The organism is Sphingomonas brevis (genome assembly GCF_023516505.1).
GTDB lineage: Bacteria > Pseudomonadota > Alphaproteobacteria > Sphingomonadales > Sphingomonadaceae > Sphingomicrobium > Sphingomicrobium breve.
Genome location: NZ_JAMGBB010000001.1, coordinates 1567109 through 1620364, shown reverse-complemented (window position 1 = coordinate 1620364; position 53256 = coordinate 1567109). Strand labels below are relative to the sequence as shown.

At 62.4% G+C, this 53256-nt stretch carries 65 protein-coding genes and 1 tRNA gene (2 of these 66 only partly in view); 28 read left to right on the top strand and 38 right to left on the bottom strand.

Annotated features, from left to right (window positions below):
• Positions 1-1555, bottom strand: partial view of an efflux RND transporter permease subunit gene (locus tag LZ518_RS08275; protein ID WP_249915528.1) — the 5' end (the start) only. 1847 nt of this gene lie to the left of the window's left edge; 1555 of the gene's 3402 nt are visible here — the first part of the coding sequence; the start codon lies at positions 1553-1555; its stop codon lies off the left edge, out of view.
• A gap of 22 nt (positions 1556-1577) precedes the next feature.
• Positions 1578-2744, bottom strand: a complete 1167-nt coding sequence (locus LZ518_RS08270) for an efflux RND transporter periplasmic adaptor subunit (protein WP_249915527.1) — start codon at positions 2742-2744, stop codon at positions 1578-1580.
• A 222-nt stretch (positions 2745-2966) separates the two neighbouring features.
• Between LZ518_RS08270 and LZ518_RS08265 the strand changes: the two genes are divergently transcribed.
• Together LZ518_RS08265 and LZ518_RS08260 are read left to right on the top strand one after the other, a co-directional pair.
• On the top strand, positions 2967-3230 hold the full coding sequence (locus LZ518_RS08265; protein WP_249915526.1) for a GlsB/YeaQ/YmgE family stress response membrane protein: 264 nt from the start codon (positions 2967-2969) through the stop codon (positions 3228-3230).
• Between the two features lie 82 nt (positions 3231-3312).
• On the top strand, positions 3313-4038 hold the full coding sequence (locus tag LZ518_RS08260; RefSeq protein WP_249915525.1) for an SIMPL domain-containing protein: 726 nt from the start codon (positions 3313-3315) through the stop codon (positions 4036-4038).
• Between the two features lie 61 nt (positions 4039-4099).
• Here LZ518_RS08260 and LZ518_RS08255 read toward each other — a convergent pair whose 3' ends face one another.
• The 3 genes from LZ518_RS08255 to LZ518_RS08245 all read right to left on the bottom strand — a co-directional run bounded on the left by LZ518_RS08255 (position 4100) and on the right by LZ518_RS08245 (position 5153).
• Entirely contained in the window at positions 4100-4354 is a 255-nt protein-coding gene (locus LZ518_RS08255; protein ID WP_249915524.1) for a GlsB/YeaQ/YmgE family stress response membrane protein, read from the bottom strand.
• 174 nt (positions 4355-4528) lie between these two features.
• Complete coding sequence (gene sciP, locus LZ518_RS08250; RefSeq protein WP_249915523.1) at positions 4529-4828, bottom strand: CtrA inhibitor SciP; 300 nt, start codon at positions 4826-4828, stop codon at positions 4529-4531.
• 97 nt (positions 4829-4925) lie between these two features.
• Positions 4926-5153: a hypothetical protein gene (locus tag LZ518_RS08245; protein WP_249915522.1), complete on the bottom strand. Its 228-nt coding sequence runs from the start codon at positions 5151-5153 to the stop codon at positions 4926-4928.
• Positions 5154-5230: 77 nt separating this feature from the next.
• Between LZ518_RS08245 and mnmA the strand changes: the two genes are divergently transcribed.
• Positions 5231-6340 (top strand): tRNA 2-thiouridine(34) synthase MnmA, encoded by a 1110-nt coding sequence (mnmA, locus tag LZ518_RS08240; protein WP_249915521.1) that lies wholly within the window; start codon positions 5231-5233, stop codon positions 6338-6340.
• On the opposite strand, the gene LZ518_RS08235 is transcribed toward mnmA, so the two are convergent.
• From LZ518_RS08235 to pdxH, 3 genes are read right to left on the bottom strand one after another with little or no spacing between them, the layout of a single operon-like run.
• Positions 6337-7128, bottom strand: a complete 792-nt coding sequence (locus LZ518_RS08235; protein ID WP_249915520.1) for a PhzF family phenazine biosynthesis protein — start codon at positions 7126-7128, stop codon at positions 6337-6339. The two genes, mnmA and LZ518_RS08235, sit on opposite strands and share 4 nt — an antisense overlap.
• Complete coding sequence (locus LZ518_RS08230) at positions 7125-8099, bottom strand: cation diffusion facilitator family transporter (protein ID WP_283938178.1); 975 nt, start codon at positions 8097-8099, stop codon at positions 7125-7127. Before LZ518_RS08230 ends, LZ518_RS08235 begins: the two co-directional genes overlap by 4 nt.
• Complete coding sequence (gene pdxH, locus LZ518_RS08225; RefSeq protein ID WP_249915519.1) at positions 8096-8677, bottom strand: pyridoxamine 5'-phosphate oxidase; 582 nt, start codon at positions 8675-8677, stop codon at positions 8096-8098. Before pdxH ends, LZ518_RS08230 begins: the two co-directional genes overlap by 4 nt.
• 95 nt (positions 8678-8772) lie before the next feature.
• Between pdxH and LZ518_RS08220 the strand changes: the two genes are divergently transcribed.
• The 4 genes from LZ518_RS08220 to LZ518_RS08205 are packed head-to-tail and all read left to right on the top strand — an operon-like array spanning position 8773 to position 11911.
• Positions 8773-9729 carry a DnaJ C-terminal domain-containing protein gene (locus LZ518_RS08220; protein ID WP_431358232.1) on the top strand — a complete coding sequence of 319 codons (957 nt, stop codon included), beginning with the start codon at positions 8773-8775 and terminating at the stop codon, positions 9727-9729.
• A 9-nt stretch (positions 9730-9738) separates the two neighbouring features.
• A complete protein-coding gene (locus LZ518_RS08215) occupies positions 9739-10773 on the top strand; it encodes a YihY/virulence factor BrkB family protein (protein WP_249915517.1) in 1035 nt (344 codons plus the stop codon).
• Positions 10774-10776: 3 nt separating this feature from the next.
• A complete protein-coding gene (gene fabI / locus LZ518_RS08210) occupies positions 10777-11580 on the top strand; it encodes an enoyl-ACP reductase FabI (protein WP_249915516.1) in 804 nt (267 codons plus the stop codon).
• A gap of 55 nt (positions 11581-11635) precedes the next feature.
• Positions 11636-11911: an acylphosphatase gene (locus LZ518_RS08205; protein WP_249915515.1), complete on the top strand. Its 276-nt coding sequence runs from the start codon at positions 11636-11638 to the stop codon at positions 11909-11911.
• A 71-nt stretch (positions 11912-11982) separates the two neighbouring features.
• On the opposite strand, the gene LZ518_RS08200 is transcribed toward LZ518_RS08205, so the two are convergent.
• The 7 genes from LZ518_RS08200 to LZ518_RS08170 form a co-directional block, all read right to left on the bottom strand.
• Positions 11983-12693, bottom strand: a complete 711-nt coding sequence (locus LZ518_RS08200) for a VIT1/CCC1 transporter family protein (protein ID WP_249915514.1) — start codon at positions 12691-12693, stop codon at positions 11983-11985.
• Between the two features lie 65 nt (positions 12694-12758).
• A complete protein-coding gene (locus LZ518_RS08195) occupies positions 12759-13454 on the bottom strand; it encodes a glutathione S-transferase family protein (protein ID WP_283938177.1) in 696 nt (231 codons plus the stop codon).
• 150 nt (positions 13455-13604) lie between these two features.
• Positions 13605-14651 (bottom strand): alpha/beta hydrolase family protein, encoded by a 1047-nt coding sequence (locus LZ518_RS08190; protein WP_249915512.1) that lies wholly within the window; start codon positions 14649-14651, stop codon positions 13605-13607.
• Between the two features lie 160 nt (positions 14652-14811).
• Positions 14812-15207 (bottom strand): DUF6632 domain-containing protein, encoded by a 396-nt coding sequence (locus tag LZ518_RS08185; RefSeq protein ID WP_249915511.1) that lies wholly within the window; start codon positions 15205-15207, stop codon positions 14812-14814.
• 32 nt (positions 15208-15239) lie between these two features.
• A complete protein-coding gene (locus LZ518_RS08180) occupies positions 15240-15836 on the bottom strand; it encodes a carbonic anhydrase (RefSeq protein ID WP_249915510.1) in 597 nt (198 codons plus the stop codon).
• Positions 15837-15882: 46 nt separating this feature from the next.
• On the bottom strand, positions 15883-16311 hold the full coding sequence (locus tag LZ518_RS08175; RefSeq protein ID WP_249915509.1) for a GFA family protein: 429 nt from the start codon (positions 16309-16311) through the stop codon (positions 15883-15885).
• Positions 16312-16365: 54 nt separating this feature from the next.
• Entirely contained in the window at positions 16366-17127 is a 762-nt protein-coding gene (locus LZ518_RS08170) for an SDR family NAD(P)-dependent oxidoreductase (RefSeq protein ID WP_249915508.1), read from the bottom strand.
• Between the two features lie 137 nt (positions 17128-17264).
• Between LZ518_RS08170 and LZ518_RS08165 the strand changes: the two genes are divergently transcribed.
• The 6 genes from LZ518_RS08165 to LZ518_RS08140 all read left to right on the top strand — a co-directional run bounded on the left by LZ518_RS08165 (position 17265) and on the right by LZ518_RS08140 (position 21522).
• The gene (locus LZ518_RS08165) at positions 17265-17942 is read left to right on the top strand and encodes a winged helix-turn-helix transcriptional regulator (RefSeq protein ID WP_249915507.1); all 678 of its coding nucleotides are present in this window, start codon (positions 17265-17267) and stop codon (positions 17940-17942) included.
• An 82-nt stretch (positions 17943-18024) separates the two neighbouring features.
• Positions 18025-18663: a glutathione S-transferase family protein gene (locus tag LZ518_RS08160; protein WP_249915506.1), complete on the top strand. Its 639-nt coding sequence runs from the start codon at positions 18025-18027 to the stop codon at positions 18661-18663.
• Positions 18660-19493 (top strand): hydroxyacylglutathione hydrolase, encoded by an 834-nt coding sequence (gloB, locus tag LZ518_RS08155; protein WP_249915505.1) that lies wholly within the window; start codon positions 18660-18662, stop codon positions 19491-19493. The genes LZ518_RS08160 and gloB overlap by 4 nt, the downstream gene beginning before the upstream one ends.
• A gap of 139 nt (positions 19494-19632) precedes the next feature.
• Positions 19633-19782 (top strand): hypothetical protein, encoded by a 150-nt coding sequence (locus tag LZ518_RS08150; RefSeq protein ID WP_249915504.1) that lies wholly within the window; start codon positions 19633-19635, stop codon positions 19780-19782.
• 87 nt (positions 19783-19869) lie between these two features.
• Positions 19870-20049 carry a hypothetical protein gene (locus LZ518_RS08145; RefSeq protein WP_249915503.1) on the top strand — a complete coding sequence of 60 codons (180 nt, stop codon included), beginning with the start codon at positions 19870-19872 and terminating at the stop codon, positions 20047-20049.
• Between the two features lie 93 nt (positions 20050-20142).
• The gene (locus LZ518_RS08140) at positions 20143-21522 is read left to right on the top strand and encodes a peptide MFS transporter (RefSeq protein ID WP_249915502.1); all 1380 of its coding nucleotides are present in this window, start codon (positions 20143-20145) and stop codon (positions 21520-21522) included.
• Positions 21523-21577: 55 nt separating this feature from the next.
• Here LZ518_RS08140 and LZ518_RS08135 read toward each other — a convergent pair whose 3' ends face one another.
• The 5 genes from LZ518_RS08135 to LZ518_RS08115 form a co-directional block, all read right to left on the bottom strand.
• Positions 21578-22867, bottom strand: a complete 1290-nt coding sequence (locus tag LZ518_RS08135; protein ID WP_249915501.1) for an adenylosuccinate synthase — start codon at positions 22865-22867, stop codon at positions 21578-21580.
• A 97-nt stretch (positions 22868-22964) separates the two neighbouring features.
• Positions 22965-23171: a DUF7336 domain-containing protein gene (locus tag LZ518_RS08130; protein ID WP_249915500.1), complete on the bottom strand. Its 207-nt coding sequence runs from the start codon at positions 23169-23171 to the stop codon at positions 22965-22967.
• A gap of 54 nt (positions 23172-23225) precedes the next feature.
• Positions 23226-23726, bottom strand: coding sequence for a hypothetical protein (locus tag LZ518_RS08125; RefSeq protein ID WP_249915499.1), 501 nt, complete (start codon positions 23724-23726; stop codon positions 23226-23228).
• Positions 23727-23829: 103 nt separating this feature from the next.
• Entirely contained in the window at positions 23830-25410 is a 1581-nt protein-coding gene (gene serA / locus LZ518_RS08120; RefSeq protein WP_249915498.1) for a phosphoglycerate dehydrogenase, read from the bottom strand.
• A 90-nt stretch (positions 25411-25500) separates the two neighbouring features.
• Complete coding sequence (locus LZ518_RS08115) at positions 25501-26649, bottom strand: phosphoserine transaminase (RefSeq protein WP_249915497.1); 1149 nt, start codon at positions 26647-26649, stop codon at positions 25501-25503.
• 383 nt (positions 26650-27032) lie between these two features.
• On the opposite strand from LZ518_RS08115, the gene LZ518_RS08110 reads away from it, so the two are divergent.
• The 3 genes from LZ518_RS08110 (at position 27033) to xth (ending at position 29224) form a co-directional block, all read left to right on the top strand.
• Positions 27033-27986: a M23 family metallopeptidase gene (locus tag LZ518_RS08110; protein ID WP_249915496.1), complete on the top strand. Its 954-nt coding sequence runs from the start codon at positions 27033-27035 to the stop codon at positions 27984-27986.
• 43 nt (positions 27987-28029) lie between these two features.
• The gene (locus LZ518_RS08105) at positions 28030-28347 is read left to right on the top strand and encodes a HesB/IscA family protein (protein ID WP_249916527.1); all 318 of its coding nucleotides are present in this window, start codon (positions 28030-28032) and stop codon (positions 28345-28347) included.
• 103 nt (positions 28348-28450) lie between these two features.
• The gene (gene xth, locus LZ518_RS08100) at positions 28451-29224 is read left to right on the top strand and encodes an exodeoxyribonuclease III (protein ID WP_249915495.1); all 774 of its coding nucleotides are present in this window, start codon (positions 28451-28453) and stop codon (positions 29222-29224) included.
• On the opposite strand, the gene LZ518_RS08095 is transcribed toward xth, so the two are convergent.
• Both LZ518_RS08095 and LZ518_RS08090 read right to left on the bottom strand, forming a co-directional pair.
• A complete protein-coding gene (locus LZ518_RS08095; RefSeq protein ID WP_249915494.1) occupies positions 29221-29778 on the bottom strand; it encodes a cysteine hydrolase family protein in 558 nt (185 codons plus the stop codon). The two genes, xth and LZ518_RS08095, sit on opposite strands and share 4 nt — an antisense overlap.
• A 3-nt stretch (positions 29779-29781) precedes the next feature.
• Positions 29782-30921 (bottom strand): N-acetyltransferase, encoded by a 1140-nt coding sequence (locus LZ518_RS08090; protein WP_249915493.1) that lies wholly within the window; start codon positions 30919-30921, stop codon positions 29782-29784.
• A 131-nt stretch (positions 30922-31052) separates the two neighbouring features.
• On the opposite strand from LZ518_RS08090, the gene LZ518_RS08085 reads away from it, so the two are divergent.
• The gene (locus tag LZ518_RS08085) at positions 31053-32144 is read left to right on the top strand and encodes a fatty acid desaturase family protein (protein ID WP_431358215.1); all 1092 of its coding nucleotides are present in this window, start codon (positions 31053-31055) and stop codon (positions 32142-32144) included.
• Positions 32145-32148: 4 nt separating this feature from the next.
• Here LZ518_RS08085 and lptG read toward each other — a convergent pair whose 3' ends face one another.
• Both lptG and LZ518_RS08075 read right to left on the bottom strand, forming a co-directional pair.
• Positions 32149-33246, bottom strand: a complete 1098-nt coding sequence (gene lptG / locus LZ518_RS08080) for an LPS export ABC transporter permease LptG (RefSeq protein WP_249915492.1) — start codon at positions 33244-33246, stop codon at positions 32149-32151.
• Positions 33243-34472 (bottom strand): LptF/LptG family permease, encoded by a 1230-nt coding sequence (locus tag LZ518_RS08075; protein WP_249915491.1) that lies wholly within the window; start codon positions 34470-34472, stop codon positions 33243-33245. The genes lptG and LZ518_RS08075 overlap by 4 nt, the downstream gene beginning before the upstream one ends.
• Positions 34473-34614: 142 nt before the next feature.
• Between LZ518_RS08075 and LZ518_RS08070 the strand changes: the two genes are divergently transcribed.
• The 3 genes from LZ518_RS08070 to LZ518_RS08060 are packed head-to-tail and all read left to right on the top strand — an operon-like array spanning position 34615 to position 36962.
• Positions 34615-35115: a DUF2141 domain-containing protein gene (locus tag LZ518_RS08070; protein WP_249915490.1), complete on the top strand. Its 501-nt coding sequence runs from the start codon at positions 34615-34617 to the stop codon at positions 35113-35115.
• Positions 35115-36089 carry a diacylglycerol/lipid kinase family protein gene (locus LZ518_RS08065; protein ID WP_249915489.1) on the top strand — a complete coding sequence of 325 codons (975 nt, stop codon included), beginning with the start codon at positions 35115-35117 and terminating at the stop codon, positions 36087-36089. Before LZ518_RS08070 ends, LZ518_RS08065 begins: the two co-directional genes overlap by 1 nt.
• A 9-nt stretch (positions 36090-36098) precedes the next feature.
• The gene (locus LZ518_RS08060; protein ID WP_249915488.1) at positions 36099-36962 is read left to right on the top strand and encodes a hypothetical protein; all 864 of its coding nucleotides are present in this window, start codon (positions 36099-36101) and stop codon (positions 36960-36962) included.
• Here LZ518_RS08060 and LZ518_RS08055 read toward each other — a convergent pair.
• Genes LZ518_RS08055 through LZ518_RS08045 form a run of 3 tightly spaced genes read right to left on the bottom strand, consistent with a single transcriptional unit; the run spans position 36919 to position 40427 of the window.
• Complete coding sequence (locus tag LZ518_RS08055) at positions 36919-38919, bottom strand: ATP-binding protein (RefSeq protein ID WP_249915487.1); 2001 nt, start codon at positions 38917-38919, stop codon at positions 36919-36921. The two genes, LZ518_RS08060 and LZ518_RS08055, sit on opposite strands and share 44 nt — an antisense overlap.
• A 58-nt stretch (positions 38920-38977) precedes the next feature.
• Positions 38978-40180, bottom strand: a complete 1203-nt coding sequence (gene spt, locus LZ518_RS08050) for a serine palmitoyltransferase (protein ID WP_249915486.1) — start codon at positions 40178-40180, stop codon at positions 38978-38980.
• A gap of 1 nt (position 40181) precedes the next feature.
• The gene (locus LZ518_RS08045) at positions 40182-40427 is read right to left on the bottom strand and encodes an acyl carrier protein (RefSeq protein ID WP_249915485.1); all 246 of its coding nucleotides are present in this window, start codon (positions 40425-40427) and stop codon (positions 40182-40184) included.
• Between the two features lie 100 nt (positions 40428-40527).
• Here LZ518_RS08045 and LZ518_RS08040 point away from each other — a divergent pair, with 100 nt between their 5' ends.
• Together LZ518_RS08040 and LZ518_RS08035 are read left to right on the top strand one after the other, a co-directional pair.
• Positions 40528-41094 carry a GrpB family protein gene (locus LZ518_RS08040; protein ID WP_249915484.1) on the top strand — a complete coding sequence of 189 codons (567 nt, stop codon included), beginning with the start codon at positions 40528-40530 and terminating at the stop codon, positions 41092-41094.
• 72 nt (positions 41095-41166) lie between these two features.
• Positions 41167-41721, top strand: a complete 555-nt coding sequence (locus LZ518_RS08035; protein ID WP_249915483.1) for a Pycsar system effector family protein — start codon at positions 41167-41169, stop codon at positions 41719-41721.
• Here the strand turns inward: LZ518_RS08035 and LZ518_RS08030 are convergent.
• From LZ518_RS08030 to LZ518_RS08015, 4 genes are all read right to left on the bottom strand, one after another.
• Positions 41718-42635, bottom strand: coding sequence for an NAD-dependent epimerase/dehydratase family protein (locus tag LZ518_RS08030; protein ID WP_249915482.1), 918 nt, complete (start codon positions 42633-42635; stop codon positions 41718-41720). The two genes, LZ518_RS08035 and LZ518_RS08030, sit on opposite strands and share 4 nt — an antisense overlap.
• Positions 42620-43660: a GTPase ObgE gene (gene obgE, locus LZ518_RS08025; RefSeq protein ID WP_249915481.1), complete on the bottom strand. Its 1041-nt coding sequence runs from the start codon at positions 43658-43660 to the stop codon at positions 42620-42622. The genes LZ518_RS08030 and obgE overlap by 16 nt, the downstream gene beginning before the upstream one ends.
• A gap of 78 nt (positions 43661-43738) precedes the next feature.
• Complete coding sequence (locus LZ518_RS08020) at positions 43739-44071, bottom strand: VOC family protein (protein WP_249915480.1); 333 nt, start codon at positions 44069-44071, stop codon at positions 43739-43741.
• A gap of 12 nt (positions 44072-44083) precedes the next feature.
• The gene (locus LZ518_RS08015; protein ID WP_249915479.1) at positions 44084-44668 is read right to left on the bottom strand and encodes a TetR family transcriptional regulator; all 585 of its coding nucleotides are present in this window, start codon (positions 44666-44668) and stop codon (positions 44084-44086) included.
• Positions 44669-44717: 49 nt separating this feature from the next.
• Between LZ518_RS08015 and LZ518_RS08010 the strand changes: the two genes are divergently transcribed.
• Positions 44718-45587 carry a metal-dependent hydrolase gene (locus LZ518_RS08010; protein WP_249915478.1) on the top strand — a complete coding sequence of 290 codons (870 nt, stop codon included), beginning with the start codon at positions 44718-44720 and terminating at the stop codon, positions 45585-45587.
• On the opposite strand, the gene LZ518_RS08005 is transcribed toward LZ518_RS08010, so the two are convergent.
• The 4 genes from LZ518_RS08005 to hspQ form a co-directional block, all read right to left on the bottom strand.
• Positions 45584-46132, bottom strand: coding sequence for a GNAT family N-acetyltransferase (locus tag LZ518_RS08005; protein WP_249915477.1), 549 nt, complete (start codon positions 46130-46132; stop codon positions 45584-45586). The two genes, LZ518_RS08010 and LZ518_RS08005, sit on opposite strands and share 4 nt — an antisense overlap.
• Positions 46133-46307: 175 nt before the next feature.
• Positions 46308-46580: a 50S ribosomal protein L27 gene (rpmA, locus tag LZ518_RS08000; protein WP_249915476.1), complete on the bottom strand. Its 273-nt coding sequence runs from the start codon at positions 46578-46580 to the stop codon at positions 46308-46310.
• A 12-nt stretch (positions 46581-46592) separates the two neighbouring features.
• Positions 46593-47084 (bottom strand): 50S ribosomal protein L21, encoded by a 492-nt coding sequence (gene rplU, locus LZ518_RS07995; RefSeq protein ID WP_249915475.1) that lies wholly within the window; start codon positions 47082-47084, stop codon positions 46593-46595.
• 126 nt (positions 47085-47210) lie between these two features.
• Complete coding sequence (hspQ, locus tag LZ518_RS07990) at positions 47211-47564, bottom strand: heat shock protein HspQ (protein WP_249915474.1); 354 nt, start codon at positions 47562-47564, stop codon at positions 47211-47213.
• Between the two features lie 137 nt (positions 47565-47701).
• Between hspQ and LZ518_RS07985 the strand changes: the two genes are divergently transcribed.
• The 3 genes from LZ518_RS07985 to LZ518_RS07975 all read left to right on the top strand — a co-directional run bounded on the left by LZ518_RS07985 (position 47702) and on the right by LZ518_RS07975 (position 49374).
• A tRNA-Ser gene (locus tag LZ518_RS07985) sits at positions 47702-47791 on the top strand.
• Between the two features lie 296 nt (positions 47792-48087).
• Positions 48088-49089, top strand: a complete 1002-nt coding sequence (locus tag LZ518_RS07980; protein WP_249915473.1) for a sensor histidine kinase — start codon at positions 48088-48090, stop codon at positions 49087-49089.
• Positions 49090-49215: 126 nt separating this feature from the next.
• Entirely contained in the window at positions 49216-49374 is a 159-nt protein-coding gene (locus LZ518_RS07975; protein WP_249915472.1) for a hypothetical protein, read from the top strand.
• 33 nt (positions 49375-49407) lie between these two features.
• Here LZ518_RS07975 and LZ518_RS07970 read toward each other — a convergent pair whose 3' ends face one another.
• Positions 49408-49842 carry a hypothetical protein gene (locus tag LZ518_RS07970; RefSeq protein WP_249915471.1) on the bottom strand — a complete coding sequence of 145 codons (435 nt, stop codon included), beginning with the start codon at positions 49840-49842 and terminating at the stop codon, positions 49408-49410.
• 87 nt (positions 49843-49929) lie between these two features.
• Positions 49930-50247, bottom strand: a complete 318-nt coding sequence (locus LZ518_RS07965) for a hypothetical protein (RefSeq protein WP_249915470.1) — start codon at positions 50245-50247, stop codon at positions 49930-49932.
• Between the two features lie 579 nt (positions 50248-50826).
• On the opposite strand from LZ518_RS07965, the gene LZ518_RS07960 reads away from it, so the two are divergent.
• Positions 50827-51324, top strand: coding sequence for an Hsp20 family protein (locus LZ518_RS07960; RefSeq protein WP_249915469.1), 498 nt, complete (start codon positions 50827-50829; stop codon positions 51322-51324).
• 264 nt (positions 51325-51588) lie between these two features.
• On the opposite strand, the gene LZ518_RS07955 is transcribed toward LZ518_RS07960, so the two are convergent.
• Positions 51589-52596 carry an AraC family transcriptional regulator gene (locus tag LZ518_RS07955; protein WP_249915468.1) on the bottom strand — a complete coding sequence of 336 codons (1008 nt, stop codon included), beginning with the start codon at positions 52594-52596 and terminating at the stop codon, positions 51589-51591.
• A gap of 103 nt (positions 52597-52699) precedes the next feature.
• Here LZ518_RS07955 and LZ518_RS07950 point away from each other — a divergent pair, with 103 nt between their 5' ends.
• Positions 52700-53256, top strand: the 5' portion of a protein-coding gene (locus tag LZ518_RS07950; protein ID WP_249915467.1) for a quinone oxidoreductase family protein. The gene runs 424 nt beyond the window's last position; only the first 557 of its 981 coding nucleotides appear in the window; it begins with the start codon at positions 52700-52702; its stop codon lies beyond the right edge, outside the window.

The following is a 53256-nucleotide window of genomic DNA, read 5'->3' as shown; positions in this document are numbered from 1 at the left end:
TGGTATCGAGGCTCCAGTTCAGGACGCGCAGATACCAGTGCATCCATTTGAAGTCGGCGTGGGGCTGCTCGCCATGCGATCGCAGGAAATAGGCTGCGATCAGCGGCGTGATCATTCGCGCGACGAACAGGCTCATCAACACCGAAAGAACGACGGTGAAGCCGAACGCCTTGAAATATTGACCGGCGATTCCGGGCATTAGCGCGACCGGCAGGAACACCGCGACGATCGCCATGGTGGTGGCCAGCACCGCGAGGCCGATTTCATCCGCGGCATCGAGCGCGGCCTGGTAGCCGGACTTGCCCATGCGCATGTGTCTGACGATATTTTCGATCTCGACGATTGCGTCGTCGACGAGAACGCCCGCGACGAGGCCCATCGCCATGGTGGACATGAAATTGAGGGTGATTCCCATCATGCTCATGAAGCCGAAGGCCGGGATCGCCGACATCGGAATAGCCAGCGCGGAGATGGCCGTCGCCCGGATGTCGCGCAGGAACAGGAACACGACCAGCACGGCCAGCACCGCACCCTCGATCAGGCCTTCCATCGCGGACCGATATTGCGACTTGGTGTAGTCGACCCGGTTGAAAATCTCGAGGAAGCGGACCTTCGGATTCTCCGTTTCCAGCTTTTTCAACGCTTCCTTGCCGGCGTCATAGGTGGTCGTCTCGGACGAGCCCTTGGCGCGCTGTACATAGAAGGTGACGACCTGGTGGCCGTTCATCTTGGTGATGGTGCGCTGCTCCGACGAAGAATCCTTCACTTCGCCAAGGTCGGCAAGCCGCACCCAGCGGCCGCCGGGCAGGCTGATTTGCGTCTGGGACAGCTCGTAGGCGTCGCGGGCGTTGCCGAGCACGCGGACCGATTGCTCGGAACCGGCAACTTCCGCCCGGCCGCCGGGCGCGTTGATGTTGCTCTGGCGAAGCTGCTGATTGACCTGGGCAGCCGTGATGCCCTGCGCCTGCAGGGCGGCGGGATCGAGAATGATGCGGATCGTCCGGTCAACGCCACCGCCGCGCGAAACGGCTGCGACGCCATCGACGCTCAACAGTCGCTTGGCGACCGTATTGTCGATGTACCAGCTGAGCTGCTCGAGCGTCATGTCGGTCGTCTCGGCGCTCATCACCATGATGGGCTCGTCCTCGGCGTCGACGCGAGTGATCTGAGGCTCAAGGATTCCATCGGGCAGGTTGCTGCGGATCTGGGAAATCGCGTTGCGGACGTCGTTGACGGCGCGATCGGTCGGCGTTCCCAGCACGAACTGCACGAAGGTGGTGCTGTTGCCCTCGCTCAAGGTGCTGTTGATTTCCTCGACACCGGTGACGCCGCGGATCGCGGACTCAACGCGCTGCGCAACCTGCGTCTCCAGCTCGTTGGGGGCGGCGCCCGGCTGGCTGACCGAAACGATCGCCGCCGGGAAGTCGATGTCAGGCGCATTGTTCACCTGCATCCGCGCGAATGAAATCAGCCCGAACAGCATCAGGCCGACGAAGAGCACGATCGGCGCAACCGGATTTTGGATGCACCAGGAAGAGATGTTCCGGAAATTCATGGCGTTACAACTTCCTTCGGGCTCAACGCGCCGCTTGCAGTTGGGGCTTTACCTTCTGCCCCGGATTGAGGAACGGCCCGGCGGACAAGACTACCCGCTCACTCCCCGTAATGCCCTCGGAGATGGTCACGCCCTGGTCTTCGACGCTGCCGATCTTGATCGAACGCCGTTCGACTTCGTTTTTGCCGTTGATGACATAGACATAATTGCCGTTGTCATCGCTCAGCACCGCGCTCTGCGGCAGCTGCGGCGCGCTGGCAGTGCCCGACTCGATCTTGGCTTCAGCGAATCCGCCCGGACGGATCGACGGGTCATAGGCGATGGCGATCCTGACCTCGCCCTGGCGGCTGTTGGCGTCGATCGTCGGCGAGACCTGCCACACCTGGCCAGGGAAGCTGCGATCGGTACCGATCGGCGTAATCTTTGCCGCCATCCCATCATGGATGTAGGCCAAGTCCTGCTGCGAAAGCTGCGCCTTCATTTCCATCTGGCCGTTCTCGGCGAGACGGAACAGGGCGCCGGATCCAGGGCTGACGACCTGGCCGACCTCGACGCTGCGCGACAGGATCAGGCCACTCTTGGGGGCGCGGATGTCCAGCCGCCCAAGCTGGGCCCTCATTGAATTGAGGTTGGCTTCGGCAACCCGGATCCGGGCGTTGGCGGCATCGCGGGCGGCCTTCTTGCGGTCGAGATCCGCCTTGGACACGAAGCCGCGGCCGACCAGGGCTTCGCTGCGCTCATATTCATTTTGGGCAAGCGCCGCGTCGGCCCGCGCGACCTGCACCTGGGCGGCAAGCTGTGCGACATTCTGCGACTGGACAGAACGATCGACCGTGGCCAGGACCTGGCCTTGCCTGACCCAGGCGCCAGCCTCGACCAGCACCGCGCGCACCATGCCGCCTTCGCCGGCCACGCCGACGGGTTGGTCATGCCGCGCGGCCAGCGCTCCGGACGCCGTCACGACCCGCGAAACCTCGCTGCGGCCGGGCACGACAACGGTCACGGTCGGCACCTGGACCGCGGCCGCATCGCCACCGGCCGGCGCCTTCTCCTTGCCGGAAAACAGGACGAATGCGGCGACCAGGATCGCGATCGCCGCAACCGCGGCAATGATGACATTGCGCCTGCGACGCGAACGATCGACCACGACCAGCGTGTCAGAGTTCGCGAAACTAGACTCCCGGTTCATAAGCCGCATTCTTCCTGCCAATCGTAATGAGCAGCAGCAACCGATGCTGCTTTTGCTGTATTACGCAAATAAGTCACCGGTTGCAACTGCACCGCCCGAATTGCTCGTGAAAAGGCTTTTTCTACGAACGGCGGCACCCCTTACACGGATGCGCGTTGTTGCAATGCTGAAACGAGCGTGCTGCAAGGCGAAGGCGTTTCTTGGCACAGGGAGGCAGAAGGGATGATCGAGAATTACGGGATCCTTGGATGGATCGTCATCGGCCTGCTGGCCGGCGGAATCGCCAAGCTCCTCATGCCCGGCAAGGACCCTGGCGGCTGCCTGATCACCATTCTTCTGGGAATTGCCGGCGCTCTGCTGGCGGGCTTCCTCGGCAAGGCAGTCGGCTGGTATGACGACGGCGAGGCCGCGGGCTTTATCGCCGCCATCGTCGGTGCTTTCCTGATCCTGCTCATTTACCGGCTGGTGCTACGCCGCCGGGGATAAGGTCCTGGTTTCGTTCATATTGAGGCCATCGCCGCTGGTTCAGCTTGCGGCGGTGGCCTTTTTGATTGGTGGGAATTTTTCGATGCGTAATATTCTTCTGACTGCCTTGGCGGTGAGTGCTGCCGCGATCCCGGCCAGCGCCCCCGCGCAGACGGCCGTTGCCGCCGTCCCGGTACTTGCGGGAACAAGGCTCGACATCAGCGCTACCGGCGAAGTCACCCGGGTGCCGGACATGGCGATCATCTCCGCCGGCGTGCAGACCCTGCGGCCGACCGCTACAGCGGCGATCGAGCAGAATGCGGCCCAGATGGAGCAGGTCCGTGCCGCCCTGAAGCGGGCGGGGATCGAGGATCGCGACATCCAGACCTCCTCGATCAACCTCAATCCGGAATATCAGTATGACCAGAACCAGCCGCCGCGCCTGACCGGCTATCGAGCGTCCAACACGCTTAACGTCAAGTTTCGTGACCTGAAGCGGACCGGCGCGATCCTTGATGCCCTGGTTGCGCAGGGAGCCAATTCGATCAGCGGGCCGAACCTCACCATCGACAAGCCGGAATCGGCCCTCGACGAGGCGCGCGCCAAGGCGATCGTCAACGGCCGCGCCAGGGCCGACCTGTACGCGCGGGCGCTTGGCATGCGCGTGGTGCGGCTGCTGTCGGTCAGCGAAAGCGGCGGCTACGCCCCGCCGCCGCCAATGCCGATGGTGATGATGGCACAGGAACGTGGTGCCGGTGCCGATACAAAGATCGACCCGGGCACCCAGCAGGTGCAGGTTAGCGTGTCGATGAGCTTCGAGCTTCAGTAGAAATTGAAAAGGGCCGCCAGGATCTCTCCCGGCGGCCCATTTTTTCGCGGTGACAGGTGAGTTACCTTACGCTGCCGCGGCGAATAAGGTTGACCACCGCCAGCAGCACGACTGCACCGAGCAGCGACCACAGGAACGTCTCGACCGTCAGTCCCTGGTTGATGTTGCCCTTGCCGAGGACCAGCCCGGCAATGACTGCGCCGACGATGCCGACGACGATATTCATCAGGATGCCCTGTTGAGCGTCCGTGCGCATGATCAGGCTGGCCAACCAGCCCACGACACCACCGACGATTAGCCAAACAATGATTCCCATGTTCGTTCCTCCTGATCGTGGCGCCCTGTGACTTTTCCGGGCGCCTTAACGGCATCAGAGACGCATGATGCGGGCATGTTGTTCCGGGATTTGGATCGGAAACGCAACGAACATGAAAAAGGCCCCGCCTTTTGAGCGGGGCCTCACTCTGGTCCTACTGGGGACGGACCTTAATTAGTAGCGCTGCTGGCGCTCATACTGATCGCGGTAATGCTTGATGCGGGTGACCCGGAGGCCCGGCATGCCGCTGCGGTCGACCGCACGCTGCCAGCCGGTGAATTCCTCGAGGCTCAGCGTATAACGCTGGCAGGCCTCGTCGACCGTCAGCAATCCGCCTGCGACCGCGGCCACCACTTCGGCCTTGCGGCGCACGACCCAGCGAGTCGTCGAAGCTGGCGGAAGCGACTCGAGCGTCAGCGGTTCGCCAAGCGGTCCGATTACCTGCGCGGGACGAATTTTCTGATTCTCGAGCATCTACAAAACCTCAGTCACGTTAAACTTCAACCGATAGCCAGCTTTTAACCGAAGGCCGTTGAGAAGGTCTGAAACACAAAGGTAATTTTCACCTTCATCAATCCTTATTGCCCGTTAACCATGATGGTCTCGGCATCGTCGCAAACGTGCCCTTGAGCGTCGCTCTGGCGTCCTTCCACCCCTCGCTGACCGAGAGAAAACAGGCGATTGCGTCCTGTCGCTCCTCGCGGCCCAAATTCGAGGCCGCGCCGAGTGCCGAGAGAAGCTCGTCGACGTCGAGCTTCGCCTCCCCTGCTGCCTTAAGATTGCCGTCGAATCGCGCCAAAATACTGTCCCTCGCCCCCGAATGGGAGAGGCAGGTCTAGCCCAACAGGGTGAATTTCGAGTAAAGACGCAGCCAGCATGTCCCCCTCATTTGACCTTCCCGACGCCGCTTCGGCGCGCATCGTTGTCGCCATGTCCGGCGGCGTCGACAGCAGCGTCGTGGCCGCTCTGGCCGCCGGGACCGGAGCCGAGGTGATCGGCGTAACCCTCCAGCTTTACGATCATGGCGAGGCAGTGAAGCGTTCTGGAAGCTGCTGCGCCGGACAGGACATTTACGACGCCAAGACCGTCTGCGACCGGCTGGGAATCGCCCATTATGTGCTCGATTTTGAAAGCCGATTCCGGACCGGCGTGATCGACCGGTTCGCCGACGAATATGCCCAGGGGCGAACCCCGGTGCCCTGTTCCCTGTGTAATCAGGGAGTGAAGTTCACCGATTTGATCGCCTTTGCCCGCGACCTCGGCGCCGACTGCCTCGCCACGGGCCATTATGTCCGCCGGGCCGAACGAGAAGGTCGCGTGGAGCTATGGAAAGGCCGCGATCCGGCCCGCGACCAGAGTTACTTCCTTTACGGCACGACCCAGGAACAGCTCGACTATCTTCGCTTCCCGCTGGGCGATTTGCCCAAGAGCGAGACTCGCCGGCTGGCGGTAGAGGCCGGGCTGGTCGTTGCCGACAAGCCCGACAGCCAGGACATCTGCTTCGTTCCCGACGGCGATTATGCCGGGCTGGTGAAGCGGCTGAGGCCGGAAACCGCGGCGCCCGGCGAGATCGTCGGCCTCGACGGCGAATTTCTCGGGCAGCATCAGGGCGTGGTCCATTTCACCATCGGCCAGCGTCGTGGGATCGAGATCGGTGGCCAGCCGGAGCCGCTCTACGTCGTCAGGATCGAGCCGGAGGAACGGCGGCTGGTGGTCGGCCCGCGCCGGGCGCTTGCGGTGGCTGCGGCCAGGGTCGAGGGCATCAACTGGCTGGCCGAGGACCAGACCCGGGTCGAGGCCAAGGTGCGTTCGCTTGCCAGGCCGGTTGCCGGCAATTGGGATGGCGAGCGGCTGCATTTCGAGTCGCCGGAATATGGCGTTGCGCCGGGCCAGTCGGCGGTGTTCTACGATGGAGATCGGCTGCTCGGCGGAGGCACCATCGTCGAAACCGAAGGCGCCGACCTCAAGAGCGCCGTCGCGGCCTAAATCTGAAAGTAACCCTCGATCACGGTAACCGCATGGCCGCCGAGGATTACCCGGTCGCCCTTTAGCTCGCAGTCGATCAAGCCGGTACGTTTGCTCGCCTGCAGCGCGGAGAAGCGATGGCGGCCGAGACGCCCCGCCCAAAATGGTATCAGTGCGGTATGGGCAGATCCGGTCACCGGGTCTTCGTCGATGCCATGATAGGCTGCGAATACCCGGCTGGCGACATCCTGCTCGTCTCCGGGCGCGGTCACCGACACTAGGTACGGCAGCTTCCTTAGTGCCAGAAAATCGGGCGCAACGGTTCGGACCGCCGCTTCATCCGTCACCAACACCACCGCATTGCCGTTACCGGCGCGGCTGACGAAGGTTTCGCCCTCGATCCCCAGCGCTTCGAGCAATTCGGGCAGTTTTTCCGGTTGGGGCGGCGCTGAAGGCATGTCGAGCTTGAGCAGCGAAGGATCGTCGGCATCACGTGTGACGGTCAGGATCCCGGAATGCGTGGCAAAGCGAATGCGATCGCCATGAAGCAGGATGTGCGCCGCCGCCAGAGTTGCGTGCCCGCACATCCCGATTTCGAGGGTCGGCGTGAACCAGCGCAGGTCATAATCGGCGTCGTCGCGCTCGCTTGGCACGGTGAAGGCCGTTTCGGCGAGATTATTCTCGGCGCCGATCGCCTGCATCACGTCGTCGGGCAGCCATTCGCTTAGCGGCATTACCGCTGCCGGATTGCCGGCGAACGGTCTTTCCGCGAACGCATCAACCTGGAAAATCGGCAGCGGAGTGGTCATCGCGCGCTCTCCGTCAAATGCTTGGGCAATATTCCTTCACGGTCGGTATGCCCTTCAGGGTCGAGATGGATGATGATCTCGGTGCCGGGGAAGCGCTGCTGCAGCTTCTCTTCGACCGCATCCATCCGCTCATGGGCCTCGGTCACCGTCCAGTCGCCCGGCACCCAGACGTGGAACTGGACGAACCGATGGGCGCCGGACGTCCGAGTGCGAAGGTCGTGAATTCCCGCCAGCTCGGGATAATGTTGCGCGGCGGCGATGAACGCCTCGCGCTCCTCCTCCGGCCATTCGCGATCCATCAACTGGTCGACCGAATGGCTCGCCGCTCCCCAGGCGCCGTACATCAGCCAGCCGGCGATGGCGAAACCGAACAGCGGGTCGGCCAGCCGCCAGCCGACCAGTTGGTCGAGCACCAGTGCGCCGATCACCGACAGATTTAGCAGCACATCGGTCTGGTAATGGACATGGTCGGTCAGGATCGCGACTGACCCGGTCCTTTTAATCACATAGCGCTGGTAGGCGAGCAATCCGAACGTCGCGACCATCGCGATGACCGACACGCCAATGCCCAGCTCCAAACCTTCGGTCGGCTTGCCACTCATCAAGCGGTCGGTCGCTCGCCAGATGATCGCCATTGCCGAAACGGTAATCAAAATGACCTGAATCAGCGCGGCCAACGCCTCGGCCTTGCCATGGCCGTAGCGATGTTCTTCGTCGGCTGGCATCGCCGCCCAGCGCACTCCGAAGAACGTGATCAGGCTGGCAACGAAATCGAGCATGGTATCGGCCAGGGAGCCGAGCATTGCCACCGATCCGGTGTCCCAGGCGGCGTATGTCTTAAGCCCGACCAGGAACAGCGCCATCGAAATGCTGGCCAGCGCCGCCCGCTGGGTCAGCGAACCGCGATCTGCCCCGTGCACGTGGGCGTGACTATGGCCGTGTCCATGCTGGTGATGATGCGCGCCGCTCATGGATAAAGCAGTCCTTCATCCCAGCTTCCGTCTTCTCGCGCGCGGAACATCCGCCGCTCGTGGAGGCGATGAGTGCGATCCTGCCAGAACTCAATAGTCGTCGGGACGATGCGATATCCTCCCCAGTGCGGCGGTCTTGGAACCGGATGGCCATCGAACCGCTGTTTCGTTTCATCGTAACGGCGTTCGAACAGGGCCCTGCTTTCAAGCGGACGGGACTGGTCGGACGCCCATGCACCCAGCTGCGAGTCCCTGCCTCTGGTGGCGAAATAGGCATCCGCTTCATCGGCACTCACCCGCACGACATGTCCTTCGATCCGAACCTGCCGGCGGAGCGACTTCCAATGGAACAGCAGTGCCGCTTCCGGATTTTCTGCAAGGTGCTGGCCCTTCACACTGGTTTCGTTGGTGTAGAAGACGAAGCCATCCGGGCCGAAACCCTTTAAAAGCACCATCCTGACCGATGGCGCGCCATTAGCTTTCGCTGTAGCGAGCGCCATTGCATCGGGATCGTTGGTTTCCGCCGCTTTTGCCTCGGCATACCAGGCGTCGAACAGGGCGAAGGGATCGTCGGCCATGATCGGCGCCTTTGCCCGCTGGAAGGGCCGCTGTCGAGGCTCGCGCTTGACGGATGCGGGCCGGCCTTGGAAACGGGGTGGCGAAACGAAGGGAAATCATGGATCTCTACCAGCAGCTAGGTATCAAGCGCGGGGCAAGCGAGGCCGAGATCAAGAAGGCCTATCGCAGCCTTGCCAAGCAGCTGCATCCCGATCGGAACAAGGACAATCCCAAAGCCGCCGAGCGTTTCGCCAAGGTTACGCAGGCCTATGACTTGCTGTCGGACAAGGACAAGCGCGCCCGCTACGACCGCGGCGAGATTGACGAGGATGGCAATCCAAGGATGCCGTTCGGCGGCGGCTTTGGCGGCAGCGGCGGAGGCCCTCGGCCGGGCGGCGCCGGCGGGCCCGAAGGTTTTCCAGGGGGTTTTTCGGCCGATGCGGCCGACCTGTCGGACTTGTTCGAAGGCCTGTTCGGTGCCGCCTCAGGCACCCGCCGCGGCGCTGGCAGCGGCGGGCCCTTCGGCGGTTTCGGACGGGCCCGTCCGCCCCAAAAGGGCGCCGACATTGCTTATCGATTGAAGGTCAGCTTCATCGATGCGGCGACGTTGAAGCAGCAGCGGATCACTCTGGCCGGCGGCAAGGCGATCGATCTCAAGCTGCCCAAAGGCGTCGAGGATGGCACCAAGATCCGCCTGTCCGGGCAGGGGCAGGAAGGCCCGGGCGGGCGCGGCGACGCGATTGTAACGATCGAGATCGCAAGCCACGCCTTCTATGTCCGCGACGGCAAGAACATCCGCCTGTCCTTGCCGGTCACCCTCAAGGAAGCCGTCGGCGGAGCCAAGGTGAAGGTGCCGACCCCGGAAGGGCCGGTCATGGTCACGATTCCCAAAGGCTCGACCTCGGGCAAGCTGCTTCGGCTCAAGGGACGCGGATTCACCGCCAAGGATGGCAACCGGGGAGATCAGATCATCGAACTTGCGATCGATATTCCCCCACATGACGAAGCGCTCCAGCAATTCGTCGAGGGATGGGCCGGCGGTGGCAACCCGCGGGCGGCGCTCGGCGTATAGAAATTTCCGATGAAGGAGCTCCATCCCTATTCGCCCGAGGAACGGCGCAAGCGGCTGGCGAGGCTCCGGGCCAGGTTCGGCAAGGCCGCGATCGAGCGGGCCAAGCGCGAGATCAAGCCGCTGATTGTAGCCAAACGGGTCGCCGTCGGCATTTACGACGACGGCTTCATCCACGCCGGCAACCTCGCCTATCTCGCGCTGCTGGCGCTATTCCCGTTCATGATACTTGCGGCCGCGGTCGCGCGCTTCTTCGGATTGACCGAAGATACGCAGCTGGCGGTAGCGACGATCCTAAGCCGGCTTCCGCCAACCGTTCGAACGGTACTTGCCGGGCCGATCGATGAGGTGCTCCAGGGTCGCCACGGCGCGTTGCTGTGGTTCGGGGCGATCGTCGGCCTATGGACCGCGGCAAGCTTCATCGAGACCATTCGCGACATCCTTAGGCGGGCCTACGGCGTCAAATATTCGGCCAGCTTCTGGCAATATAGGCTGGCGGCGATGGCCTTGATCCTGGGATCGGTGGTGCTGCTGTTCGCCGCGTTCGCCGCGACCGTTGTCCTGTCTTCGGTGCACCAGTTCGTGATTGCCAAACTTCCGGCTTCGGAAGGGCTGGCAAGCGAGCTCGGCTTCTATCGCATTGCTCCGGCAGTTACTCTGTTCGCCACTTTCTACATTATCTTCCTGGCGCTGACGCCGGCTCGCTATCGGACGATCGAGTGCCGCAAATGGCCTGGCGCCTTCATCGCTACCATCTGGTGGCTGGCAACGGTCGAGTTGTTGCCGTGGGTGATCGGCCTGTTTGGCGGCTATGAGCTGACTTACGGCAGCCTTGCCGGCGTAATGGTCGCGCTGCTGTTCTTTTTTGTCGCGGGGCTCGGCGTGGTGGCCGGGGCCGAGCTTAACGCGGCCCTAGTCGAGCCGGGCGGAAAGGCTGTAAGGGGCGAGCACTACGAAGGACCTTACGAGGCGGAGCTTCCTGTAGAGGAGCCGGCCCCCGAGGAGGCCCAGGCGGCCGCATTGCGGCAGAAAGTAAAGGGGAAATAGCCGATGGGCGGCATTATGGCGGGCAAGCGCGGGTTGATAATGGGGCTCGCCAATGACCGGTCGCTGGCATGGGGGATCGCCAGGCAGCTACGCGACCACGGCGCCGACCTGGCGTTCAGCTACCAGGGCGAGGCGATCGAAAAGCGGGTGCGTCCGCTTGCCGACGAGTTGGGCAGCGACCTGCTGATCGATTGCGATGTAAGTGACATGGCGGCGCTCGACCGCGCCTTCGACGACCTGAAGAAACGGTGGGACGGTCTCGATTTCGTCGTCCATGCCATTGGCTTTTCCGACAAGAATGAGCTGCGCGGAGGCTATGTCGACACGAGCCTCGAAAATTTCCTGATGACCATGAACATCTCGGTCTACAGCTTCGTCGCGGTCGCCCAGCGCGCCCGGGCAATGATGCCGAGCGGCGGCTCGCTGCTGACCTTGAGCTATTATGGCGCCGAAAAAGTCATCCCCCATTATAATGTGATGGGGATTGCAAAAGCGGCGCTTGAGACCTCGGTCAAATATCTCGCCGCCGACCTCGGTCCCGAGGGTATCCGGGTCAACGCCATCAGCGCCGGGCCGATCAAGACCTTGGCCGCGTCGGGAATCGGCGACTTTCGCTACATTATGAAGTGGAACGAATATAATTCGCCGCTTCGCCGCAACGTCACGATCGAGGATGTCGGCGGGGCCGGGCTTTACCTTTGCTCCGACCTCGCCGCGGGTGTCACCGGCGAAATCCATCATGTCGACGCCGGCTATAATGTGGTCGGCATGAAAGCCGAGGACGCGCCCGACATTTCGGTCGTCTGACCGAGCGCAGCGACGTCGACGGCGCGGATTCACTCCGCGCCGGCTAGGAGCGACGATGACCAGGATTGCGCGCCACGTAAGAGTAAGCGGGCGGGTGCAGGGCGTGTTTTTTCGCGCCTGGACGGCCGAACAAGCCAGGTTGCTAGGGGTCAACGGCTGGGTCAGGAACTCGCCGGACGGCAGCGTCGAGGCTCATCTGCAGGGTGATCGATGGGCCGTTCGGCGTTTGATTGAGCTTTTGCATCGCGGTCCGCCGTCGGCGAATGTCGATGAGGTGATCGACGACGATGCCGAGCTGGGCCCGGATCTCGAATTTGAAGTCCGCCACTAATTCCCCGGCGCGGATTTTCTAATGTCGGTTGTGGGTGGAAAACCGACGTCAGGTTTATACCTGGGCACAGCTTACACCGCGGTTCCCACCAGCTTGCCGATACCCGCGGTGATTGCCATTGCCAGCGCGCCCCAAAAGGCAACGCGCAGGGTGGCCTTGGCCACCGGAGCGCCGCCGGCTCTTGCACCGACCGCTCCCAGCATTGCCAGAAACAGCAATGATGCGACCGACACGCCGATGATCATTGGCGGTCCGAAGGGAGACAGCCATGCGGCGAGCAATGGAAGCGAAGCCCCCGCGGTAAATGTCGCGGCAGAAGTCAACGCGGCCTGCACAGGGCGCGCTGTCGTAATATGGGTTATGCTGAGCTCGTCGCGCGCGTGTGCGCCGATCGCGTCTTTGGCCGTAAGCTGCATAGCGACCTCGTCGGCGGTTGACTTATCAAGTCCGCGCTTTTGATAGATTGACGAAAGTTCTTGCAGCTCAGACTCCGGGGAGGTGGCAAGCTCCTTGCGCTCTCGAGAGAGGTCGGCGTCTTCGGTGTCCGCTTGTGAACTGACGGAAACATATTCGCCGGCGGCCATGGACATCGCGCCCGCGACAAGTCCCGCCACGCCTGCCAATAGCACCTCGCTGCGGCTGGCGGCAGCGGAGGCGACGCCGACGATCAGGCTGGCAGTCGAAACGATACCGTCATTGGCGCCCAGCACGGCGGCTCGAAGCCAGCCAATGCGTTCAACGAGATGTCGTTCGGAATGCGCCATCAGCGTGAACCTCGCCATGATTGGCTAGTTGGACAGCAACTTCATGCCAATGTCCACCACGGGTGGAAAACGGAGATTATCAGCTACGCCGCCGGGCTGGCCAGTGTGGCTTTTCCCTGGAGCAGATACCTGCGGATACTGGAATATGGCTCGACTGCCTTGCCGCCAACCGGCGTGCTCTTGAGATAGCGTAGCTGTCCCAACAGAGCGAAGTCGCAAAGGTAAGGCGCGTCGCCGAGCAAATACGGCCCGGGCTTCAGCAGCGCCTCAATTGCATCCAGGTGACGATCGAGATCGCGGCGGACATGCTCGACCGGCTTACGGAGTGTGCCTTGCGAACGGATCTGCCCGAGAATCCGGCGGAGATAAAAACGATAGACGAGGCGCCCGCCGAGCGAATTGCCGAACACGAGGCGAATGGGCTTGCGCCCCTCGGCTTCGTACCAGCGGTAGTAAAGGCCGATGAAGTAGAGCGATTCATCAGCCCAATCCTCGAGCGCGTGACAAAGCGCGCGCTGGCGCAAATCTTGTGGAAGCAGCGGCGGCTCCGGAAAGCGCGCGTCCAAGGCGTAAGCAATATCGGTGGAATCGACGATCATCTCGCCGTCGATCTCGAGCGCTGGGACCTTGCCGATTCCCCCGCGCTGCCTGATCCTGCGCTGCCAAGCGAGGGGATTCACTGCCTCATATTCAACGCCCTTATAGTCGAGGATCGCTCGAACTTTCATGCAAAAGGGTGAATAGGGCCAGTCGTAGAAAACCAACCTGGTTGGAACCATTGAACCCGCCCCTTCGGCTGAGCCTCTACGCTTGGCCTGCTACTATCCAGAAACAGTCAAATGTCCGCAATAGGTGGAAACCGGTCATTCGGCTGACGGCGGGCATGGCTGGAAAGCGGACACCGGGACGAGCCGCCCTTTGCCCATTCCTTAGTTCGTTAGCCCTTGCTTTTGCAGCCAGGTGGCAAGGCGCGCGAAATATTCGGCTGAATCTGGAGCCTGCTGAGGGAAAAAGGCCGGATCGATTTGCTGTTGTGGCGTGGCCGTCGTCATCATCGCATGATCGGCTCCGCCCACCACGACTGTTTCAAAGTTGCGGTGACTTTGCGTGAAAGCTCGCAACCTGTCCATTGAGCGGGCTGCCGGCACCCACGGATCGCTCGATCCATAGATGATCAGGGTCGGTGCGCGGATTGCGCCGATTGACGCCAACGGGTCGTGCCGAATTTCCTTGGCCCAGCCGGATTTGTCGGGGTCGCCGAATGTCCGATCCAAATAGATAAGGTCGAACCATGGCTTGCTGGCTGCCTCGTCGACCCGAGCCTGCGCTGTTGGCCGATCGAGGCGGCCTCTCTCGAACTCATCGACTGCCGTCCGGGCCGCAATGGCAAGATCAATATCGGCCTGTCCGAAGCCCTTGATGCGCATGATGTTCGCAACCGCAAAGTTCATTTGCGCGTCGGGCGTAACCATCGGCGCCGAAACGGATATGGCAAAGGCGGTCGGTCCGTATTTTGATGCCGCAAGCAGTGAAAGCCAGCCGCCCTGGCTGAGGCCCCAGAAGCCGATGCGGTTCGCGTCGATGCGAGGATCCTGGGCGAGCATCCGTGCTGCGGCGATCCCATCGTCGGCCAACAGTTCATAATCATTGCCTCTTGCAACACCACCTGACCGTCCTGTCCCCCGACGGTCATAGCTGAACACCGCAATGCCGAGTGCCGGGAGCATTCGCTTCAGATGGTCGTAGAGCACCTCGCTCCGTAGCGGAGAGGAAGCGCCGTGCAGTATGACTGCCACCGGGACCTTTCCGGGCATTTTCGGCAACACCAATGTGCCCGCGAGCTTGGTCCCGCCGTTTTCGAACAGCTTCTCCTCGGACCGGGTGCTGGTGGTCGCCGACGCGCTCCACACCGGTTCCGCGCTGGCAGCGGGGGCGCATAGGCCGATAAGGATAAACAGCAGGATTGATCTCTGCATGGCTACATCCCGACAAAATCCGGACCTGCAAGATGACGCAAACCAGGTCAACCGCGACGACCGCCTTGTGTGCAAGGCGGTCGTCCTGCCAGGCGACAAAGCGGCCGGGCGCGTTCGGCCCAATTGTACGGGCCTGAGCACGTCTGCTCCAGCCCGAGTTTCAAATCGCCGCGGGATGAGGTGCGGGTTGCCGCTTCATCAGGAAGGCGAGCACGCCGGCAATGATGACAAGGGCGGGAACGTCGCCGGTCAAATGACCCATCATCATGGGAGTTCGAAACGATTCCCAAGCCATCACCAAGGCATGGGCGACGCTGGACCAGATGACGAACCAGATAAGGGAGGCGTGGGCGTCCGGATCCTTCGCGGCCCGGATCATGAAGATTCCGAGCGTGATGTAGATGAAGCAGATCATCATGAAATAATCGTTCGCGGCAGGGCTGCCAGGGTGCCACGCCCAGCCCGACGGCCAAATCAGCAGCATCGGGTAGAGCAGGCAAAAGAGAGCGCCGAAAACGATCAAGCAAGCGGATAGAAGTGGCTTGGTCCTGGACACGTCAGATTTCCTTTCGATTGTAATATGGCGACCTATTGCGCACCGGGCCCGCGGCCGGGATCGCGCGCGACCAAGGTCAGCTCGTCGCTGTCGATTTCGTAAAAGAAGCCGAAGATGGCGGCGGATCGCGGGACGGCGGGATGGCTGCGCAGCAACGCAACATCGCCTTTCAGCGATTCCTCATAATCCGATATGCACAGCGCCTGTCGCGGGAAGGCGTCGGCAATGTCGACCTGCTGTTCGGACTGAAAGGCATTGATGATTCCCTCGGCGGTGAAGGTCGTCGCGCCGCACTGCGAATGATGCACGACAACGACGTTTTCGATGCCGAACAGATGCTGCGCCACGGCGACCGAGCGAAGCGCATCGAAGGCGCGACCGCCGGCGACGATGATCGGGAAGATCGTGGTGGTAGAAGCGACCTTGTGGCCGTCGGAATCCTCGACAACCTCCCCGGGATAGATATCGCCTAGCCGCTCGGCGACCAGTTGGGGAACCCGCGCAGCCCGCGGATCATAGCAGCAGATGACCAGCGTTTTGAGCGGAACGGCCTGCGAAAAGGCCTGCCGAACCGCGGCTTCGTCATAGTCAGCCTGCGCGCTGAACGCGAATTGCGCGAATTTTCCCATTTCAATTCTCCATTGGATGAGCGGACCCATGCCGCCGCGAGACAGATCAGGTATCGTTGACCATTTCGCCCGAGCCGCCGAATTCGACCGGGAAGTCACGGAACTTGGGCAGGCCGTCCCGCATCGGCAGGACGGTCTCGGCATAGTTGACGTGCACGCCGGGCTGGAACTCGATCGACGGAACGGTCGCCGCATAAACATCGGTCAGGCCAAGCGGCGGATGGTGGTTGAACAGGTGGCCACCGCACTTGCTGCAATAGTGGCGCTGGCTGACCTCGGTTTTCTGATAGCTGGAAACATGTTCCTGGCCGCTGGTGACCTTGACATTGTCGGGCTTCCACAGGGTGAAGGCATTGACCGGCGCGGCCGCCCACGACCGGCAGGACGAGCAATGGCAATAGCCCATCACCTCGGGCGTGCCGCTGACCTCCAGCGTGACCGACCCGCAAAAGCATTTTCCACTATGTGTCATCATTACCCTTCCTGCGGTTGAATGGTGCCCGGCGGCGCGATCGCCTGTTACGGGTGATTAATGCGTCGTTCCTGCCGTCACTCCGCCGTCGACGGGGAGCGTGACTCCGGTGATCCAGCCCGAAGCGGCTTCGTCGGCCAGGAACAGGAATGCCGAGGTTATGTCGCGCGGCTGGCCGTTCCGCCCGAGCGGGTGAAAGCCATTGAAGGCCGCGATCTGGCCGGACGAAGCGAGCGATTCCAGCAGCGGCGTTTCGACCACCGCCGGAGCGATCGCGTTGACCCGGATATTGTGCCCGGCAAGTTCGATCGCCAGCGCCCGGGTCAAGGCATGAATCCCGCCCTTGGCCATGGATGGAACCGCCGCGGGGGTAATGCCGACGCCCTGCATTGCCCAGATCGACCCGACATTGACCACCGATCCGCCGCCCCGCTTCATCATCTCGACAACCGCGAACTGCGTGGTGGTGAAATAGCCCGACATCAGGTTGAAATATTCGATCAGATCGGCGCGAGTGACCTCCTGGAACGGCTTGATCCCGAACACGCCGGCATTGTTGTAGAGGACGTCAACGCCGCCAAACCGCTGCCTTGCCGTCTTGATGACGCGCGCGCCGACGGCGGGGTCGCCAATGTCCCCGGCGACCAGGGCGACGTCCTTGCCGCTGGGGTCGATGTGCGATGCAACGGCAGCCAGCTTGGATTGGGTTCGCCCGTTGAGCAGGATTTTGGCACCGGCGGCATGGGCGGCCCTGGCTGCGTCAGCGCCGAGACCGGAACCGCCGCCGGTGATGACAACGACCTTGTTTTCGAGACTCACCTGGCGAACTCCGCAGCGATTGGGGTCCGCGGCATTTAGGTTGCATGGGGGCTTCAATCAGGTCCGTAATCCGTACCTGCCTGGCGCCGGACATGTGTTAAGATGTGGCCATGAGCGGATATGGCCAATTCTGTTCCATGGCCCGCGCGCACGAAGTGTTGGGCGGTCGATGGACTCTATTAATCGTTCGGGAAATTCTCTGTGGAAGTCGCCGTTTCAACGACATTCGCCGCGGCATTCCCCGCATCTCGCGCACCGTGCTGTCGGAACGGCTGAAGGCGCTGATCTACGCCGGGGCCGTGGCCAGAGCCGACGGACCGAACGGCCAGGAATATGTGCTGACTGAGGCGGGCCAGGAGATCGCGACGATGGTCGGGGTGCTGGGCGCCTGGGGGCAGCGCTGGCTGTCCCGGCAACCGGCCAAGGAGGACATCGACCTCGAACCACTGCTGGCCGACATGGAACGGCGAGTGCGGTTTTCGGAACTGCCCAGGGATCCGTTCGTAGTTCGGTTCGAGATTCGCGGCCATCGCCCGCGTTACATGCTGCTCAAGAAGACCGAGGCATCGCTGTGCCACCAGAACCCCGGCTTTCCGGAACCGGTCTGCGTCAAGGCGCCGCTCGATGCGCTGGTGGCATGGTGGCGCGGCGACCTGAGCTTCGCCGAAGCCCGGCGCATCGGACTGGAAGTGACCGGCACGAAAAGCGCGGTGAAAGCCTTCCCGGAGTGGTTCGAGCTTTATCTGTTCGCGCACATCCCGCCTGCAGCCAAGGCTGGCAATCGCAACCCGCACTATTCGGCCAGGGTGCAATAGGTCCACTTTCCGTACCCCACCGAAACGGCCATCCAGCCTAAATTCGGCATCGGGCGATACAGAGTCGCTTGGAGCCAACATCATGAAATTCTACCATTTTCCGCCCTCGCCCAACGTCCGCAAGGTCGATGCGGTGATTGCTCACCTCGGCATCAAGGATCTCGACAAGAAGTTGGTCAATCTGGTCAAGGGCGAGCACCGCAGCGCCGAATATCTGGCCGTCAATCCGATGGGCAAGCTGCCGGCGCTGGCGATTGGTGACGACCTGCTGCTTTGGGAGTCGAACGCCATCTGCCAATATTTGTGCGACCGACACGGCGACACCAGCTTCTATCCGCGCAACATCGAAGCCAGGGCGGACATCACCCGCTGGCTGTTCTGGGAGGCGTCCGCCTGGTCGCGGGCGACGGAAATCCTGACCCACGAGAATGTCCGCAAGCCGATGATGGGCATTGGCGAGCCGGATGCCGCCCGCGTGACCGAGGGCGAAGCGCTGTTCCGGCCGCTGGCGAAGCTCCTCGACGACCAGCTTGCCAATCGCGACTTCCTGGTCGGTAACAAGCCGACGCTGGCGGACTTCGTCGTCGGCGGCGCTGCGACCTACATGGAACGCGGCCGCTTTCCGATCGGCGGGTTTCGGCGCCTGAAGGCCTGGTGGGAACGGCTCAACCAGGTGCCGGCGTGGGTCGCCACCATCCCCAGCGCCCAGCTGCCCGCATGACCGATCGTCTGCAAATAGAGCCGGTCCTGACGTTCAAGGACAATTATGTCTGGATGATTCACGACGGCAGCCACGCGGTGGTGGTCGACCCGGGCGTTGCGCAACCGGTGGTCGAAGCGATCGAGGCCAAGGGCCTGGAGCTGGCGGCGATCATCATCACCCACCTTCATTACGATCATGCCTGGGGCGTGCCCGGCCTGCTCCAGAAATGGCCGGTTCCGGTGTACGGGCCGCGCCTGAACGACCATGACCGGGTCACGCATCCGCCCTTCCCCGAGCCGGGTACGGTGCCGCTGGACTGCGTCACCCATGTCGTCGGAGAGGGCGATGTGGTCATTCTTGGGCAGCTGGACCTGTCGCTCAAGGTGTTGGCGGTGCCGGGCCATACAAAGGGCCACATCGTCTATGTCGACGAGCAGCGTCACTGGCTGTTCAGCGGCGACACATTGTTCGGCGGCGGCTGCGGAAAAGTGTTCGGGGGCTCGATGCGGGCCATGCTCGATTCGCTCGACCGGCTGGCCACCCTGCCGCCGCAGACCCAGGTCTATTGCGCGCACGAATATACGCTAGCCAACCTTGGCTTTGCGCTGGAGACGGAACCGTCAAACCCGGTGCTCGCCGCCCGCATCGAAACCGAGTCTGGAAAACGCGAGCTGGGCCTGCCGACCCTGCCGTCGACGATCGGCGTGGAAAGGGCGACCAACCCTTTCCTGCGCGTGATGGAGCCGGAAGTGCTGGAATCACTGCGGCTGAAGCGCGGCATCGATCCTGCTTCGCGCCTCGCCAGCTTCGAAGCGCTTAGGTCGTGGAAGAATGAACATAAGGGATGACGCGCCCCCGCCGGTCCCGATTTCGTACCGTCCGCGGGCGGGCGAATCCCTTATCGTGGGAATGCGCTGGTTCTGTCGAGGGAGAAGGCTGAACCAGCCACTCTCGAATCGCTTAAAGTGACGCAAAAGGGATCAACCGATGAAACATGCGCCGCATGGTCTCGACGCGCCGGTGACCCGCAGCGAAGTCGCCAGGATCTTGGCGCGGGAGCTGCGGCCGCTGCAGGTCCAGATCGCCAATCTTCGTGCGCAAATCCGAACCTTGCAGGCGGGAACCGAGCCCTGGTGATCAGGGCGGGTGCCTCGGACCTTATGGCGGGAGCTATTTTGAATGTCGCATTGGCAGTTGGCAGTAAAACGGACCTTCGCCTGGCCCGTGATCAAGCGGTCTCTGCTGATGGCGCTGCTCGTCGGCACCGTCGTCAACGGCATCAACCAGGGGCCGGAAATCTTGCAAGGCCGGTGGCCAGTCATCTGGAAGCTGGTGCTGACCTACATCATCCCGTTCCTGGTAGTGAGCTACGGCAGCTACGCAGCGTTACGCAGCCCTCGATGACGACTGGCTAATGACCGCAACGGGTGGAAAGCGGCCGTTAGGGGCTGGCCACGAATTCCTTGCGCGATGATGCCAGCCTGCTAGCCGTAGGTAATGGCCGCAAGCACCGCAGCCGCTTCACTTCCACAATCGGACCGGCCCGATTCCAGCTTCCTAGGCCACCCCAAGGGGCTGGCTTATCTTGCCTTCACCGAGGCGTGGGAGCGTTTCTCATATTATGGAATGATTTCGCTGCTGGTCCTTTACATGGTCAACCAGCTGCTCCTGCCCGGTCACATCGAACATATCGTCGGCTTCCAGGGTTTCCGCGCTGCGATGGAACGGCTGTTCGGGCCGCTCTCAACCCAGGCTCTCGCCTCTCAGCTTTTCGGGCTTTACGCCGGTTTCGTCTATTTTACTCCCGTCATCGGCGGCTGGATCGGAGACCGCTGGATCGGCCAGCGAAATGCCGTTGTGGCGGGGGCATTGTCGATGAGCGGCGGGCATGTCGCCATGGCCTTCGACGAGAGCTTCCTTCTTGCGCTCTTGCTGCTGATCGTCGGCTCGGGTCTGCTTAAGGGCAACATCTCCGCGCAGGTCGGCGGTCTTTACGCCGCGAACGACGAGGCTCGCCGCACTCGCGCGTTCGCAATCTTCAGTACCGGGATCAACTTCGGCGCTGTCCTGGGCCCTTTGTTTTGCGGGTTTCTCGGTGCGCGATACGGTTGGCACATAGGGTTCGGCGCGGCTGCTCTCCTGATGTTGGGAGCGCTCGCCACCTATCTCCGGGGCTTCCGTCACTTGCCGGCGAAGGTCGCTCAACGCGGCCTGCAAAGCGGGCCGGCTTCGGCCGAGGACCGCAGGATTGTTGTCGCGCTGCTAGTCGTAATGGCCGTCACGGTTCTTGCCCAAATTGCCTATTATCAGCTGGCCAATGTTCATCCGGTCTGGCTTCAGGATCATGCGAACCTGGACGCGTTCGGATTTCAAATCCCCATCCCGTGGTTCTATTCGATCGACCCCCTGGTCAGCATTCTTTGCGTTCCCGTCCTTTTCGCCCTTTGGAATCGACAGGCTCGCGTTGGTCGCGAGCCGACATTGCTGACGAAGATAGCGATTGGATCGTCCATTTGCGGGGCCGCGAACCTTGTACTCGTCGCGGCAATCATTCTTTCTCCAGGTCGGGTGCTTTGGGTCTGGCCGGTACTCTACTGCACGATCCAGGGCGTCGGCTTCATGTATTTCTGGCCGAGCCTTCTCGCACTTGTCTCCAAGGCGGCGCCGCCGAAGATCAATGCGACGATGATGGGCGTCTCATTCCTCACGCTGTTCGTCGGAAACAATCTGATCGGCCGCCTCGGCGCCTTCTATGAGCAAATGACTCCATCCGCCTTTTGGACGATGCATGCCGCCATTGGCGTCACCGGCGGCATCCTCATTATGATGTTCAGGGGGAAGCTTGAGCGCAGTCTGGCGCTGCCGCCTGCGGGCTAGGCAAATCTGTCCTTAATGGCCGCAGTGGGTGGAAAGCGGCCATTACAGTCGTCCGTCAGCCAGCAAACGGATCGCTGACCAGGATCGTGTCGTCGCGCTGCGGTGAAGTGGAGACCAATGCTACCGGGCAACGGATCAGTTCTTCGATCCGGCGAACATATTTGATCGCTTGGGCCGGCAGGTCGGCCCAGCTGCGGGCACCCGCGGTCGTCCCGCTCCAGCCGTCCATTTCCTCGTAAATCGGACCGGCCCGGGCCTGGTCCGCCGTGTGCGGCGGGAGATAGTCATAGACCTGGTCGCCGATGCGGTAACCGGTACAGATTTTCACCTTCTCCATCCCGTCGAGGACGTCGATCTTGGTCAGCGCGATGCCGGTGATCCCGCTGACCGCTGCCGATTGGCGAACCAGCACCGCGTCAAACCAGCCGCAGCGCCGCTGGCGCCCGGTGACCGTGCCGAACTCATGGCCTCGTGTCCCAAGCCGCTGGCCGATCTCGTCGTCCAGCTCGGTCGGGAAGGGGCCGGAGCCGACCCGGGTCGTATAGGCCTTGACGATGCCAAGGACGAAGCCGGCCGCGCTCGGCCCCATGCCGCTGCCCGATCCGGTCGTTCCCGCCACGGTGTTGGACGAGGTGACGAACGGATAGGTGCCGTGGTCGACGTCGAGCAGCACGCCCTGCGCCCCTTCGAACAATATGCGGCGGCCGCGCCGCCGGGCCTCGTCGAGATCGCGCCAGACGGGCTTGGCGAACGGCAGGACAAAATCGGCAATCTCGGCGAGATCGTTCCTGAGCCGCTGGCGATCGACCGGCTCGCGTCCGAAACCGGCGCGGAGGTGATCGTGATGGGCGCAGAGGCGGTCGAGCAGCGGATCGAGGTCGTCGAGATGGGCGAGGTCGCAGACCCGGATCGCGCGGCGGCCGACCTTGTCCTCATAGGCCGGTCCGATACCCCGCCGGGTGGTGCCGATCTTGCCCGCGCCCGATGCATCCTCGCGCAGCGCATCGAGGTCGCGGTGGATCGGCAGGATCAACGGGCAGGTCTCGGCGATCATCAGCACGTCGGGTGTGATCTTGAGCCCCTGAGCGGCGATTTTCTCAATCTCCGCTTTCAAGGCCCAGGGGTCGAGCACCACGCCATTGCCGATGACGGAAGGTGTTCCGCGGACAATGCCGGACGGAAGCAGGGACAGCTTGTAGACATGGTCCCCGACCACCAGCGTGTGGCCGGCGTTATGCCCGCCCTGGAAGCGGACGACCATGTCGGCCCGGCTTGCCAGCCAGTCGACGATCTTGCCCTTGCCCTCGTCGCCCCACTGCGCGCCGATGACGGTGACGTTGCCCAAGCGAATATCCTTGTTTTGCGGAGTACGCGCGCTCCTAATCGGGAAGCCGCGGCGCGTCTAGGTTGACGAAGCCCGGTTCGGCGATCGCCGCCGGCGTTTACAGCCGGACGAAGCCTCGCGGCCAATGATCCCTGTCGACCTCATACTGTTCGATTGAGAAACCATCCGGCTCATCGATGAAGCCGGGCAGCCCCCGGGCACGTTCCCTTGCGGCTTCGGCGAGATCAAGTGACGAATAGAGCCCGACGACTTTTACCCGGCCCGTCTCGGCCATGCTGTGTAGCAAGACGAACAGCGGTTCCATGAGGATAGGGCTTAACGCACCGGCCGCGGTCCGCAATGGCTGGAACTGCAAGATTCAGCCAATCTCATCCGCCAATTGAATTGCAGCTTCCTCAAGCAGCCTGCGAACCGACCGAAGGGTGTAGGGGTCGTCGGCGGAGAGCGGCATCCCGGCGCGATCGAAACGGGGCCGCTCATCCATCCTGCGGCCCCATTCTATGTCGGCCTCACGGACAATCTCTTCCAATAGCGGATCGGAACCCAGCAGCCGCTGGCAATAGGCTGAAAGGGCAACAAGGGGACGGTCGATATTCTCGAACAGCAAGGCGCTTCCGTTGAGATAACGCTGAAGGACCATCTGCAGGATTCCCGACGGGTCCTGGACCTGACTTTTCAGCCAGTTGCCGATCTCCATCTCCGCCTGTGCCACGGGCGAGACCGGCGAAGCCCCCTTCATCGCACCCGGGCCGGCCATGCGCGCCATCGCCTCCTGGGGGCTGAATTTTCGTGCCAGCCGAATTTCCTGCTCGACGCTCGCGTCCGCCTGGGATTGCCGGTTGTCCTGTTCGTTGCTCATCGAGTGCCCTTGGATCGGGCACATATTCCATTCCGGCGGCCCTCCGTATCCGGGTTAGCACCGAAGGCCGGTTCCTTGGCCGATGCGTACCAGGGCCTTCGCCTCAGAACCTCAGCGGCACGACGTCCCTGACGCCCTCCAGCTTCGCCAATGTCGCGACGACCTCGATCGGCACCTCGCCGTCGACAGCCACCAGCGCAACCGCTTCACCCAGCGCCTCGCGGCGGCCGAGGTTGAAGGTGGCGATGTTGATGCCGGCCTCGCCCAGTGCCGTTCCCAGCCGCCCGATGAAGCCCGGCGTGTCGGTGTTGACGATATAGATCATCGTGCCGCCTAGCTCGGCCTCGACCTCGACCCCGAACAGCTCGACCAGCCGCGGCGCCTTGTTGCCGAACAAGGTGCCGGCGACCCGCGCCGTGCCGTTCGACGTGCCGATTTCGACCGCCACAAGCGTGTGGTAGTCGCCTTCGCGGTCATGGCGAACCTCGCGCACATCGAGTCCCCGTTCCTTGGCCAGGAACGGTGCGTTGACCATGTTCACCGTCTGCGAATAGGTGCCCATCAGGCCTGCCAGCACGGCGCCGGTGATCGGCTTCTGGTTGAGCTGGGCCGCGGCTCCTTCGACTTCGACGGACACCGATCGGACGTCCTCGCCAAGAATCTGCCCGGCCAGTTTCCCCAGCTTTTCGGCAAGAGCCATATAGGGCCGCAGCCGCGGGGCCTCCTCCGCCGATAGCGATGGCATGTTGACCGCGTTGGTCACGCCGCCAAGCAGCAGATAGTCACTCATCTGCTCGGCTACCTGGATCGCAACATTGACCTGCGCTTCACTGGTCGACGCGCCGAGGTGGGGGGTCGAAATGAAATTGGGGGTGCCGAACAGCGGCGAGGCCGTCGCCGGCTCGGTCACGAACACGTCCAGCGCCGCGCCGGCGACGTGGCCGCTGTCCAACGCTTCCTTCAGCGCCTGCTCGTCGATCAGCCCGCCGCGCGCGCAATTGATGATCCTAACGCCCGGCTTGGTCTTGGCCAGATTCTCGCGGCTCAGGATGTTGCGTGTCTGGTCGGTCAGCGGCGTGTGCAGCGTGATGAAGTCGGCGCGCCTCAGCAACTCGTCCAGCTCGACCTTGTCGACCCCGAGCTCGACCGCCCGCTCGGGCGTCAGGAAGGGGTCGAACGCCGCGACCTTCATCCTCAGGCCCAGCGCCCGCGTGGCGACGATCGACCCGATGTTGCCGCAGCCGATCAGGCCGAGCGTCTTGCCGGTTACCTCGACGCCCATGAACCGGTTCTTTTCCCACTTGCCTGCCTGGGTCGAAGCATCCGCTTCGGGCAGCTGGCGGGCCAACGCGAACATCAGCGCGATTGCATGTTCGGCGGTCGTAATCGAGTTTCCGAACGGCGTGTTCATCACCACCACACCGCGTGCGGTGGCGGCGGGGATGTCGACGTTATCGACGCCGATTCCCGCCCGGCCCACGACCTTGAGATTGTCCGCGGCCTCAAGCAGTGCCTTGGTTACCTTGGTCGCCGACCGGATCGCCAGCCCGTCATATTCGCCGATAATCGCCCTGATCTCATCGGCGTTGAGGCCGGGCTTCTCATCGACCTCGATTCCCCGCTCGCGGAAAATCGCCGCCGCCCTGGGATCCATCTTGTCGGAAATGAGAACTTTTACTGTCATTTTTAAATACTTTCGTCATTCCCGCGAAAGCGGGAACCCAGTCCGGCTTCGCGCTTGCTTGCTGGGTCCCCGCCTTCGCGGGGATGACGATCAAGGGTTGAGTTCGCTCCAGGCCCAATCGAGCCATGGCCCGAGCGCCTCGATATCGGCAGTGTCGACGGTCGCGCCGCACCAGATGCGCAGGCCCGGCGGCGCATCGCGATAGCTGGCGATGTCATAGGCCGCTCTTGCCTCCTCAAGCAGCGTGGTGAAGCGCTTGATAAAGCTGGCGTCAGCCCCGTCGACCGTCAGGCAGACGCTGGTTTTCGACCGGCTCGCCGGGTTCTGAGCCAGATGTCCCAGCCAGTTGCGAGCCAAGACGATGCGATCGAGCGCGGCGGCGTTGGCCTGGGTCCGAGCGATCATCCCATTGAGGCCGCCGGCCGACCTGGCCCATTCGAGTGCGAAGATCGCATCCTCGACTGCCAGCATCGACGGCGTGTTGATCGTTTCGCCGGAAAAGATGCCCTCGATCAGCTTGCCGCCCCCGGCCTGCGCCGGGGCAGGCTTCGTCATGCGGAAGATCTTCGGCAGCGGCCTGTCGGGCGTGTAGGTTTCCAATCGCTCGACGGCGCGCGGACCGAGGATCAGCACGCCATGCGCGCCCTCTCCGCCCAGGACCTTCTGCCAGCTGAAGGTCGCCACATCGATCTTGTCCCAAGGCAAATCGTAGGCGAACACCGCGCTGGTCGCGTCGGCGAAACTCAGCCCCTCGCGGTCCGCCGCAATCCACTCGCCGTCGGGGACCCGGACCCCCGACGTCGTCCCGTTCCAGGTGAACAGCACGTCGTTCGACCAATCGACCTCGCCGAGGTCGGGAAGCTCGCCATAGCCTGCACGGATTACCGTTGGGTCGAGCCGCAACTGCTTGACGGCATCGGTTACCCAGCCTTCGCCGAAGCTTTCCCAGGCGAGACAGGTTACCGGCCGTGCGCCCAGCATCGACCACATTGCCATTTCGAATGCGCCAGTGTCCGATCCAGCAACGATGCCGATGCGATGAGTATCGGGCAGCTCAAGCATTTCGCGCATCAGATCGATGCAATATTTGAGCCGCTGCTTGCCGAGGCCACTGCGATGCGACCTGCCAAGGACTTGGGTATGGATTTTATCGGAACTCCAGCCCGGCGGCTTAGCGCAGGGTCCGGAAGAAAAATGCGGGCGCAACGGGCGCACCGCAGGTGGGGTATTCGTCAACATAACTCTCCTTGCAGAGAGCACGCGCCGCGTTGGGACGGCGTGGCCCGCTGCAGGATGTAGCTGGGTTTTCAACTAGCCGTTAGTGGCAATTTTGCACCTGCGAAGGATTCGCCGGCGTCATGATTTACCCTGATAAATTCCGGTTAATTAGTTAACCTACCGCAACTTTGATCAACGGTTCGTCCCAGTCACCCTGCGCTTCACCCCTTAAGGGGGAACATAAGGTTGTAATGCTTAACCCCTAGGGGTCAGAGTTTCGCTTCCGACAAGCGAGGGCAATCGCCTGTCGGATCAAGCGGGGCTGGGGAGCTCCATAACCGAACGGATTCTGCGCCGGGCGTCTTTGCGCCTGGTGCCAGTGAATTGAGGAGTTGGCTGGAGCCATGACCCAAGCGGCGATCGCGACCAAGAGGTTGTTCCAAACCCGCGACCTGTTTGTCCACGACGGCAATCATCTTCGCCGCCTGCGCGTTTCGGCGCCGGTGCAGATGACAATGCTCCTTGTCATGGTGCTGTTGTTTGCCTGGTCGGCCTATTCGGCAATTCGCCTGTTCATCTCCCCCTCGATTTCAGCAACGGCCGCTCCGGCGGCCGTTTCTTCGGATATCGCTCGCCTCGCCGCCGCGACCGAGGCCCGGGTTCACCAGATTGAAGAGCGGCAGAAGATTCTTGCGGCGATGATTTCCGGCCAAAAGGTGGATCCGGCCGTGATTGCCAAGCTCGGCTATGTCGATGCGCTTGGTCAGGGCGCCCAGGGCGGCCCGTTCGACAGCGCCAGCCAGTCCGACCCGACCTTCAAATCATTGTTTACCAGCTGGAAGAAGCTCGACAACCTCGCCGACGGCGCCATCGCCGTTCCTTCCGAAAAGCCTGTCCGCACCGCCGAGTTCACCTCCGGCTATGGCACCCGCACCGATCCGTTCCGCGGCGGCGCCGCGCGCCACCAGGGCATCGACCTTGCGGCACCGGTCGGCACCCCGATCTATGCCACGGCCGACGGCATGGTCTCGGCGGCCGGCTGGAACAGCGGCGGCTATGGAAATCTTATCAAGCTCGACCATGGCCGCGGCATCGAAACCCGCTACGGCCACCTCTCGGCGATCCTGGTCAGCCCGGGACAGCATGTTGTCCGCGGCCAGCAGATCGCGCGCATGGGCTCGACCGGCCGTTCGACCGGCAGCCACCTTCATTATGAAGTCCGGATCGACGATCATGCCGTCAATCCTATCCCGTTCATGAAGTCGAACGACTATCTGCTGGCGATGCAGAAGAACGGTGCCGGCACCCATTCGATGGACGCCGTTGCTCTCGGTGGCCCGAACAGCGCCAAGCGCTAACCTTGCCGCTTGAACGCCGCGAGCCTATCTCGCGGTTGTGAACATGGTCAGCCTCTCCCCCAGCGCAGCCAAGCGCGTCGCCTTCATCGCCACCAGGCAAGGCAAGGCTGCCGTACTCCGCCTGTCGGTTGACGGCGGCGGCTGCGCGGGTTTCACCTACAAGTTCGAGCTTGGCGAGCCTGAAGCGGACGATCAGGTAACCAGCACGGACGGCGTTGATCTGGTGATCGACCCGGTCAGCCTCGAGCTGCTGCAAGGATCCGAAGTCGACTATGTCGAGGATTTGGGCGGCGCCTCGTTCAAAGTGACTAATCCCAATGCCGCGTCGGGCTGTGGTTGCGGCTCAAGCTTCAGCGTCTAGCGTCTAGCGTCATTGCGAGGAGTAAAGCGACGCGGCAATCCATGCGCCCCTGGATTGCTTCGCCATGCTCGCAATGACGAGTTCGTTTGGGTAGGTGACGGGTATGAAGCTCGTCACTTTCAACATCAATGGCATCCGCGCACGGCTGCCACGCCTCCTCGAATATCTCGAGCGTGAGGCGCCTGACGTTGTCTGCCTGCAGGAGCTGAAGTGCGCCGACGATTCACTGCCGATCGGCGACATCGAAGGGGCGGGCTATCATGCGGTTTGGCACGGCCAGAAGGGCTTCAATGGTGTTGCCATCCTCGCCAGGGGCAAGCAGCCCGGCCTTCGGCAAATAGGATTGCCCGGAGATCCGGACGACACCCATAGCCGCTACATCGAAGCCGACGTCGACGGCCTGGTGGTGGCGTCGATCTACCTTCCCAACGGCAATCCCATCGGCACCGAGAAATTCGAATATAAGCTCAGCTGGATGAACCGGCTGCGCCAGCGGGCGGCGGCGATCCTTGAGGAGGAACGGCCGGCGGTCCTTGCCGGCGACTTCAATGTCATTCCGGAGGATCGCGACACCTTCTCCCGCCGGGCCATGGCCAATGACGCGCTGTTCCAGCCGGAAAGCCAGGCCGCCTTCCGTCGCATCGTCAATCAGGGATGGACCGATGCGTTGAGGACGCTGCATCCCGATGAAGAGCGGCTCTATACCTTCTGGGATTATACGGCCGGCGCCTGGCCGCGAGACGCGGGCTTCCGCATCGACCACCTGCTCTGCTCGCCCCAGGCCGCGGACCGGCTGCGCAGCGCGGAAGTCCATAAATGGGCAAGAGGCGAGGAAAAGGCCTCCGACCACGCCCCGGTAATGATCGAACTGGCTTAGGCCTTCAGCAAGTCCGCGGTCGACAGGACCTTGCAGAATTCGAAGCCCAGTGTCGCGACATGCGCGGCCTGGACTGCCTCTGCCGGGATCCTGCCCCCTTTGCCGTCGGGTAACTCGAAGCAATCGCAAGCGTCGTCGGCAAGCAGCATGTCCCAGCCCATGTTCGATCCGGTACGAACGGTGGTCGACACGCACATGTCGGTCGAAATGCCGAATGCGACGACATGACGGGCGCCGAGCCGGCGCAGCCTCAGGTCGAGGTCCGTGCCGATGAAGGCGCTGTTGACGCTCTTGCTGACTACAGGCTCACCGTCCTGAGGCTCGAACCCAGGCCGGAACCGGTTGCCGTCAGTCCCGCCGCCCAGCGTCGATCCTTCGGCGACCGAATCATGGCGGACATGGATGATCGGCCGACCGGCCTCGCGCCATTTGCAGAGCAAGGCCCGCCCATTCTCGTCGACACGGTCATTCCAGCGCTTCGGCCAGGGCGGACCATCAAATGCCCGCTGCATGTCGATTGGCAGCAATACGGTCCGGTTCCAGTCGATATCCATGAATCACAGCGCCTTTTGATAGATCCGGTAAGTGTGATTGATCCCGGCGCCAGGCAATTGGGCGATCGACATCATCCCCTGATTATCTTCAAGCACCCAGCCGAACTCGCCAATGTAGATGCCATATTTGTCGACGCAGACCCGGCGGGTGAACTCGATCAGCATGAAGGCAAGCTGGCTCGCCATGCGGCCGCCCTGGAGCGATTTGCGCACGCCCATCAAGGGTACGCGCACCCGGCGGGTCGTCACTTTGTGGAGCCGCCACAGCAGCTTGATGAACCCGAACGGAAACAGCTTCCCGTTAAGGTCGCGGATCATCTCGTTCATGTCGGGAATTGTGATCATGAACGCCATCGGCTCACCGTCTACCTCGGCGATCTTCACCAGATCCTCGACGATGATCGGCTTCAGCTTCTTGCCCGCATAAGCGATTTCGGCGTCAGTCAGCGGGACAAAGCCCCAATTGTCCGACCAGGCGTCATTCAAAATGTCGAGGATGATCGCCGCTTCCTTGTCGAAGTTGGACTTGTCGACATCGCGAATTCGGATGCGGTCGTTGGCCTCGCCCGACTTGATGAGCCGCTCGATCACCGGGATCATGTCGATCCGGATATCAAGCTCAAATGTATGGAGGTCCTTCGCTTTCCCGTATCCGGCCGCCTCAATCCATGCCCGATATTCGGGGCGGTGATGGCCCATCATGACCAGGGGCGCCTCATCGAATCCCTCGATCAGCAGCCCCGGCTCATCCCAAATGGATATTGAGATGGGCCCCAGGGCGCTGGTCATTCCCTCGCCCCGAAGCCAGTCCTCGGCCGTCGCGATCAGAACGGCGGCGGACTCCCCGTCAAGCGCTTCGAACATGCCCCACTGGCCGGTGCCCGGCTGCATATGGGTCTGCACCAGATCGTCTATCTGGGCGCTGATGCGGCCGACGATCTTGCCGTCGCGCTCCGCCAGCCACAGCTGCGCCTTGCCGTGCCCGAACCAGGGGTTCTTCCTGGGATCGAGCAGTCCATGGACCTCGTCCTTAAGGGGCGGAACCCAGCTTGGGTCGTGCTCATAAACCTCCCAGGCGAAGTCGACGAATGCCTTGCGGTCGGCCTTGTTCAAAACCGGGCGGATGACAATTTCTGAGCTCATGGCCCTGTCCGTTGCAGGAGGCAGGGATTGGCGCAACCGATTAATCGCTTGTGCCAGGGCGCCGCTGGCCCGTGCGTGGCCCTTTCACCGCCACGATGGTGCCACTATCTCCTGCAAGTGGCCGCAATCCCATGAATAAGTCAGTCGCCCTTGACCGCGTTTGCGCACCCGTTCCCGCCGGCGGAGCCGTGCCCCTGCCACGCGGCGACGATAAGGCGATGCTCAAGGCAGCCGCCAATCTGACCCGCGACCTCAATGTTGCAAGGCCGGCCATTTACTGGGGCGACATGCTTGGCTCGGCCCTGATCGGCTATGGCGGCCTCACCATCGCCATTGTCGCCAACTCGACCCTGTTAGCGGTCGCGGCCGGCCTGATTGCGGTCCTGGCGCTCTATCGCGCCGGCAGCTTCATTCATGAGATCACTCATTTGAAGCCCAACGCCGTGCCCGGCTTTTACTGGGCGTGGAACGCGCTGGTCGGAATTCCGCTACTGATACCGTCCTTCATGTACGAAGGCGTTCATAATCAGCACCATGCCAAGACATATTACGGGACGGCCGAGGATCCGGAATATCTGCCACTGGCGCTGATGCATCCCTGGACTCTTCCCGTGTTCCTGATCGCCGCGGCGCTTGCCCCGGTCGGCATGCTGATCCGGTTCGGAATATTGGCCCCGCTTTCGATGCTTTCGCCAGGCCTGCGCGAAGCGGTGGTCGCCAAATATTCGGGGCTGCAAATCAATCCGCGCTTCCGCCGGCCGTTTCCGGCCGGTGACTTCAAGCGCCGCTGGACGATCCAGGAAGCCGCCGCCAGCGTCTGGGCGATCAGCCTGCTCGCACTGGTCGCGACGGGTATCGTCCCGCTGCGCGCCTTCCTGATGTTCATCGTCATTTCCTCAGGCGTGATGTTCCTGAACCAGATCCGCACGCTCGTCGCTCATCTATGGGAGAATGACGGCGAGCCGATGACGGTGACCGAACAATATCTCGACAGCGTCAACGTCCCGCCGCCGGCGACAATGCCGGCGCTTTGGGCGCCGGTCGGGCTCCGCTACCATGCGCTCCATCATCTGTTGCCGGGGCTGCCCTACCATGCGCTGGGCGAGGCTCATCGCCGGATATCCGCCGAGCTTGACGCGGAGTCGCCTTACTATCGTTCGAATTACCCCGGCCTGTCGCCGCTGGTCGTGAGGCTCGCCGTCAGCAGCTGGAAGGGCCGCTAATCCTCTACTCTTCCTGCCTGATCAGGACGAACTCGCCGATCAGTAGGAACAGCAGGAACGGCGCCCACGCAGCCAGGAACGGCGGGTAAGCGCCATAATTGCCCAGCGCCAGGCTGAAGTTGTCGGCCACGAAATAGGTGAAGCCCAGCGCCATGCCGATCGTTGCGCGGAGCAGCACATGTCCCGACCGCGCCAACCCGAAGGCCGCGGTTGCCGCGAGCAATGGCATCAGCATGGTGGAGAGCGGGCCACTGATCTTGTGCCACCAGCCGGTCCTCGCTTCATCGGTTGGCCGTCCCGCCGCCGCCAGTGCGTCGATTTCCCCGCGAAGCGCGACGAAGTCCCGCTCGTCGGGATCGACCCGGGCGAGGGTGAAGCGGCTCGGCTCGACGTCCCGCAGGACGATTTCCTGCGGCCGGCTCATGACGATGTTCATCCGGGCATCGTAGGTTCGGACCTTATCCAACCGCCAGCCGCCCGGAACCTGCACGGCCCGTTCGCCGTCGGTCACGCTGGCCAGCGCGCCATGCTCGCGGCCATAAATGGAAACGTCGTGCAGCTCGGTTTTCGCCCCCCGGCCGGTAACGATGCGTGCCCGGACGATATTGTCTCCATCGCGGATCCAAACGTTTGAAAGGATGCCGCTGGCGGGCGGGATCGGCTTATAGTCCGCGTCGGTCCAGGCATTGATCGTGCGTGCCGACTTGACCACGACCAGTTCATTGAAGGCGAACAGCGCGACGGCGACACCGAAGCTGGCGACAATCATCGGCGCCAGGATCTGATGGGCCGACAGTCCGGCTGCCTTCATTGATACGACTTCGCTGTGCTGGTTCAGGCCGGCGAAGGCGATCAGCGCCCCGAGCAGGACCGAGAAAGGCAGGAATCGCGAAACCAGCAGCGGGACGCGCAGCGACACATAGCGCCACAGCTCAGCCTCGCCATTGCCGGGCACCTTCAGGATTTTGCCGGACTCCCCGAGCAGGTCGAGAGTCATCAGCACCAAGACCAACATGATCAATACGGCCAGGCTGCGGGTCAGGAACAGTCGCGCGGCGTAAAGCGCCAGTTGGCGCGAAGGCATGAAGTCGAGGTTGATCATGCCGTGCTCTCGATCCGCTTGAACTTGCGCTTCGGCGTGACCTTGCGAACGGTTTTGCCCACCTTCGTGAATATGGCCTCGAGCGCGCCGATCGGCTGGCCTCCGGGCCGATGGGCGAGGACGTGGTACATCCACAGGATCAGTATCACCAATGCAATGAACGGAAGCCACAGCGCGAGCTCGGGCTGCATGCGACCCTGAGCGCCGGCATCTTCGGCATATTGGTTGATCTTGTGATAGGTCACCACCAGCACGATTCCGACAAAAATGCCGAGCGAGCTGTTACTTCGCTTGGGCGGGACCGCCAGCGCGACGCCCAGCAGCGGAAGCATCAGCATCATCGCGATCTCGACCAGCCGGAAATGGAGATTTGCCCGCGCGGCAAGTTCATGCTCTCTGCTCGGAGCCTTGCCGCCATATGCGCGAGACCAGACTTCCGGGAGCACCAGTTCCTTTTCGATATTGCCGCCCCGCCCGCGAAAGGCGTCCGTCGCGGGAAGGTTGATCGGCAGATCATAGCTGTTGAACGACAGCGTCCTGGGTGTCGCGAAGTTCGGACCTTCCTGCACCAGGCGGCCTCGCTTCAGGCGAAAGATGATGATGTCGGGATCGTCAGTTGAAAGGAACTGACCTTCGGCAGCGGTCGCGGAAATGCGGGTGCCGGATTTATCGTCGAGCGCGGTGAAGATGCCGCGAAGCCGGGTGCCGTTCTGCTCGCTGCCGTCGATGCGGAGGGTCATTCGCCGCCCGAACTGGTTGAATTCGCCGACCTTGATCGACGCGCCCAACGCCCCTGACTTCAGTTCGAACCGAAGCCCCTCGTAACGGTAGCGCGCATAGGGATCGACCCAGCCGACGATGGCGATGTTGACCAGCAACAGGCCGATCGCGAAAATATACGGAACCCGCAGCAGGCGCGCATAGCTGATGCCGATGCCCCGCATCGCATCCAGTTCAGACGACAGCGCCAGCTTGCGGAACGCGAGGATGATTCCGAGCAGCAGTCCGATCGGAATGCCAAGCGAGAAATATTCGGGAAGCAGGTTGGCGAGCATCCGCCAGACGACGCTGACCGGTCCGCCGGCGTTGATCACGAAATCGAACAGCCTCAGCATCTTGTCGAGCACGAGCAGCATTGCCGCTAGCACCAGCGTTCCGATCAACGGAACCGCGATGTTTCGCGCAAGATAGCGATCGACTAGCTGCAAGCTTGAGACCCTCGGCACCTTTTCGTCCACGCGGCACCATGATTTGGCCGCAAAGCGGGCCGACACGGCTACCGGGGCGTCGGGCCTCGCCGATTCCGAATGCGGGAATGGGCAGAGCCGCGGCGCCGCTTGTGCCTATAGCGAAGCGGTTGGGAAAATCATGTCCAAATCGGCGATCCCCGTGTTGATCGGTGGCGCTGCCCTTTCGGCGGCGACGACGGCGCTCGCCCTGGCTGTCCCGGCCGGCACTGCCACCGACTGTACGGCAGGCAAGCCCTCCGTGCTGGTCCATGTCGCGGGCCTCAAGCAACCGCGCGGACAGTTGAAAGTATCGCTTTATGGCGGAGACGCCGATCGCTGGCTGTCCAAGGGCGGCCGCATCGGCAAGGTCAAGGTTCCCGTCACCGGCACCGCAATGGACATTTGCATGCCGGTGCCTGCACCGGGGCGGTACGCCGTCGCGGTACATCATGATTTCAACCGCAATGGTGGGCGCGACCGGCAGGATGGCGGAGGCTATTCCCGCGATCCCAAAGTCAGCCTGTTCAATCCAAAGCCGTCCTTTTCCAAGGCCGCCTTCACGGTTGGCAACGGCCCGGCTCGGGTTGGCGTCAGGTTGCTCTATGTCAAAGGCCTTGGCGTAGGGCCTGCGGGCAGCTGATGGCACGGCCTCGGATCGCCCTGATCAGCAATCCCAGGTCGACGGGCAATCTTGCCCAGCTTCCGCGTATCCGCGCCTTTTGCGCCGAACATCCCGATATCTTCCATTACGAGGTGGAAGCAGCCAGCCAGATTGGCGACGCGATGCGGACCATCGCCCGGATCGAACCGGCGGTGCTCGCGATTAATGGCGGCGACGGCACGGTACAGGCCGTCCTGACCGAGCTTCACAATGGCGGCTACTTCGGCACCGCGGCGCCACCGGTAGCTGTCCTGCCCAGTGGCAAGACCAATTTGATCGCCCTGGACCTTGGTGCGCGAGGCGATCCGGTGGAAGCGCTCGACAAGCTGCTGGGCATCGCTCGGGCCGACATGTCGCCCTATTTGGTCGCGCGCGAACTGATCTCGTTGTCCGGCGGAGAGACCGGGATCACCCCGGTCATCGGCATGTTCCTCGGCGGCGCCGGGCTTGCCGACATCATGCTCTATTGCCGCGAGCGGGTCTATCCGCTGGGCCTGCCCAACAGCATCAGCCATTTCATCACCGCCATCGCGGTGGTGGTGCGGCAATTGTTTGGCTTGCGCGCAAGTTTCCTGCCGCCCGAACCGGAAATGATGAGCATCCAGGTCCGCCGCGAAGGGGCGATTACCGCGCGCTTTTCCTTCATGTTCGTCACCACGCTCGAACGGCTGCTGCTGTCCCACGAGGTAGGCTCGGGGGGCAGCGGCCCGCTTAAATTCGTTGCCGTGGAGCAGAAGCCCTTCACGCTGCTTCGCGCATTCTTGGCCAGCCTGGTCGGCGATCTCGGCTGGACTAAGCTCGACGGGGTTCATGTCGAGGAAGCCGACGAAATCGCGATCGAAGGGGATGCGAGCAAGGTTATTCTCGACGGCGAGACCTTTCGTGCAGGTGTCGGCAAGCCGATCCTGCTTCGCCCGGCTCAGCCGCTGTCGTTCGTGCGCCTCGCCGCTTGAGGCGAACCAATGGCTGAACTACTTCCCGAGCTGGTCGAGGCGGAGTTGCGCCAACCGGTCGATCCGAGGGTTGCCGCCATGGCCGCGGCAATCGCGGCGAAACATGGCACTGCGAGCCGCGCGGTCCTCTTCTACGGCAGCTGCCTTCGCGAAAAGCAGCTCGAAGGGCTGATGCTCGATTTCTATCTGATCGTGTCCGATTACCGATCGGCTTATGAAAAGCCATGGCTGGCGCGGGCGAACCAGCTGATTCCGCCCAATGTATTTCCCTTCCAGAGTGATGGCCTCGCGGCCAAATATGCCGTGCTTAGCGAGCGGGATTTTTATCGGCTCAACGGGCCGGAAACCCGTAGCGTTTCGGTGTGGGCGCGCTTTGCTCAGCCATCGCGCCTGGCGTGGAGCGCGGACATGGCCGCTCAAAGTTCTGCGGTCATGGCGGTATCGCGTGCCGCGCCGACCCTGCTCGCCGCGGCGGGCAGGATAAAGGGGGAGCCGGTGCTCGACTGGTGGCGCCGGGCGTTCGCGCTGACCTATTCGGCCGAACTTAGGGCCGAGCGCAAAGGGCGGGCCGGGTCGGTGGTCGACGCCGATCTGGACCGCTACGAACGATTTTCACCGGCGGCGGTCGCTGCGATCGATCCGGCGATTCCAGGCGGCGGCTGGCTGCGTCGCAGGGTCGAAGGCAAGCTGCTTTCGGTCATTCGGCTCGCCAAGGCCAGCGCGACCTATGCCGGTGGGGCCGAATATATTGCGTGGAAGATCAATCGCCACGCCGGCACCAGCATCGAATTGAAGCCGTGGCAGAAACGGCACCCGCTTCTGGCAGCGATCAGCCTGCTGCCGCGGCTCCTCCGATCGGGCGCGATTCGGTAGGCCGGCGGGCGATGGCTCCGGCGACCGCACTGGCCAGGGTGCTGACGGTGAAGGGTTTTCTCAGCAGGTCATAGCCAACGAGTTCGTCGCCGTCGCCTTCGCCAACATAGCCGGTGACGAACAGCACCGCGACATCGGAGCGGCGCGATTTAAGCTCGCGAACCATTTCCGGCCCAGTCATTTCAGGCATGATCACGTCGGAAATGACCAGGTCGAACTCCATGCTGTCGAACAGCGCCAGCGCTTCTGCCCCGCTGGAACAGGCGATCGGCTCATAGCCGAGGTCCTCAAGCGCCCCGACCGTCGCGGTCCGGACTCGCGGATCGTCCTCGACAAGCAGGAGTCGCGCTCCAGGTACGGTCATATCCTCCTCTGCCTTGGCCTGCATCGCCGGATGGGTCCGGACATTGCTGGCTTGGGCTTCGGTCCGCGGCAGGTAGATCGACACCGTGGTCCCTTTACCCACTTCGCTTTCGATTCCGACCTCGCCGCCGGACTGGTGAGCGAAGCCGAAAATCTGGCTAAGCCCCAGGCCGGTCCCCTTGCCGACCGCTTTGGTCGTGAAGAAGGGTTCGAAGGCCCGTTCCCTGACCTCTGCGGTCATGCCGCAACCCGTATCCTTCACTTGGATCACGAGATATTCGCCGGCCCGAATGTCTCCGACTGCGTTGGCCTGCAATTTCCGATTATGCGTACGGATGGTAAGTTTTCCGGTTCCATCCATGGCATCGCGCGCGTTAACCGCGAGATTGAGAATCGCATTCTCAAGCTGATGCGGGTCGACGAAGACCGGCCAGGCGTCCTCGGCCAACTTGGTCGTAACCTTAATCCGCTCTCCCAGCGTGCGGTCGAGTAACTCGTTCATGCCGGCCAACAGGATCGAGGCGTCAAGCCGCTCCGGAAGCAGCGGCTCGGAGCGGGCAAACGACAGCAGCCGGCGGGTCAAGGCGGCAGCGCGCGTCGCGCCCTCCATTGCGTTGGTAAGGTGGGCCATCACTTCGCGCCGCGGTCCGTCCAGCCGGCGCCGGGCAAGGTCGATGCCGCCAACCACCACGGCCAGCATATTGTTGAAGTCATGAGCAATGCCGCCGGTCAGCTGACCGACAGCTTCCATCTTCTGGACCTGACGAAGCTGAGCCTCGGCCGCCTGGCGCTCGATCGCCTCCGCCTTCAGCGCCTGGTTGGCCTCCCACAGTTCCTGGGTCCGTTCACGGACCGCCTGCTCAAGCACCTGGGCGCGCTCTGCCTCGTTTTCTGCTTCGCGCCGCGCCGTCACGTTCTGCCGCAGTGCCTGGACGGCGATATAACCCATGAAGATGGCGAACAGCCCGACGATCACGCCGAGCCAGCTCAGATAGTCGGTAAGCCGGTCGGCTTCTGCGGAAAAGAACTGGGATTCCTCGATTTTCTGTGACAGCGCGCCCCGCTCGGCTTCCGCTATTTCGACCAGCTTGGCCCTTAACCGGGTCCCCGTATCCGCCAGCTCGCCCTGCTTGAGCGAGATCGAATAATAATAGCGGAGGCCGTAGTCCTTCTGGCGCGCGGAGCTGTAGCGGGCGACGTCGCTGAACTGCTGCCCGCGTTCGTTGAACAGCTGTTTCAGTTCTTCGACCCGACGGCGCTGCGCGGCGTCGGTCGAAACCGATCGCTCCAGCTGGGAAATCTGCTGTCCGGCGAGGCGCCATTGGGCATAGTAGCGGCTGCCGCTGATCGCCGCATTTTGGTCTAGGGCAAACCGCCCCACGGCAGCCTCGGCGCGAGCGATGCTGGCATCGGCCGTGCGGGTCAGCAGGGCCACGTCATAGGCGTGCCGCTCGGCCTGAAGAGCCTTGTCGCGTGCGCTGTTGGTGATCGCGACCAGCACGACCATGCCGAGGAGAACCAGCGTGGCGAACAGCGCCACCGCCGCGGCGCCCCCGCGGCGCCAGTCGAACCTGGGTTCTTCCGCTGGCGTCATGATGTCACTGTAACCGCCGGATTCCTTGGGCGAAACCCCCTCGAAAATAAGCTGTGGATCAGCCGATCACGCCGGTCTTTCGGCCGGCCGCCTCAAACATGCCGAGAATCTCGTCGACCTGTTCGCTCGAGTGCTCGGCGCATAGCGAGCAGCGAAGCAGGGTCATACCCGCCGGCGTTGCCGGCGGCCGGGCGAGATTGACGTAAAGCCCTTCGTGCAGCAGCGCCTCCCACATCGCAGCGCCGCGTTCGAGGTCGGGCATGATCACCGCAAGGATGGCCGATTGCGGTTCGTCCGTGCCCAGGGTGAAGCCCAATGCCTTGAGCCCGGCATGCAGCTTCTTGCTGTTTTCCCAGAGATGGGCGCGCTTGTTCGACCCGTGCATCAGCTTGCGAATGGAGGTCGCGGCAGTCGCCACCACGCTAGGCGGCAGCGACGCGGTGAACACATAAGGCCGGCAGACTAGCCGCAGGATCTCGAACTTGGGGTGGTTTGAGACACAGAACCCGCCGACCGTCCCGACCGATTTCGAAAATGTGCCGACGATAAAGTCGACGTCATCCATTACCCCCTGCGCCTCGGCAACGCCGCGACCATGCTCGCCGATGAAGCCCATCGAATGCGCCTCGTCGACCAGCACCATCGCGCCATGGGCCTTGGACACGGCCACCATTTCCTTGAGCGGCGCAATGTCGCCCAGCATCGAATAGACGCCCTCCAGCACCACCAGCTTGCCGGCTCCCGGCGGGACTCGCTGGAGGCGCTTCTCCAGCGCGCCGATGTCATTGTGGCGGAACGGCACGATCTGGGCATTGCCCAGCGCGCACCCGTCATAGATCGACGCGTGGCTGTCGATGTCGAGAATGATGTAATCGTCCTTGCCGGCCACCGTCGAAATAATTCCGAGGTTGGCCTGGTAGCCGGTCGAAAACACCATGGCATGGTCCATGGCGTAAAAGTCCATCAGCGCCTGCTCGACCGCCTTGTGACCGGCATATGTGCCGTTGAGGACGCGGCTGCCGGTGGTGCCGGAACCATATTCGTCGAGTGCCTGCTTGCCGGCTTCGACCACATCGGGGTCGAAGGTCATTCCCATGTAATTGTAGGTGCCGAGCAGGATGGTCTCGCGGCCGTTGCAAATGGCGACCGTCGGCGAAATCACCTTTTCCATGACCAGCCCGAACGGATCGGTGAGGCCGGTCGAAAGCAATTGCTCGCGGGTTTCGATCAGTGGATCGAACTTGGAAAACAGGTCGCTCAAATCAAGCCGCCTTTAGCTTGCCGACTGCCTCGACCAGCTGCCCGACCGTTTCGATTTCGGCCTGTTGGTTCATGGTGATGAGGATATCGAATTCGTCCTCAATATTGGCGACGAAGTCGAGAACCGTCAGGCTGTCCCATTCGAGGTCCTGGGCGAAGCGGGTCGCGTCGCTAACTGCAATCCCCTTCTTGTTGAAAGGCTCGATCAGGGCCTTCACTTTGGCTTCGGTTTCGGCTCGGTCGGTCATTGTCGCGTCCTAGTGAGAGGCAAGCGCTTTCGCAACGAAATCGGGCGCAAAGAGGGCGGGGGCTTGACCGATGGCAGGCGCTCATTGTCGAATAATGACGATGGCACTTGAAACAGGCGATGGTTCCGAGCACGAAATGACCATGCTGCCGCCATATGCAGTCCGACTCCTGCCTCACGACCCACAATGGGCCGAGCAGGCGAGCGTGGAGGCGGCCCGCATCCTCAAGGCCATCTGGCCCGCGATTATTGAGATGCATCATGTCGGATCGACCGCGATCCCGGGAATCGCGGCCAAGCCGATCATCGACCTGGTCGGGGTTACGCCCGACCTTGAAAAGATCGAGGCTTCAAGATCCGCGATCGAAGCGCTCGGCTACGCATGGCACGGCGAATATGGGTTGGAAGGCCGGCGCTTCTGCACGCTCAGCGACCCGGACAGCGGCCTTCGCCGATTCCACCTCCACTGTTACGCCGACGGCGATCACAGCATTCGCCGCCACATCGCATTCCGCGACTATCTCCGTGCGCGCCCGGAAATGGCGGAGGCTTATCAGCGGATGAAAGAGAGTTGCGCTGCCAAGCACCCCGACGACAGCAATGCCTATACGATCTGCAAGGACACCTGGATCAAGAAGACCGAGGCCGAGGCGCTGAAATATTATTGAGCAGCTTCATCGCCCCTTGCCTTCCTGTCCGAAGCGCGGTTGCATGGGGCTGGCCCACGCAGGGGACAGGAAATGAGTGAAGGCAGCGGCGAACCCAAGTTGGTCAGCCCGGACGATCCGGTCTTCCCGAAGGAGGTCCACAACCTCCTCGTCGCGGCCAATGCGACCAATATCACCCTGTCCGGCATGGCAGATACCAAGGCGTCGATTTTGATGGGCGCAAGCTTCGTCGTTTTCTCGATGTCGATCAGCGACATCGCCGACGGCAAGGCCAGCCTGCCATTGCTGGTCCTGACCCTGTTCTCCTTCATTGCGACCGTATTCGGGGTGTTGACGATCCGCCCGAACAAGATGGTTGTGACCAAGGACCCGATCCCGCGCGAGAAAATCAACATCCTGTTCTTCGGCAGCTACACCAACGCCAACCGCCAGGAATATATCGACGAGATGATGAAGGTCCTTTCGTCGGAAGAGGAAACCTATCGCCGATTGACCGCTGATCTCTATGACCATGGCAAGGTCCTGCGCGACGACAAGTTCAGCTGGCTCTACTGGAGCTTCACATTGTTCCTGCTGGGCATGGTGCTCACCGCCTTGGCAGTCGTCTATCAACTGGTCATGCACTAGAGCCAACCGGCCTCGCGATACCATTTGGCGGTGTCCGCCAGCCCTTGTTCGGTCGCGACTTCGGGCTTCCACAATTCCTCAGGAGCGCCGCGGCCTGGATCAACCATCCAGTCGGGGTGGCAGAAATAGGCCACCCGGTCGGCGGTCAGCTTTGCCCTGTCACGCCTGATCCAGCCGTCGACTTTTGCGAAAAAGTCGAGAATCGGCCGCGACAGCGAGACGGTGGCGACTGTCCGGCCGAGGGCCTTGCCCAGCGCTCGGCCAAACTCGCCATGGCTCCAGCCGCCATGGCGGCCGTCGTCAGGCTCGACCAACAGGCCCTTTGGTGCCGATGGATCGGATAGTGCCAATAGCAGCCGGCCGAGATCGTCGACATGAATCAGCGACAGCCGGCCCTCCGGCGGCAGGATAATGAATCCGCGCTTGGCCATTCGGTAAAGCTCGAACGTTTCCTTGTCGCCCGGGCCGTAAACCGCCGGTGGTCGCACGATTGCGTAGGTCAGGGCGGACGCGGCCACCAGCGCCTCCGACCCAGCCTTGCTGGCGCCGTAGGCGGACAGCTTTGGCTCGCGTGCCGAGAGCGATGAAACATGGATGAACCGCTGCACGCCGGCCTTTTCGGCAGCGGCTATCACGGCACTGGTGCCCATGACGTTGCCGGCTTCGAATCCGGCCGGGTCGGGCGCATTGATCACGCCGGCGACATGGATCAGTGTGTCCGCATCCTCGGCCAGTCGATCTAGGCTTGCCTGGTCGTCGAGCGCACCCTGGATCCAGGTTACGCCATCGCGCGGTTGTTGTGGCCTGCGGGTCAGGGCGCGAACTTCATGGCCTGCCACCCGTGCGAGTTCGATCAGCCGCCCGCCGACAAAGCCGGTCCCGCCGGTAATCGCCAGTTTCAAATCGGCGACCATTCGATCGGCTCGCCCGGGCCGTCATCTTCGACATGTTCGGCGCTGATCCGCTCAAGCAGCGCATCGAGCACCGGCTCCAGGCCGATCTCGCCGGCGGCGCTCAGCGGATAAACCTTTTTGCCGCTCGCGGCTTCCAGCTCGGCGGATAGCGCCGCGATCAGCTCATCGTCGAGCATGTCGATCTTGTTGAGCGCGAGCACGGCTGGCTTGCCGGCCAGGCCCTCGCCATAGGCATCCAGTTCGTCGCGGACGATGCGGTAGCTGGTCGCGACATCCTCGTCATTGGCATCGACCAGATGCAACAGCACCTGGCAGCGCTCGATATGGCCGAGGAAACGGTCGCCGATGCCAGCGCCCTCGGCGGCGCCCTCGATCAGCCCCGGAATGTCGGCCACAACGAACTCGCGGCCGCGGTGGCTGACAACGCCAAGCTGCGGCCGCAACGTCGTGAAGGCATAGGCGCCGACCTTGGCCTGGGCATTGGTTACCGCATTGATGAACGTCGACTTTCCGGCGTTGGGCAGCCCGACTAGCCCGACATCGGCGAGCAGCTTCAGGCGCAACCAGACATACATCTCTTCGCTTGGCCAGCCGGTGCCATGCTGGCGCGGCGCTCGGTTGGTCGAGCTTTTGTAGCTGGCATTGCCGCGCCCGCCGTCCCCGCCTTTCAGGAAGACGATGCGCTGACCCTCTTCGATCAGGTCGGCAAGCAGGGTACGCTCCTCATCGTCGGCCAGTATTTGGGTGCCGACCGGCACCTTGATGACCAGATCCTTACCGCCGGCGCCGGTCATGTTGGATCCTGCGCCACCCTTGCCGCGTGGCGCCCGGAAATGCTGGGTGTAGCGAAAGTCAATCAGCGTGTTGAGGCCCGGAACCGCCTCGAAGACAATGTCGCCGCCTTTGCCGCCTTCACCGCCGTCGGGTCCGCCATATTCGATGAACTTTTCGCGTCGGAAGCTGACAGCGCCCGGCCCCCCCGCGCCGGAACGGATGAATATCTTGGCTTGATCGAGAAAATGCATGGCGCGCCCTTAACGACAATTGCGGCAATTGCGTAGCGCAGTCTGTCCAGGGGACGGATGAGCAAGGCAATTCAGCGCTCATTTTCCGCTGATTGAGATTTCGGCTCCGTCCGGATCAAGAAACCGAGCAATGCGCGATCCGTGCACTTCGCTTGGCGGCCTGGTGAAGGTGATTTCGTTGGCAAGGGCCTCGGAATAGAACTGGTCTAGATCTTCGGTCGCGAGCCCCAGCTGGACGGTCCCAGCCGGATTCTCACCTGACGCGGGGTGCAGCGCGAGCCTCGTTTCCCCGGTCTCGAACTCGGTCCAGAAGGGCGATTGAAAGCCGAGGGTCAGACCCAAAATATCTCGATAGAAGTGGACTGCCGCGTCCATGTCGCTGACGAACTTGATCGCGTAATTGAGCCGCATGGCTCGCTCCTTTCAGGCCTGGCCGACGATCCCTTTGATCAGGCCGACCGCGTCCTCCCGAACCGCTTCCCGGCCGAGGCCGCTGGCGGCCGCCACCTCGCTGCCGGCCAGGCTATCGCCGATCGCCATCAGTACCAGCCCCAGGGTCACCCGGTCCATCGGCCGAGTGTCGCCCGAGGCCCGGAAATCCTCCACGATCGCGGCTATGGTATCGACCACCGGCTGAAGCGCCTCGCGCTGGCGGGTTAGGGCGATCCATCCGATCAGCTCGCCGACCCGCTCGGCATGAAACGCATCGAACATGGCGTCGACGACGTCGCGCTCGCTGGCTTCGCCGCGGCGGCGCTTGCCGATCGCCTCGGTGATCGAGGCCGACACGGTGTGGGCAATGTCCTCTGCCAGCGCACGGTGCAGGCCGGCGACGCTGCCGAAATGGTGCAGCAGATTGGCGTGCGTCCGGCCGATTTTGCCCGCGACCGATTTCAACGTCACCGCGGCCACGCCTTCGTCGCGCAGCAGCTGACGAGCCGCGGCAACCGCCACGGCGCGGCTTTCGCCGGGCGACAGTCTCTTACGAGTTTGTAAAGTTATTGACATTTATGTCAGTTAGTTCAAATGTGCGTCGTGCGATGATTGGAGCCTAATCATGAATGCCGCAAGTGTGACCCCGGTCGATCTCAGCATCACGCCGCGCGACCGCCGCTTCGCACGCAAGGCCAAGCCGGCGCACTGGTGGCATGGCGGCGATCCCTATGCGACGGCCTTCTACAACGCGCTTTCGTCGACCTTCCCAAAGGGGGAGGCCTTCTTCGTCGAGGCCGTCCGCAACCACCGTGACGGCGCGCCGCCCAAGCTGGCCGAGGAAATCAAGGGCTTCACCACCCAGGAAGCAATCCACAGCCGGGAGCACGACGCGTTCAACAAGGCGGCGGTGGATGCCGGCTATGATCTAAAACCGCTCGAGGACCGGTTGCAGATGCGGCTTGATTTCATTCGCTCGAAGCCGCCGATCGCAGCGCTCGCCTCGACCATGGCGCTGGAGCATTTCACGGCCATTTTTGCTCATGAGCTGCTGGCCGATCCGCGCCATCTCGCCGCCGCGGAGCCAGAGGCCCAGGCGATGTGGCGCTGGCACGCGATCGAGGAAATCGAGCATAAGGGTGTCGCCTATGACACCTGGCTCCATGCGACGCGTCATTGGCCGCGGTCCAAGCGCTGGAAGGTAAAGGCGCAGGTCATGCTGATCGCGACCCGTAACTTCACGCTCGACCGAACGCGGGGCGCGATCGAACTTCTCCGGCAGGACGGCATAACCGGGCCCAAGGCCTGGTTCGGCCTGCTTGGCTACATGTGGATCCGCCCGGGCATGATGCGAAAGATTTTCCGTGCCTGGGCAGCCTATTTCCTACCCGGCTTCCACCCCTGGAACGAGGACGACCGCCACCTCATCGCGCGGTATGAGGAAGAGGCCGCCCTCGGCACCGAAAGCATGAAGAAGGTCCGCCGGGCGGCTTAAGCCGCTAACGGCCTCTCCAGTTCCCCCCGGCCCATCAGCGACAGCCGGTAAAGCCGGGCCATGGCGTCCCCGCCGCGGGCGCAGCTGTAGCGCTCGGCGCTCAGGCCCGTCGGCTTGAACCCGAGCTTTTCAAGCACCCGGCCCGAAGCCGGATTGTCGAGGAAGTGCGAAGCTTCGAGCCTGGGGAGCTTTAAGGTCCTGGCGATGTCGACCAGCGCACGGCCGGCCTCGGTGGCGAAGCCCTTGCCCCAGTGTGCACGGCCGATCCAATAGCCCAGCTCGACGGCACCGGACGGCCGGCGTCCGAGCCCACAGGCGCCGACGATCGTCGGTGGGCCGTCGGTCCGCCGCTCCATGATCAGGAAGCTCGGCATCGCCGGGTCACGCGGCGCCGCGAGAAACGCCTCGGCGTCCTCGAGCGCGAAGGGCCACGGCGCCGTCGCCAGGTTGCGCACCACCTGCTCATCGGCAATGGCGCGCGCCAGCGCGGGGGCGTCCTCGGCCCAGCCTGGTCTCAGCAGCAATCGTTCGGTCCGCGCGAACATGCTCAACTTCCTTCTCCTCTCGAGCTGCCCGCTAGGGCCGCTCTGTTGCAGTTTCGGGAGAAGAAAATGAAAAAGGGAGGAGAGGGGGCTTCCCTCTTCTCCCTTTTCGAAACCTTTTTCGGGTCTCGTCTGGGGCGCCCCCTCCCGGGAGCGGCCCTTTATCGACCGATCCCGCCTATTCAGCCGCTTCCGGCATAATGGCTTCGACGTGGACGTATTTGCGACCAAGCTTGCCATCGCGGAAACACACGCGACCGTCGGTGAGTGCAAAAAGCGTATGGTCCTTGCCCAGGCCGACGTTGTCGCCCGGATACCATTTGGTGCCGCGCTGGCGCACGATGATGTTGCCGGCGCGAACCGCTTCGCTGCCGAACTTCTTCACGCCGAGGCGCTTGGCTTGTGAATCGCGGCCGTTACGCGACGAGCCGCCTGCTTTCTTATGTGCCATCTTATAAAGCTCTTACTTCTTAGCCTTGGCCGCAGGGGCCTTCTTCGCTGCCGCCTTAGCAGGTGCAGCATCCTTTGTCGACGCCTTGGCAGCCGCTTCCTTCTTCGGAGCAGCGGCCTTCTTCTCGGCGGCGGGCTTTTCGGCCTTCGCAGGTGCAGCAGCCTTTTCCTCTGCCTTCTTCGGCTCCGCCTTCTTCTCGGCCTTCTTGCCGCCGATCGAAACGATCTTGAGGATCGTCAGCTGCTGGCGATGGCCGGCCTTGCGGCGATAGTTGTGCCGGCGGCGCTTCTTGAAGACGGTGACCTTGTCCGACTTCGCCTGGGCAATGATTTCCGCGCCGACGATCAGGCCGTCGGTCGACTTGAGGTCCGACCCTTCGCCCGCCAGCAGGACATCGGTGAGGTCGACGCTATCGCCGGCATTGCCAGCCAGCTTCTCGACGACGATCTTGTCTCCGGGGGCAACGCGATACTGCTTGCCACCCGTGCGCACGATTGCGAACATGGGCCTCTTCACTTTCCGTCACTCATTGACCGCGCGAACAAACGCCGCGTGGCAACGCCCCGCGCGGGAAAGCGTGCCGCCTATGGGGTGGTAATGATTCTGTCAACCGCCGCGGGCGGAATTCGCCTAGTGGCGATGTTCGGGCTTCAGCTTGTAGCCAGTCCCGTCGAAGCCTTCGAACAGGGTGCCGATGGCGGGGTGGTCGATTGGCTCGCCCTCGTCGTCGGGGACCAGATTCTGCTGGCTGACATAGGCGACGTAGCTGCTCTCGGCATTCTCGGCGAGCAGGTGATAAAATGGCTGGTCCTTGGCCGGGCGCATCGCCTCGGGGATGGCTTCATACCATTCGTCGCTGTTGGCGAACTCGGGATCGACGTCGAAGATCACGCCGCGGAAATCGAGCAGGCGGTGGCGCACCATCTCGCCAATTCCATATCGGGCGAGGGGAATGGCGTTGGCAGAGGTCGACGGCGTGGTCATGACTTCAATGTAGTTGGTAACGCTTGGCAGGCAAGTTGTTTGCAATTCCAAACGGGCTAGGCATCGCCGCAAGGCGCTGCTAGAGGCCGCCCCCGACCCACCGGCCCACCGGCCGGACAGCGTTACCCTGATCTTGCGGAGAGGTGGCTGAGAGGTCGAAAGCACCGCACTCGAAATGCGGCGTGCCGGCAACGGTACCGTGGGTTCGAATCCCACCCTCTCCGCCATTCTATCGGCAGAAAACTGCCAACCATTTCGTGAACAAAACGGGGGCGTGCCACGGAGTGTGCCAAACACAAATCACGTAGCAATATTAGTGACTTAAGCAAAACGCGTGTGTTCGCAAAACGTTGCGGAAGTGTTCCGGCAAAATGGCGGGCCAAGTGCCATTCGACCCTAATGACCGTTTTCGACCCATTGCGGTCATTAGGGCGCGGCCATTCTCAATTCGGGATACCCCGCCAAGCTCGCGTGTTATTGTCGGTACGCACTCAGCTTCGTCCGCACATAGCAAAGGTATCGATTGGTCACCGAAAAGCCGACAGCGCCAATATGGCGTGAGGAACACCTACGGCTCGCGGTGGAAGCGGCCTGTGTTGCCCTTTGGTCATGGCAGGTCGATGACGACCGGTTCGAGATGGATGAACGCGCGTTTGAACTGTGGGGCCTGCCGTGGGCCGACACGGTCAGCTTCGAAGAGCTTTCCACCCATATTCATCCGGCCGATCAAGACAGGGTTCGAGCGGCTTTTTCCGCCACGCGCTCAGTTGCGGGTTCGTATGAAATAGACTTTCGTATCTGCCTTGGCGACGAGGTTCGCTGGATCTCGGCTCGCGGGCAGGGTGCCGACGCCGGGATTGTTGACGGTGTCATGTTCGGTATTTTCCTAGACGTTACCGGCCGCAAGCAAGCCGAGGAGGGCAGTGAGCTACTCGCCGGGGAAATGAGCCACCGGGTCAAAAATCTCCTCTCCATCGCTGCCAGCCTGACCCAGCTTACCGGTCGCTCGGCTAAATCGGTCGAAGACATGACCGGCGACCTCACGCAGCGTCTCACGGCGTTAGGCCGCGCTCACGATTTGGTTCGCCCTTTGCCAAGCGAGCAGGGCAAAGCCGCTCTGCTTGGAGACCTGCTGTCGATCCTGCTGGCCCCCTACGATGAAACGGCGGCCTTCTCAGGTCGCATCCGGGTCGCGGTAGCGCGGATGGGCGTGGGAGAGCAGGCCGCGAGCGCGCTTGCCATGGTTATTCACGAACTGGCGACAAACTCCGTCAAATATGGTGCACTTTCCAGCGCTTCGGGTTTCCTCGACGTGTCGAGCAAACTCGAAGAAGACGATATCTGCTTAATCTGGGCAGAGACGGGCGGCCCCTCAATCACCGAGGAACCTGCATTGAAAGGCTTCGGTAGCGGGCTTACTGCTCGCAGCGTTTCAAGATCGCTAGGGGGCGAACTCACCTACGACTGGCAAGAGAGCGGCCTCGTGGTAACGGTTCGGATGCGCCAGGATCGCCTAGCTGCCTAAGGGTGCTTGGAGCCGTGCTTCGGAGCTTGCTCCGCAAGGGCTTCCTAATCCAGGCTGAACGTCCGCTTTCTACCCATTCCGGCCATTCAGTTGCGTCAGAAATGAAGTCGTGCCAGCGTCGTGAGCATGTCTCGCTGGTGGTTCATGGTCGTGGTTTTGATCGCATGGCTCGTGCGCGAGTTGGTTATCTGGCTCGGCTTCTCTTGGGTTGCAGGAACACTTATTGCCGTAGCACTGCTGGCAGCAACCTTCCTTTTCATGAACCGGCGCCTAGCTAAACGTTGACGGAAGCTAATGGCCGCTTTCCACCCATTCCGGTCATTGGCCTTCTTGTTGGTGCTCGTAGGCCGAAAGTAGCGACCACAGTTCCTTGCCGCCATCGTGGGCGAGTTCAGCGGCGTTCCGTAGAGCGTAATACTCGACTTCATCTTTGATGCTGCCGCGATTGAGGACGCGTCGGATTACCTTGGAAAAGTGAACCCGCATTTCCGTGAGGGTCGGTAGTCCATCGTTTGCCAGCAGCCTGTCAGTTTCTGCTACTCGTTCGAGAGACCAACCTTCGGTCATTTCGATGGTGTCGCCAATCGCCATTGCTAACCCGCTTCGTGCCTTGCCCGGCCACCTACTTTCGATTTGCTCTAGGCACGCGAGGGGATGGGTTTCTGGGGTGATGAGTTCGGGCGGGATGGTCTCGGCGACCAAATGCGCAAACCACGCTTTCATTTTCTCGTAGTTTTGGGCGTCGATTTTCATAGGTGCTGGCTGCCATGGTCAACGGGTCCGCGCAATGACCGCTTTCCACCCATTTCGGACAGAAGTTGGGCGCGGGCACGACCAGGATCATTCGGGTCCGGTAGACCTTGCTTGCGTGGAAGCGGGGTTGGCCAGTCGGCTGGCCTCGTCGTTGTCGGGCTGGAACGGGTCAAGAAGACTAGCAACCGCTTCGCGCACGCCCTCACGATACCGTGTCGAGCGTGCGTTTGGCTCATTATAATCGCCCCGGAATCTGTCGGCCTGAAAGGCTTTCTCGCGAAGGATTGCCAAGGCGCTATCATTCGCATTGTACGCGTTGTGAAGGAGCATACGAACGGCCCCGCGCAAGGCGGTGATTTCCGCTTGAAGGTCGATAATTCGGTCGGTGGTTTCCTTGTCCATCATGTTGCAATACGGGCAAAACTTCGCCTAAGCCAGCCGGCCTTGTCGTGGGTATGGCAATGCCGCGCTGGCTCGCGTCGCTGGAGCTCTTGCCCGCACAAGCGCCGACGACCGTGGCCTCATGTCCATTCTTAACCCATCGCGGTCATTAAGTTATCCGAACCGGAACCGTGGACGCCAAGCTATGTTACGCTCCCGACACAGGCCCCTTGGGATCGCGGTGAATGTCGGACGACCCTCTAGACGGTATGCGAAGGCGCATTGAGACCTGTCGCCGTCTGGCGAGACAGATAGTCGATCGGCAAGCTGCCGATGCGCTACGTCAGATGGCAGAAGAAATTGCAACCGACTTGGCGAAACTCGAAGCCGAGCGGGCAGAGGGGTCTGACCCCTCGGAACCAAATCCGATGCCTCCCCCAATTGCATCATGACCGCTATCCATCCGTTGCGGTGATGATCGACCCCTTGAAACTCTTAACGCCAAAACCAGATTTCTGCTGCCGGCTTTCGAAGGGCCGGTGACGGGAAGCAGGGGCTCGTTTGGCACTGCCTCCCGCCAAGTCGCTCAAGAGGAGGACAGATATGCGCAGTGCATTCGATTTTGCGCCCTATCGGCGCTCCACGATCGGCTTCGATCGGTTGTTTGATCTGTTGGAGAACAGCGGCCTGGCACAGGGTTCCGAAACCTATCCGCCGTTCGATCTCATTCAAGTGGATGACAACCACTACCGCATCAGCTTGGCAGTTGCTGGTTTTTCCCGGGACGAGATCGATATCACGGCCCAGCAGAACCAGCTCATCGTGACCGGTAAGAAGGCCGACGACGACAAGGTTAATTACATCCATCGCGGAATTGCGAACCGCCAGTTCGAGCGCAGGTTTGGCCTGGCCGATTTCATCAAGGTGACCGACGCAGATCTCCGGGACGGCCTGCTGTCGATCGATCTGGTCCGGGAAATCCCGGAAGCCATGCGGCCTCGGAGGGTGTCGATTGGAGGATCGCAGACCAATCAGGCGTCCATCGACAGCGCCAAACAGCAGACGGTCGAAGCTACTGCTCAAGAGAGCATCGAAGCCTAACATTTTGCAACACAGCCTCACGGGGTCCGGTTAGTATTCCGGACCCCGCTTTGCGAGTGGCAGCTTTCCACCCATTGCGGTCATTGGAACTCTAGAGCGCCCCAAGGGTGACATGAACTTAGGCACATAAGGGTGCCATTGTGCCGGAAGCGGCGGTTGGCAGGGGTGAGCGCTGGCACCCCCGCGTTAAGCCTTCATTTGTGGCGGATAATTGCCAATCTGCTGATACCCCCTCCGCCATTAGGACCAGATTGAGCAATGCCGCTAGCGCCGCTTGGTGCGCTTGCGGCCTTCGCTTGGCGTCTCGTCGAAATTTTCGCTGTACCAGCGACTGAACGCGCCGAGCGAAGCATATCCGAGCATATGGGCAATGTCGGTCAGGCGATGGCGGCGATGCTCGAAATGCCGGGTCACTTCGCGCACCCGCAACCGGTTGAGCACCTCGCTGAACGTCGTGCCTTCGTCGACCAGTCGGCGCTGAAGCGTCCGCACCGTGATCCCCAGAGTGTCGGCGACAGTCTCGATGGCCGCGCGTCCCGCGGGCAACAGGACCATGATTGCCTGTTCGACTTCCTCGACTACGGTGCGCTCGCCGGGGTCGACCATCGTTCCGATCAGTTTCCGGGCATGCAATGCCAGCGCCGGCTCTGACCGCGGGTTGGGCATCTCGAGGGTGGAGCTGGAAACCAAAATACCGTCGAATTCGGATCCGAACTCCACCGGGCAGTCGAATAGTTGCTGGTAGATGATCCGGTCGGATGCCGGAGGGGCATCATAGCGGAAGCTGATGCTGATCGGCTGCCACCCGGCGCCAAGCACCGTCCGGCACATGCGGTCGAGTACCGCGATTGCCAGGTCTTCGGCCTGGCGGCAGGCGAGGGGCGGGTCGAACGTGAAGACCTCCCGCAGCAGCGCCAGCCCGTCAAATTGCTCTACCCGCAACATCAGGTTCGTATTGATCCGGTTGCGATACTCTCCCATGACGGCCAGCGCCTCGCCCAGCGTCGGCTGGTGGGCAAGCAGCAGGCTGACCAGGCCCAAATCGGCCAGCTCGCGACGGGCTGCCATCCGCAACCCGAAGGTCAGGCAATCCGACGCCTTCGCGCTGTCTTCCAGCAGGCGCACCACCGCCCGCGCGGGAATCATCTGCTCCGGGCTTTCGAGCATTGCCCGGGATAGGCCGGCATTTCTGAGCAGCGGCGTAACGTCGAGCCTGAGTTCGTCAGCGACCGAGAAATAGCCGGTGAGCGCGGCTGAACGCACAAGCTCCATCAGCCAACTCCTGTCATGACCTCACCAAATAATGTCATGATTCGTGCAAAAGGTGAAGCTGCCGCGAGCTAATTCGTCGCCTTCGCATCAACGAAAGAATCTCATGGCAAGGGCAGTGCGCTTTTATCAATCCGGCGGGCCGGAAGTCCTCCAGCTGGAGGATGTTCGGGTCGGAGAGCCGGGTCCGGATGAAGTGCGCGTCCGCCACGTGGCCATCGGCCTGAACTTTGCCGATACCTACTTCCGCCAAGGCTATTATCCGGTGCCGCTGCCCAATGGCATGGGTGTCGAGGCCTCGGGCGTGATCGAAGCGGTCGGTTCCAATGTCGACGGATACACGATTGGCGATCGCGTTACCTACACCGGCAGTCCGCTGGGGGCCTATTCAACCGAGCGCGTGATGCCGGTCGGCTCTCTGTTCAGATTGCCGGTCGACATCACCCATGAGACCGCTGCGGCCATGACCATGCGCGGCCTGAGCGCCGCCTATTGGCTGCTCAAGACCAACCCGTGGATGAAGGCCGGCGACACCATCCTGATTCATGCCGCCGCCGGCGGCGTCGGGCTGATCGCCTCGCAATGGGCGAAGCTGCTCGGCCTGCGCGTTATCGGCACCGTCTCGACCGAGGCCAAGGCGGATCTGGCCCGGGCCCACGGCTG

Bases quoted from the DNA above. Each gene is read 5' to 3' on its own strand.
- rpmA (WP_249915476.1), bottom strand. From the start codon at position 46,580: ATGGCACATAAGAAAGCAGGCGGCTCGTCGCGTAACGGCCGCGATTCA.
- lptG (WP_249915492.1), bottom strand. From the start codon at position 33,246: ATGATCAACCTCGACTTCATGCCTTCGCGCCAACTGGCGCTTTACGCC.
- pdxH (WP_249915519.1), bottom strand. From the start codon at position 8,677: ATGGCCGACGATCCCTTCGCCCTGTTCGACGCCTGGTATGCCGAGGCA.
- LZ518_RS08110 (WP_249915496.1), top strand. From the start codon at position 27,033: ATGACCCAAGCGGCGATCGCGACCAAGAGGTTGTTCCAAACCCGCGAC.
- LZ518_RS08130 (WP_249915500.1), bottom strand. From the start codon at position 23,171: ATGGAACCGCTGTTCGTCTTGCTACACAGCATGGCCGAGACGGGCCGG.
- LZ518_RS08260 (WP_249915525.1), top strand. From the start codon at position 3,313: ATGCGTAATATTCTTCTGACTGCCTTGGCGGTGAGTGCTGCCGCGATC.
- LZ518_RS08085 (WP_431358215.1), top strand. From the start codon at position 31,053: ATGAATAAGTCAGTCGCCCTTGACCGCGTTTGCGCACCCGTTCCCGCC.
- LZ518_RS08215 (WP_249915517.1), top strand. From the start codon at position 9,739: ATGAAGGAGCTCCATCCCTATTCGCCCGAGGAACGGCGCAAGCGGCTG.
- LZ518_RS08065 (WP_249915489.1), top strand. From the start codon at position 35,115: ATGGCACGGCCTCGGATCGCCCTGATCAGCAATCCCAGGTCGACGGGC.
- LZ518_RS08235 (WP_249915520.1), bottom strand. From the start codon at position 7,128: ATGACCACTCCGCTGCCGATTTTCCAGGTTGATGCGTTCGCGGAAAGA.
- sciP (WP_249915523.1), bottom strand. From the start codon at position 4,828: ATGCTCGAGAATCAGAAAATTCGTCCCGCGCAGGTAATCGGACCGCTT.
- LZ518_RS07965 (WP_249915470.1), bottom strand. From the start codon at position 50,247: ATGATGGACAAGGAAACCACCGACCGAATTATCGACCTTCAAGCGGAA.
- mnmA (WP_249915521.1), top strand. From the start codon at position 5,231: ATGTCCCCCTCATTTGACCTTCCCGACGCCGCTTCGGCGCGCATCGTT.
- LZ518_RS08255 (WP_249915524.1), bottom strand. From the start codon at position 4,354: ATGGGAATCATTGTTTGGCTAATCGTCGGTGGTGTCGTGGGCTGGTTG.
- obgE (WP_249915481.1), bottom strand. From the start codon at position 43,660: ATGCATTTTCTCGATCAAGCCAAGATATTCATCCGTTCCGGCGCGGGG.
- LZ518_RS08230 (WP_283938178.1), bottom strand. From the start codon at position 8,099: ATGAGCGGCGCGCATCATCACCAGCATGGACACGGCCATAGTCACGCC.
- LZ518_RS08095 (WP_249915494.1), bottom strand. From the start codon at position 29,778: ATGGATATCGACTGGAACCGGACCGTATTGCTGCCAATCGACATGCAG.
- LZ518_RS07960 (WP_249915469.1), top strand. From the start codon at position 50,827: ATGCGCAGTGCATTCGATTTTGCGCCCTATCGGCGCTCCACGATCGGC.
- LZ518_RS08105 (WP_249916527.1), top strand. From the start codon at position 28,030: ATGGTCAGCCTCTCCCCCAGCGCAGCCAAGCGCGTCGCCTTCATCGCC.
- LZ518_RS08015 (WP_249915479.1), bottom strand. From the start codon at position 44,668: ATGTCAATAACTTTACAAACTCGTAAGAGACTGTCGCCCGGCGAAAGC.
- LZ518_RS08190 (WP_249915512.1), bottom strand. From the start codon at position 14,651: ATGCAGAGATCAATCCTGCTGTTTATCCTTATCGGCCTATGCGCCCCC.
- LZ518_RS07955 (WP_249915468.1), bottom strand. From the start codon at position 52,596: ATGGAGCTTGTGCGTTCAGCCGCGCTCACCGGCTATTTCTCGGTCGCT.
- LZ518_RS08020 (WP_249915480.1), bottom strand. From the start codon at position 44,071: ATGCGGCTCAATTACGCGATCAAGTTCGTCAGCGACATGGACGCGGCA.
- LZ518_RS08160 (WP_249915506.1), top strand. From the start codon at position 18,025: ATGAAATTCTACCATTTTCCGCCCTCGCCCAACGTCCGCAAGGTCGAT.
- LZ518_RS07970 (WP_249915471.1), bottom strand. From the start codon at position 49,842: ATGAAAATCGACGCCCAAAACTACGAGAAAATGAAAGCGTGGTTTGCG.
- LZ518_RS08010 (WP_249915478.1), top strand. From the start codon at position 44,718: ATGAATGCCGCAAGTGTGACCCCGGTCGATCTCAGCATCACGCCGCGC.
- rplU (WP_249915475.1), bottom strand. From the start codon at position 47,084: ATGTTCGCAATCGTGCGCACGGGTGGCAAGCAGTATCGCGTTGCCCCC.
- LZ518_RS08045 (WP_249915485.1), bottom strand. From the start codon at position 40,427: ATGACCGACCGAGCCGAAACCGAAGCCAAAGTGAAGGCCCTGATCGAG.
- xth (WP_249915495.1), top strand. From the start codon at position 28,451: ATGAAGCTCGTCACTTTCAACATCAATGGCATCCGCGCACGGCTGCCA.
- LZ518_RS08090 (WP_249915493.1), bottom strand. From the start codon at position 30,921: ATGAGCTCAGAAATTGTCATCCGCCCGGTTTTGAACAAGGCCGACCGC.
- LZ518_RS08040 (WP_249915484.1), top strand. From the start codon at position 40,528: ATGGCACTTGAAACAGGCGATGGTTCCGAGCACGAAATGACCATGCTG.
- LZ518_RS08270 (WP_249915527.1), bottom strand. From the start codon at position 2,744: ATGAACCGGGAGTCTAGTTTCGCGAACTCTGACACGCTGGTCGTGGTC.
- serA (WP_249915498.1), bottom strand. From the start codon at position 25,410: ATGACAGTAAAAGTTCTCATTTCCGACAAGATGGATCCCAGGGCGGCG.
- LZ518_RS08200 (WP_249915514.1), bottom strand. From the start codon at position 12,693: ATGGCGAGGTTCACGCTGATGGCGCATTCCGAACGACATCTCGTTGAA.
- LZ518_RS08055 (WP_249915487.1), bottom strand. From the start codon at position 38,919: ATGACGCCAGCGGAAGAACCCAGGTTCGACTGGCGCCGCGGGGGCGCC.
- LZ518_RS08060 (WP_249915488.1), top strand. From the start codon at position 36,099: ATGGCTGAACTACTTCCCGAGCTGGTCGAGGCGGAGTTGCGCCAACCG.
- LZ518_RS08035 (WP_249915483.1), top strand. From the start codon at position 41,167: ATGAGTGAAGGCAGCGGCGAACCCAAGTTGGTCAGCCCGGACGATCCG.
- LZ518_RS08165 (WP_249915507.1), top strand. From the start codon at position 17,265: ATGGCCCGCGCGCACGAAGTGTTGGGCGGTCGATGGACTCTATTAATC.
- hspQ (WP_249915474.1), bottom strand. From the start codon at position 47,564: ATGACCACGCCGTCGACCTCTGCCAACGCCATTCCCCTCGCCCGATAT.
- LZ518_RS08180 (WP_249915510.1), bottom strand. From the start codon at position 15,836: ATGGGAAAATTCGCGCAATTCGCGTTCAGCGCGCAGGCTGACTATGAC.
- LZ518_RS08125 (WP_249915499.1), bottom strand. From the start codon at position 23,726: ATGAGCAACGAACAGGACAACCGGCAATCCCAGGCGGACGCGAGCGTC.
- LZ518_RS08115 (WP_249915497.1), bottom strand. From the start codon at position 26,649: ATGTTGACGAATACCCCACCTGCGGTGCGCCCGTTGCGCCCGCATTTT.
- LZ518_RS08205 (WP_249915515.1), top strand. From the start codon at position 11,636: ATGACCAGGATTGCGCGCCACGTAAGAGTAAGCGGGCGGGTGCAGGGC.
- LZ518_RS08265 (WP_249915526.1), top strand. From the start codon at position 2,967: ATGATCGAGAATTACGGGATCCTTGGATGGATCGTCATCGGCCTGCTG.
- LZ518_RS08140 (WP_249915502.1), top strand. From the start codon at position 20,143: ATGGCCGCAAGCACCGCAGCCGCTTCACTTCCACAATCGGACCGGCCC.
- LZ518_RS08030 (WP_249915482.1), bottom strand. From the start codon at position 42,635: ATGGTCGCCGATTTGAAACTGGCGATTACCGGCGGGACCGGCTTTGTC.
- LZ518_RS07975 (WP_249915472.1), top strand. From the start codon at position 49,216: ATGTCTCGCTGGTGGTTCATGGTCGTGGTTTTGATCGCATGGCTCGTG.
- LZ518_RS08150 (WP_249915504.1), top strand. From the start codon at position 19,633: ATGAAACATGCGCCGCATGGTCTCGACGCGCCGGTGACCCGCAGCGAA.
- LZ518_RS08005 (WP_249915477.1), bottom strand. From the start codon at position 46,132: ATGTTCGCGCGGACCGAACGATTGCTGCTGAGACCAGGCTGGGCCGAG.
- gloB (WP_249915505.1), top strand. From the start codon at position 18,660: ATGACCGATCGTCTGCAAATAGAGCCGGTCCTGACGTTCAAGGACAAT.
- LZ518_RS08175 (WP_249915509.1), bottom strand. From the start codon at position 16,311: ATGATGACACATAGTGGAAAATGCTTTTGCGGGTCGGTCACGCTGGAG.
- LZ518_RS08070 (WP_249915490.1), top strand. From the start codon at position 34,615: ATGTCCAAATCGGCGATCCCCGTGTTGATCGGTGGCGCTGCCCTTTCG.
- fabI (WP_249915516.1), top strand. From the start codon at position 10,777: ATGGGCGGCATTATGGCGGGCAAGCGCGGGTTGATAATGGGGCTCGCC.
- LZ518_RS08195 (WP_283938177.1), bottom strand. From the start codon at position 13,454: ATGGTTCCAACCAGGTTGGTTTTCTACGACTGGCCCTATTCACCCTTT.